At 73.6% G+C, this 57,671-nt stretch carries 41 protein-coding genes (2 of these 41 cut by a window edge); 16 read left to right on the top strand and 25 right to left on the bottom strand.

From position 1 onward, the window contains the following. The 3 genes from WME85_RS39730 to WME85_RS39720 all read right to left on the bottom strand — a co-directional run. Window positions 1-312: the start of an aldo/keto reductase gene (locus tag WME85_RS39730; RefSeq protein WP_437828718.1), read on the bottom strand. Its footprint begins 669 nt before the window's first position; only the first 312 of its 981 coding nucleotides appear in the window; its start codon is at window positions 310-312; its stop codon lies beyond the left edge, outside the window. 14 nt (window positions 313-326) lie between these two features. Beyond that, window positions 327-1,070, bottom strand: coding sequence for a dienelactone hydrolase family protein (locus WME85_RS39725; RefSeq protein ID WP_437828716.1), 744 nt, complete (start codon window positions 1,068-1,070; stop codon window positions 327-329). A gap of 83 nt (window positions 1,071-1,153) precedes the next feature. Continuing rightward, entirely contained in the window at window positions 1,154-2,461 is a 1,308-nt protein-coding gene (locus tag WME85_RS39720; RefSeq protein WP_437842476.1) for an LLM class flavin-dependent oxidoreductase, read from the bottom strand. Between the two features lie 966 nt (window positions 2,462-3,427). On the opposite strand from WME85_RS39720, the gene WME85_RS39715 reads away from it, so the two are divergent. Then, window positions 3,428-5,575 carry a choice-of-anchor Q domain-containing protein gene (locus tag WME85_RS39715; protein WP_437828713.1) on the top strand — a complete coding sequence of 716 codons (2,148 nt, stop codon included), beginning with the start codon at window positions 3,428-3,430 and terminating at the stop codon, window positions 5,573-5,575. A gap of 263 nt (window positions 5,576-5,838) precedes the next feature. Here the strand turns inward: WME85_RS39715 and WME85_RS39710 are convergent, their stop codons facing one another. The 4 genes from WME85_RS39710 to WME85_RS39695 form a co-directional block, all read right to left on the bottom strand. Then, window positions 5,839-6,378: a hypothetical protein gene (locus WME85_RS39710; RefSeq protein WP_437828711.1), complete on the bottom strand. Its 540-nt coding sequence runs from the start codon at window positions 6,376-6,378 to the stop codon at window positions 5,839-5,841. Between the two features lie 541 nt (window positions 6,379-6,919). Further along, window positions 6,920-7,603, bottom strand: a complete 684-nt coding sequence (locus WME85_RS39705; protein ID WP_437828709.1) for a hypothetical protein — start codon at window positions 7,601-7,603, stop codon at window positions 6,920-6,922. A 273-nt stretch (window positions 7,604-7,876) separates the two neighbouring features. Continuing rightward, complete coding sequence (locus tag WME85_RS39700; RefSeq protein ID WP_437828707.1) at window positions 7,877-8,059, bottom strand: hypothetical protein; 183 nt, start codon at window positions 8,057-8,059, stop codon at window positions 7,877-7,879. 313 nt (window positions 8,060-8,372) lie between these two features. Further along, the gene (locus tag WME85_RS39695) at window positions 8,373-8,681 is read right to left on the bottom strand and encodes an RNA recognition motif domain-containing protein (protein WP_437828704.1); all 309 of its coding nucleotides are present in this window, start codon (window positions 8,679-8,681) and stop codon (window positions 8,373-8,375) included. Window positions 8,682-9,696: 1,015 nt separating this feature from the next. Here WME85_RS39695 and WME85_RS39690 point away from each other — a divergent pair. Both WME85_RS39690 and WME85_RS39685 read left to right on the top strand, forming a co-directional pair. Continuing rightward, on the top strand, window positions 9,697-21,858 hold the full coding sequence (locus WME85_RS39690) for a tetratricopeptide repeat protein (protein WP_437828702.1): 12,162 nt from the start codon (window positions 9,697-9,699) through the stop codon (window positions 21,856-21,858). A 352-nt stretch (window positions 21,859-22,210) separates the two neighbouring features. Further along, complete coding sequence (locus tag WME85_RS39685) at window positions 22,211-22,549, top strand: HU family DNA-binding protein (protein ID WP_020739698.1); 339 nt, start codon at window positions 22,211-22,213, stop codon at window positions 22,547-22,549. A 338-nt stretch (window positions 22,550-22,887) separates the two neighbouring features. On the opposite strand, the gene WME85_RS39680 is transcribed toward WME85_RS39685, so the two are convergent. Both WME85_RS39680 and WME85_RS39675 read right to left on the bottom strand, forming a co-directional pair. Next, window positions 22,888-23,490, bottom strand: coding sequence for a hypothetical protein (locus WME85_RS39680; RefSeq protein WP_437828700.1), 603 nt, complete (start codon window positions 23,488-23,490; stop codon window positions 22,888-22,890). Window positions 23,491-23,860: 370 nt separating this feature from the next. After that, window positions 23,861-24,142 (bottom strand): hypothetical protein, encoded by a 282-nt coding sequence (locus WME85_RS39675; RefSeq protein ID WP_437304235.1) that lies wholly within the window; start codon window positions 24,140-24,142, stop codon window positions 23,861-23,863. A gap of 276 nt (window positions 24,143-24,418) precedes the next feature. On the opposite strand from WME85_RS39675, the gene WME85_RS39670 reads away from it, so the two are divergent. Then, on the top strand, window positions 24,419-25,249 hold the full coding sequence (locus WME85_RS39670; RefSeq protein WP_437828697.1) for a hypothetical protein: 831 nt from the start codon (window positions 24,419-24,421) through the stop codon (window positions 25,247-25,249). A gap of 240 nt (window positions 25,250-25,489) precedes the next feature. On the opposite strand, the gene glyA is transcribed toward WME85_RS39670, so the two are convergent. Continuing rightward, window positions 25,490-26,761 carry a serine hydroxymethyltransferase gene (glyA, locus tag WME85_RS39665; RefSeq protein ID WP_437304233.1) on the bottom strand — a complete coding sequence of 424 codons (1,272 nt, stop codon included), beginning with the start codon at window positions 26,759-26,761 and terminating at the stop codon, window positions 25,490-25,492. Next, entirely contained in the window at window positions 26,758-28,098 is a 1,341-nt protein-coding gene (locus tag WME85_RS39660; protein WP_437828695.1) for a dihydrolipoamide acetyltransferase family protein, read from the bottom strand. Before WME85_RS39660 ends, glyA begins: the two co-directional genes overlap by 4 nt. 347 nt (window positions 28,099-28,445) lie before the next feature. Between WME85_RS39660 and WME85_RS39655 the strand changes: the two genes are divergently transcribed. After that, window positions 28,446-30,248, top strand: coding sequence for a glycosyltransferase family 39 protein (locus WME85_RS39655; protein ID WP_437828692.1), 1,803 nt, complete (start codon window positions 28,446-28,448; stop codon window positions 30,246-30,248). A 167-nt stretch (window positions 30,249-30,415) separates the two neighbouring features. Here WME85_RS39655 and WME85_RS39650 read toward each other — a convergent pair whose 3' ends face one another. After that, entirely contained in the window at window positions 30,416-32,035 is a 1,620-nt protein-coding gene (locus WME85_RS39650) for a hypothetical protein (RefSeq protein WP_437828690.1), read from the bottom strand. Between the two features lie 358 nt (window positions 32,036-32,393). Here WME85_RS39650 and WME85_RS39645 point away from each other — a divergent pair, with 358 nt between their 5' ends. Beyond that, entirely contained in the window at window positions 32,394-33,440 is a 1,047-nt protein-coding gene (locus WME85_RS39645; protein ID WP_437828688.1) for a glycosyltransferase family 4 protein, read from the top strand. 70 nt (window positions 33,441-33,510) lie between these two features. On the opposite strand, the gene WME85_RS39640 is transcribed toward WME85_RS39645, so the two are convergent. The 3 genes from WME85_RS39640 to WME85_RS39630 form a co-directional block, all read right to left on the bottom strand. Further along, the gene (locus WME85_RS39640) at window positions 33,511-33,930 is read right to left on the bottom strand and encodes a hypothetical protein (protein ID WP_437828686.1); all 420 of its coding nucleotides are present in this window, start codon (window positions 33,928-33,930) and stop codon (window positions 33,511-33,513) included. A gap of 67 nt (window positions 33,931-33,997) precedes the next feature. After that, a complete protein-coding gene (locus tag WME85_RS39635) occupies window positions 33,998-34,456 on the bottom strand; it encodes an ABA4-like family protein (RefSeq protein WP_437828685.1) in 459 nt (152 codons plus the stop codon). Between the two features lie 163 nt (window positions 34,457-34,619). Next, the gene (locus WME85_RS39630; RefSeq protein ID WP_437828683.1) at window positions 34,620-35,621 is read right to left on the bottom strand and encodes a hypothetical protein; all 1,002 of its coding nucleotides are present in this window, start codon (window positions 35,619-35,621) and stop codon (window positions 34,620-34,622) included. A gap of 456 nt (window positions 35,622-36,077) precedes the next feature. On the opposite strand from WME85_RS39630, the gene WME85_RS39625 reads away from it, so the two are divergent. The 3 genes from WME85_RS39625 to WME85_RS39615 all read left to right on the top strand — a co-directional run bounded on the left by WME85_RS39625 (window position 36,078) and on the right by WME85_RS39615 (window position 38,892). Next, window positions 36,078-36,737, top strand: a complete 660-nt coding sequence (locus WME85_RS39625; RefSeq protein ID WP_437304225.1) for an RNA polymerase sigma factor — start codon at window positions 36,078-36,080, stop codon at window positions 36,735-36,737. After that, on the top strand, window positions 36,724-37,923 hold the full coding sequence (locus WME85_RS39620) for a hypothetical protein (protein WP_437828681.1): 1,200 nt from the start codon (window positions 36,724-36,726) through the stop codon (window positions 37,921-37,923). Before WME85_RS39625 ends, WME85_RS39620 begins: the two co-directional genes overlap by 14 nt. Window positions 37,924-38,085: 162 nt before the next feature. Further along, entirely contained in the window at window positions 38,086-38,892 is an 807-nt protein-coding gene (locus WME85_RS39615) for a hypothetical protein (protein ID WP_437828678.1), read from the top strand. A 20-nt stretch (window positions 38,893-38,912) separates the two neighbouring features. Here the strand turns inward: WME85_RS39615 and WME85_RS39610 are convergent, their stop codons facing one another. From WME85_RS39610 to WME85_RS39600, 3 genes are all read right to left on the bottom strand, one after another. Beyond that, window positions 38,913-39,233, bottom strand: coding sequence for a hypothetical protein (locus WME85_RS39610; protein ID WP_437828676.1), 321 nt, complete (start codon window positions 39,231-39,233; stop codon window positions 38,913-38,915). Window positions 39,234-39,657: 424 nt separating this feature from the next. Beyond that, window positions 39,658-40,299, bottom strand: coding sequence for a TonB family protein (locus WME85_RS39605; protein WP_437828674.1), 642 nt, complete (start codon window positions 40,297-40,299; stop codon window positions 39,658-39,660). A gap of 60 nt (window positions 40,300-40,359) precedes the next feature. Beyond that, entirely contained in the window at window positions 40,360-42,735 is a 2,376-nt protein-coding gene (locus WME85_RS39600; RefSeq protein WP_437828671.1) for an ArnT family glycosyltransferase, read from the bottom strand. Between the two features lie 144 nt (window positions 42,736-42,879). Here WME85_RS39600 and WME85_RS39595 point away from each other — a divergent pair, with 144 nt between their 5' ends. Next, window positions 42,880-43,623 carry a Uma2 family endonuclease gene (locus tag WME85_RS39595; protein ID WP_437828669.1) on the top strand — a complete coding sequence of 248 codons (744 nt, stop codon included), beginning with the start codon at window positions 42,880-42,882 and terminating at the stop codon, window positions 43,621-43,623. A gap of 16 nt (window positions 43,624-43,639) precedes the next feature. Here the strand turns inward: WME85_RS39595 and WME85_RS39590 are convergent, their stop codons facing one another. Further along, window positions 43,640-45,241: an ATP-binding protein gene (locus WME85_RS39590; protein ID WP_437828666.1), complete on the bottom strand. Its 1,602-nt coding sequence runs from the start codon at window positions 45,239-45,241 to the stop codon at window positions 43,640-43,642. A 166-nt stretch (window positions 45,242-45,407) separates the two neighbouring features. Between WME85_RS39590 and WME85_RS39585 the strand changes: the two genes are divergently transcribed. Genes WME85_RS39585 through WME85_RS39565 form a run of 5 tightly spaced genes read left to right on the top strand, consistent with a single transcriptional unit; the run spans window position 45,408 to window position 50,374 of the window. After that, window positions 45,408-47,072, top strand: a complete 1,665-nt coding sequence (locus tag WME85_RS39585) for a hypothetical protein (RefSeq protein WP_437828664.1) — start codon at window positions 45,408-45,410, stop codon at window positions 47,070-47,072. Between the two features lie 36 nt (window positions 47,073-47,108). After that, complete coding sequence (locus tag WME85_RS39580; protein ID WP_437828661.1) at window positions 47,109-47,939, top strand: HmuY family protein; 831 nt, start codon at window positions 47,109-47,111, stop codon at window positions 47,937-47,939. Further along, the gene (locus WME85_RS39575) at window positions 47,936-49,693 is read left to right on the top strand and encodes an MXAN_6640 family putative metalloprotease (protein WP_437828659.1); all 1,758 of its coding nucleotides are present in this window, start codon (window positions 47,936-47,938) and stop codon (window positions 49,691-49,693) included. The genes WME85_RS39580 and WME85_RS39575 overlap by 4 nt, the downstream gene beginning before the upstream one ends. Before the next feature lie 10 nt (window positions 49,694-49,703). Next, a complete protein-coding gene (locus WME85_RS39570) occupies window positions 49,704-49,907 on the top strand; it encodes a hypothetical protein (RefSeq protein WP_437828657.1) in 204 nt (67 codons plus the stop codon). A gap of 38 nt (window positions 49,908-49,945) precedes the next feature. After that, window positions 49,946-50,374 carry an STAS/SEC14 domain-containing protein gene (locus tag WME85_RS39565; protein WP_437828656.1) on the top strand — a complete coding sequence of 143 codons (429 nt, stop codon included), beginning with the start codon at window positions 49,946-49,948 and terminating at the stop codon, window positions 50,372-50,374. Window positions 50,375-50,376: 2 nt separating this feature from the next. Here WME85_RS39565 and WME85_RS39560 read toward each other — a convergent pair whose 3' ends face one another. From WME85_RS39560 to WME85_RS39550, 3 genes are all read right to left on the bottom strand, one after another. Further along, window positions 50,377-51,957, bottom strand: a complete 1,581-nt coding sequence (locus WME85_RS39560; RefSeq protein ID WP_437828654.1) for a S8 family peptidase — start codon at window positions 51,955-51,957, stop codon at window positions 50,377-50,379. Between the two features lie 501 nt (window positions 51,958-52,458). Continuing rightward, window positions 52,459-53,094 carry a hypothetical protein gene (locus WME85_RS39555; RefSeq protein ID WP_437828652.1) on the bottom strand — a complete coding sequence of 212 codons (636 nt, stop codon included), beginning with the start codon at window positions 53,092-53,094 and terminating at the stop codon, window positions 52,459-52,461. A 496-nt stretch (window positions 53,095-53,590) separates the two neighbouring features. Next, entirely contained in the window at window positions 53,591-54,070 is a 480-nt protein-coding gene (locus tag WME85_RS39550) for a hemerythrin domain-containing protein (RefSeq protein WP_437828650.1), read from the bottom strand. Between the two features lie 215 nt (window positions 54,071-54,285). Between WME85_RS39550 and WME85_RS39545 the strand changes: the two genes are divergently transcribed. Beyond that, window positions 54,286-54,921 (top strand): FMN-binding negative transcriptional regulator, encoded by a 636-nt coding sequence (locus WME85_RS39545; RefSeq protein ID WP_437828648.1) that lies wholly within the window; start codon window positions 54,286-54,288, stop codon window positions 54,919-54,921. A 16-nt stretch (window positions 54,922-54,937) separates the two neighbouring features. Here the strand turns inward: WME85_RS39545 and WME85_RS39540 are convergent, their stop codons facing one another. The 3 genes from WME85_RS39540 to WME85_RS39530 form a co-directional block, all read right to left on the bottom strand. Further along, a complete protein-coding gene (locus WME85_RS39540) occupies window positions 54,938-55,660 on the bottom strand; it encodes a pirin family protein (RefSeq protein WP_437828645.1) in 723 nt (240 codons plus the stop codon). 152 nt (window positions 55,661-55,812) lie between these two features. Next, entirely contained in the window at window positions 55,813-56,772 is a 960-nt protein-coding gene (locus WME85_RS39535; RefSeq protein ID WP_437828642.1) for a GNAT family N-acetyltransferase, read from the bottom strand. 55 nt (window positions 56,773-56,827) lie between these two features. Next, a protein-coding gene (locus WME85_RS39530; RefSeq protein ID WP_437828641.1) for a hypothetical protein crosses the window boundary here: on the bottom strand, window positions 56,828-57,671 show its 3' portion. It continues 332 nt past the right edge of the window; 844 of the gene's 1,176 nt are visible here — the last part of the coding sequence; its start codon lies beyond the right edge, outside the window; the stop codon is at window positions 56,828-56,830.

Genomic DNA, 57,671 nt, shown 5'->3' with positions numbered 1-57,671 from the left:
GCGGATGTTCTGCGCCGTGTGCACGTGCTCGCCCTGGGCCCCGCCGACGACGCAGCCGCACTTCGAGGCCAGGAAGTACTCGTGCCGGCGGTGCGAGATGAAGCGCCCGATCCGCTCCTCGCTGCGACCGTAGTCGATGGAGGTGTCGATGAAGTTGATCCCGGCGTCCAGCACGTCGTTCAGGATGCGCTCCGCGTCCTCGTCCGAGAGCTCGGGGCCGCGCGGGGCGCCCCGCAGCTCCATGGCGCCGAAGCCGAGCGTGGTGACGCGGACGCCGGTGCGTCCGAGCTGGCGAGTGGGTAGATCCGTCATGGTGCTCCTCCTCTTCAGTTCTTCGGCGGCGCCGACTTGAGCGTCGCGTCGAACAGCGCGAGCAACGTCTGGTAATGGCGCTCGGACGCGTCCCGGTCGTACACCGACGAATCGGAGGGGACCCAGCCATGCTTCGCGCCTGCATAGGTCTCGACCGTATGCTGTACACCGGCCTGCTCGAAGGCGCCGATCAGGCGCTGCTTCTGCTGGTCCGGGAACGAGGCGTCCTCGACGGCGCCCGCGACGTAGACGCGCGCCCGGATGCGCGGCGCCAGGAGGTGCGGGCTCTCCGGGTCGTCGGTCGCCAGGTTGCCGCCGTGGTAAGACGCCGCCGCGATCACACGATCGGGGAAATGGCCGGCGGCCGACAGCGACAGCCCGCCTCCCATGCAATACCCCGTGGTGCCGATCGACAGGGACCTGACGTCGGGCTGCGCTGCCAGGAAGGCGAGGAACGCCTCCGTGTCCGAGCGCACGTTGGCCTTGGTGGCCGTGGACATGTACTTCTGCTGCCACTGCTTGCGAAGCTCCGGATCTCGGCCGAACGCCTCGGCGTCCGGCGCCTCGTACGGGCCGGCGCGGTAGAACAGATCCGGCAGCAGGACGAAGTAGCCGCCCTGCGCGATGCGCTCCCCCAGCTCGAAGAGCGCAGGCCGGATGCCGCGGCCATCCTGATACACCAGCACCGCGGGCCAGGGACCCTCGCCGGAGTCGGGGCGGAAGACGGAGGCCTCGGTTTGCCCGTCTCGGGTCTTCAAGGTGACTGTAGCTCGTGACATCGTTTCCTCGTGCGCGACGGTTGGAGAGTTGACGGGTTATCGAACGGGCGCCCCGGCAGCGCTCAGCGCGCCGCGGCGGTGGTCGGGAAGAAGCGGTTGGCGGGCCGCGCGAGCCCCAGGTTCTCGCGCAGCGTTCGCCCTTCGTACTCACGCCGGAACAGGCCCCGGCGCTGGAGCTCGGGGACGACGCGATCGACGAAATCGTCGAGGCCGCCCGGCAAGTAGGGGAACATGATGTTGAAGCCGTCGCAGCCGTTCTGGACCAGCCACTCTTCCATCTGATCCGCGATGGTCCCGGGCGTGCCGACGAACGCGAGCCCCCCGAAGCCGCCGAGGCGCTGCGCGAGCTGCCGCACCGTCAGCCCTTCACGACGCGCCAGATCGATCGCGCGTTCGCGCCCGCTCTGCCCGGCGTTCGTGGGCGGGATCTCCGGGAGCGGCGCGTCCGGATCGAACCGCGCGGCGTCGCAGCCGAGCGCGATCGAGAGCGAGGCGATGCTGCTGTCGAAGTGCACGAGGCTGTCGAGCCGGGCGCGCTTCTCCAGCGCCTCCTGGACGGTGTCCCCCACGACGACCAGCGCGCCCGGCAAGATCTTGAGCGTGTCGGGGTGCCGCCCCAGGCGCTCCAGCCTGCCCTTGACGTCGGCGTAGAAGCGGCGCGCGCCATCCAGCGTGGATTGCGCCGCGAACACGACCTCGGCGGTCTCGGCCGCGAGCTGCCGGCCTGCTTCCGAGGCGCCCGCCTGCACGATCACCGGCCAGCCCTGGACCGGGCGCGCGATGTTCAAGGGACCGCGCACCGAGTAGTGCTTGCCCCGGTGATCCAGGACGTGCAGGCGCGCTGCGTCGAAGTAGATCCCGGCCTCGACGTCGCGCACGAACGCGTCGTCGGCGAAGCTGTCCCAGAGCCCGGTGACCACGTCGAAGAACTCGCGCGCGCGCCGGTAGCGCTCGTCGTGCTCGACGTGCTCGGTGAGGCCGAAGTTCAGGGCTGCGTCCGGGTTCGCGGTGGTGACGATGTTCCAGCCGGCGCGCCCGCCGCTCAGGTGATCGAGGGACGCGAAGCGCCGGGCCACGTGGAACGGCTGATCGAACGTGGTCGACGCGGTCGCCACCAGGCCGATGTGCTCCGTGGCGCCGGCGAGCGCGGAGAGCAGCGTGAACGGCTCGAACGACGTGACCGTGTGGCTGCGCACGAGCGCGTTGAGCGGCATGTTCAACACGGCCAGGTGATCGGCCATGAAGAACGCGTCGAAGCGAGCCTGCTCCAGGCGTTGCGCGAAGCGCTTGAGGTGAGCGAAGTTGAAGTTCGCGTCCGGGTAGGCCCCTGGGTAGCGCCAGGCGCCGGTGTGGATGCTGACCGGGCGCATGAACGCGCCCAGCTTCAGGGTGCGTGCGACCACCGTTGAACCCCGAGCCGCGCGAGCGGCCACTCCGAGCGTTTCACCGTCATGTGGCGTGTCTACTATAGCGGATGCTGCGACGCTAGGGCGGATGGCGACCGGCGACCCGACCCGGGTTGCCGGCGGCCGACTCGACCCAGGTTGGTGGCAACCCGACCCAGGTTGCGGCGACCCCGGCGACCCGACCCCGGCGACCTGACCCAGGTTGCCGCCGGCGCGGCGACCAGCGACCAGCGACCCGACCCAGGTTGGGCGACCGGCGACCAGCGACCCGACCCAGGTTGGGCGACCCGACCCAGGTTCCGCGACCGGGGCGACCCGACCCAGGTTCCGCGACCGGGGCGACCCGACCCAGGTTGCGGCGACCCGACTCAGGTTCGACCGGCGACCCGACCCAGGTTGCGGCGACCCGACCCAGGTTGGGCGACCGGGGCGACCCGACCCAGGTTGCGGGGGCGGCGGCGGCGACCCGACCCAGGTTGGGCGACCGGCGACCCGACCCGACCCAGGTTGCGACCGGCGACCCGACCCAGGTTGCGGCGACCCGACCCAGGTTGGGCGACCGGGGCGACCCGACCCAGGTTGCGGGGGCGGCGGCGGCGACCCGACCCAGGTTGAATTGCACGCAGCCAGAAATCTTTTGCAGAGCTGGAATCCAGTACCGCCAGCCCTATTCGATCGTACTGAACCCCTCTTCACCCCAACGCCTCGCGAACCGACCGCTGTCCGAACGATGCGCAACTGTACGATCGTTGCGCAAGATCGCGTGATCGCTCGAGCCATCGAATCGCGCCATCAGGGCGATCGCCTCGTCGTTCCCGCAGGACGAGCGTCATGGCCGCCTGCTTGCAATGTCCTCGCGTCGAAGCGCCTGGTGCACGCGTCGTGTACGCGACTCCAGCGTCATCAGCCAAACAACGAGGACCACGACCCATGAACCGATCGCGCAAGAACCGGATGACTCCCACGATGCATCGGTACGCTTCGCCCGGCGCCCTGCTGCTCGCCGTCGGGCTCTTTCCCGCATGCGCGACGCAAGGCGGACCCGATGAGCCCGACTCCGACACGCTGGGCGCCGGGCTCGCTTCGAGCGCGACGATGACCTGCTCGAAGCTGACCGTCCTCAAGGGGTCCACCGGAGGCCAGGGCGCTCAGGCCCTGGCGACGAAAGATCTGAGCGGCACGGCCGATACGTGGAGCAAGTATGTCGAGTTCAACCCCGGCAGCCAGGCTCAGTGCGAGTACGCATTGCCGGCCGGCGCCTCGGACGCCGACGTCTCGGCGCTCAGCCTGTCGGTGAACTACCGAGGGCCCGCGAAGGCCGAGATGCTCTGGACCTTCGACGCCTGGGACTACAGCACCAGCACCTGGGTCAAGATCGGCGACAACGCGTTCGCTTCGTCCTGGGCCTGGAGCGCCGCCACCATCTCGCTCCCGTCCCCGCACGCTCGGTTCGTGTCGGGCGGCAAGCTCAAGATCCGCTACGGAACCACGAGCAACGCCGACGCGTCCGACGTCGACCTGCTGGTCCTCAACGCCACCCTCACCAGCGGGCCGACGCCCGAGTGCGTCCCCGAGACCGACGCGCAGCTCTGCGCGCGGCTCGCCAGGAGCTGCGGCCCGCTCTCCGCCAATGACAGCTGCGGCAACCCCCGCACCGTGGCGAGCTGTGGAACATGCTCTGGCACCCAGACGTGCGGCGGCGGCGGGTCGCCCGGCGTGTGCGGCGACGCCGGCTCCACCTCCGACCCCGACCCCGACCCCACCCCCAGCCCGGTCGCCGGAGCCTGCGGCGATCGCTCGAGCGGCAGGACCATCACCGTCGCGCCATCCGGAGGCGACCACCGGACGATCCAGGCCGGCCTCAACGCGGCGGCCGCAGGTGACACCGTCGTCGTCAAGGCGGGCACCTACAACGAGAAGGTCTCCTTCACGAGGAGCGGCACCGCTGCAGCCGGCTGCATCACCCTCAAGGGCGAGGCCGGCGCGATCCTCGACGGGACCGGCAAGAGCGGCGTCGGCATCGACATCTCCAGCAAGAACTACATCAAGGTCACCGGCATGACGGTGCAGAACTTCAAGGGCAGCGGCGACACGCCCATGGGCATCAGCGTGAGCGGCAGCTCGAGCTACCTCGAGATCCGCAACAACCTCGTGCACCACATCGAGAGCTCCGAGGACGCCCACGGCATCGCCTTCTACGGGACGTCCGCGACGCCGATGACCGACCTCCTCGTCGACGGGAACGAGATCCGGAACTGCAAGCTCGGCTCGAGCGAGGCGATGGTCCTCAACGGCAACGTCACCAAGTTCGTCGTCTCGCGCAACACGGTCCACGACAACGACAACATCGGCATCGACTTCATCGGCTTCGAGGGCACCGGCCCCTCGGGCTCGGACCAGGCGAGAGACGGCGTGTGCGTGGACAACATCGTCTACAACATCTCGTCGGCCGGAAACCCCGCGTACGACGGCGAGCGGTCGGCTGACGGCATCTACGTCGACGGCGGCAAGGACATCGTCATCGAACGAAACAAGGTGGACTCGAGCGACATCGGCATCGAGATCGCCAGCGAGCACGCGGGCAAGACCACCAGCAACATCACCGTGCGGAACAACTTCGTGTCGCGGAGCTACCAGGGCAACATCATGATCGGCGGCTACGCCACGAACAGGGGCAACGCGGCGGACATCGCGGTGCTCAACAACACGCTCTACCAGGCCGCCGGCGGCGAGATCATCATCCAGAACAACTCGAGCGGCGTGCTCATCCAGAACAACATCCTCCGCGCCACGTCGGGGAACGACTACGTGAGCAGCGGCAGCAACAACAGGAACGTGACCGTCGACAACAACATCTTCTTCGGCGCGAGCCGCAGCTCGGCGGGCGCCTTCTCCGACCCGCACGCGAGGTTCGTCGACCCGCTCCTCGTCGGGCCCCCGTCGGACCTCCACCTGACCAGCGGCTCGCCGGCGGTCGACGCCGGCGTCGATCTGGGCAGCCGGAGCGGCGCCACCGACATCGACGGCGGCGCGCGGACGAGCGGCGCGCGCATCGACATCGGCGCCGACGAGCGCTGAGGCCGCGCCGGCCCCGCGAGGCGCGGGGTCGCGCAGGCCGGGTCGAGCGCCCTCGCCCGGCCCGCGTCACCGCGCCGCGGTCGAGGGCGGCTCGCCCGGCCCGCGACACCACGCCGCGGTCGAGGGCGGCTCGCCCGGCCCGCGTCACCACGCCGCGGTCGAGGGCGGCTCGCCCAGCCCGCGACCCGCCGGCGCGCCCCGCTGGTGAATCAGCTCCTCAGCGCGCGCGACGGCCTGCCAGCGAGGCGCGCCGCGCGTCGCCGTCAGGGCTGGGCGGCGCCCTGGCCGCCTTCGTCGTCGTCGCCGCCGGCGATATCAGGGCACTTCTGCGTGATCAGCGCGCACTCCTGGACAGGCGACTCGATCGTGCTCGCGGTCGAAGCGCACGTGAGCGCCCGGAGCCTCGCGACGTGGGCGAGCAGGCAGGCCTCGTACTCGGCCACGGTCGCGGTGCAGCCCGTGCGCGCGTCGGCGGGAGGCAGACAGCTCGCCGGAGCCGCCGCGGCGTCGTCCGGCTGGGTCGCTGGGGGGTCGGCCTCGGCCATGCATTTCTCCTTCACCGCGTTGCACTCCTGTCCGACGGTGGACCACAGGATGCCGGCGAACTCACAGGTATCCTCCTTGGAGAGCGAGAGGCTCGGCGCGATCGCTTGACACGCGGACTCGACGTCCGCGGTCGTCAGGTCCTTGAGCTGCTTGCTGCTCACTGCGGCAGGTATCGGAGCGGCCGCCACGTCCTTGCCGCCCCAGAGGACGAGCGACAGGAAGGCCGAGAGTGCTCCGAATCGGGTCAATCGGTTCATTCGTTCTCTCCCTTGTAAGAGCGGCCGTCTCCGGCCGCCGGGGGGCTCGGAGCAACCGACGTACCGGGGGCCTCGTTGTGCACGATAGGACCGCGCGCGCCCGGCGCGGCGCGACGGGCGAGGCGTGATAGCTCATCGATCTTCCAACCCTCCCGCCTTCCTTCACGAGCGCTCTGACGAGATCTCGTGAGCTCCACCCTGCCGATCTGTCCTCTCGCGCGCGGCGGCCGGCGCGGGCAGGATGGGCACAGGGCTGCTCGCCCCGGCGGGAGGACGCGGCCTCACCCGGGACGGCGCTCCTGCGCTCGCACGAGACGGATGGGGAACCGCCAGGGACGAAAGCGGCTGCAGGCAGCCGCGATTTCTGGGTTCTCCCGGCGTCCTCGGCGTCCTGGCGGTCTTCTTCGTCTGGCTCGCCGTACCGGGCGCGGCCGAGCGTCACGCCGGCGTGAGCGACGGCCGGTACCGCCGGGACGAGAGCCGCGGCGCTGGGCGGCGCCGCGGCGCGCGCGAGCCCCGGCCGGGCCGGGGCCGGTGGTCGTCAGACGAGGTCCCGCTCTCCGCCCGGATACACGAAGGAGTCGCGCGGCGAGTACCACGAGGCGCTCTTCACCACCTGGAGCGGGCTCCCGGGCCGCAGCGCGTACACCGGGTGATCCTTCGCGAGGAACTCGACGGAAAGGAGCTCGTAGGGGTCGGCCATGTCCGCGATATAGGGGTAGTTGCCGGCGACGAGCCGATCCCCGAGCCTCGTCACGTACGTGAGGTGTCCGCGCGCGACAACGCCGATCTTGTTGCCGACGCGCGCCGTGGTCCGGATGATGGGCACGCCGTCCACCGAGGTCGTGGCCACGAGCTCCTTGCCGTGCAGCTTGAGCGTCGTCGCCCCGGGCGACGCCGGCACGCCGCGCTCGGCCACGTACCGGCGCACGGCGTCGGAGGAGTTGAAGTAGTGCGTGAAGAAGCGCGCCGGGCCCGCGCCGTCAGGCGTCGTGTGACCCGCGAGATCCAGCCCCAGGTACGTGAGCGAGTAAGCTCCGAAGCCGGAGGTCTGCTCCGGCCTGTCGACCACGTACTGGTTCATGTAGATGGCCCTGTTCTCGGCGGGCCTGAGCCCGTTCGGCAGGAGCGCGGCGGCGGCGTCCGGATCGGCTGGGACCCAGCTCGAGTAGAGCATCCGGCTATCGATGACCATCTGCGGCGCGGCGAGCTTCGACTCCGACATGGTGCTTTCTTTCTCCCCCCGGGAAGACGAGCACTATCACAGCTCGCGGCCTCGCGATCCGCAGCGCCCGGGGAGAGGACCCCGGAGTCGCCTGGTCACGGAGGTGAGAGGCTGTCGTCGAATCTGCTGCTCGCTCCGCGCGCGGCGGGAGAGGGTGGGAGCCAGCGCCCGTGCTGGAGCGAGGAGCCGGGCGTGAGCGTCAGGAGGTCTGCCCCGGCAGGGCATCGGCTCGCGATCCGCGCCGCGCGGAGCAGCGCGGCGCGGCGGCGAAGCTCAATCGACGGCGGGCGGCTGCGGCCCCGGGATGATGCCGGCGATATCCGGATCTTCCCCCGGCGCCTGGGCGCCGGTCGAACCCTTGTCATTGCGGCGCTCGAGGCGGTTCGCCGTCTTCTCGCGCTGCTTCTCGATACGGGCGCGCTCTTTCTGGCGTTTCAACGCGGTCTGTCGTTGCATGATGACTCCAGCTCCAGGACGCCCTTGAGCGGGCGTCTCGAATAGGCTTCTCGGTGGGATCTGTGGGCGAACGCCCCGACAGGCTGCCATGTGGTCATGGCCGTGCCGGAGCGTGTGCCCGCACTTTACACGAGCAGCCTGGTTTCTCTGGCACGTTTGACGAGGCGCGCACGCGGAGAGGGCTCCCCACCGCGCGCTCGGCGGCCCGCCCGAGCTCGGCTGGCTCGCGCGCAGGCTCACGGGGCGGCAAAAAAAAAGCGGCGGACCCTCGGAGGATCCGCCGCCCTATCTAGGCTGGATGAGCAGCGCGAGATCAGTAACGACCGCGCCCGCCGCCGCCGCCGAAGCCGCCGCGTCCGCCGCCGCCGCCGGCCGGACGCTCCTGCGCCTCGTTGACCTTGAGCGCGCGCCCATCGAGCATCAGGCCGTTGAGCTGCGAGATCGCGCTGTTCGCATCCTGGGCCGAGCCCATCGTGACGAACGCGAACCCGCGCGGCTGGCCGGTCTCGCGATCGGTCGGCATCGAGATCTCGCGGACCTCGCCGCTGCCGGCGAACGCGCTCTCGAGGGACTCGCGCGTGGTGTTGTACGAGAGATTGCCGACGTAAAGACGATTACCCATGACACATTGCTTTCACGGCCTGCAGTTGCGCTCGTGAGCGCTCTTCGCCCGCCATTCGATGAAGCCGTCGCGGATCGAACGGTGACGTGCCGCGCGGCGAATCCCGCGCAGGCACACGGTGCGTCGTCCAGTCATCCGCGCGAGCAACGCCTCCCTCGTGCAGAGGGAGAAAAAGCATCGTGTCGAGAGCCAGTGACGTCGTGAGGAGGGCAGGGTACGCCGGCACGGCGTGGTGCGCAAGGGGTACCGCGCCGGTTTCTTCGTATGCGCGGCGCCTCCCGGAGGATCTTCGATAATTCAGGGCAAAGGCGCGGACAGCCGTCCCTGCAGCAGCCAGCGCCGGGTCGCCGGCGATGAGCCCGCCTCCGTGGCTGGGCTCCCTGGTACCCAGCCAGGGCCTCGTCAAGGTGCCCGGTGCGCTGCCATCGAGTCGGTGAGCTCACGATGGGAATCGCTGGCCGCGTCGAAGCAGGCTCGGGCATTGCGAACGAGGGAGTCGGACGGGCGATACCGCGTGATAGGCAATCCGCCGCGACGAGGCGCGACGCGCGCGAGCGAGCAGCCTGCGAGCCCCCACCGCCGCTCGCCCGGGCCGTCCTGGCGCCGGAGTAGCGAGACGGCGGCGGTGTGCCTACCCGGGCGCCCTGGAGGAGACAGCGCACGACCCCTGCGCGGGCGCCTGCTCGCCGGTCGTTCGATGTCGCCTCTTCAGGGACCTGCCCGCGGCGCGCGATCGAGGCAAGCGCGAAGGCCTCCGCGGCGGCCCGCGGGTCCTACGCCCGGGCCGCTCTTTACCCCTTTCGCCCCCTTGCGCCGCGCTCCCGCGCGCTGCGCGCCGCCGCCCCCGGCGGCGGAGCCTGCCCCGGCAGCGTCCTGGCCGCCGATCCGCGAGCCCATTTGGGAAACGCTCCTGTTACCTTGGGCGGCGCTCCGCAGCGCACTGCGGGCGCAGGTTCGACGGCAGCGCCGGCACGCCGGCCTCTCGCCCCATCGCCAGCCGAGGTTCGGATCCAACATGCAGCAGGACACGAAGAGCGCGCGCGTCTCGTTCCGTATCGAGAACCTCGAAGCCGCGCTCGAGCAGGGGATCGACAACGAAGCGGCCGCGCTCGACGTGCTCGTGGCCGCCGCGGCGAAGGGGAACCCGCACCCCGAGCTGTGGGCGAAGCTCCACGAGGCCACCGCGCGCGACGACCGGTTCTCCGAGCTCGCGTTCGCCTACGAGCGCTTCGCCGGCGAGCGGCGGTTCGGGATGCTCCCGCAGGCCGCCCAGGCCGAGTTCCTCGTCCACGCCGCCGAGTTCCTCGCCGACTCCTTCGGCGACCCCGGGGGCGCGCGCCCCTACCTCGAGCGGGCGCTCTCCGTCCTGCCCTCGCACCAGGAGGCCTTCTACCGGCTCGAGCGCATCCTCGTGGAGGCGAACGAGCCGCCGAAGCTCGCGGACCTCTACGCCCTCGCCGCGAACCACCGCGCTGACCGCGCCGAGCAGCTCTCCCTGCTCCGCCGCGCCTTCGAGCTCATCGAGGCCAGCGGGAAAGAAGAGGAGCGCGCGATCAAGCTGCTCCAGCAGATCCTCCGGATCGACCCCGCCGACGCCTCGGCGCGCTGGGCGCTCGAGGCCCGCTACGCCCGCGCCGGGCGCATGCAGGACGTCGCGCGCCTGCTCGAGCAGGCGCTCACCGCGGAGCCGCCGCCGCCCGACGCGCCCGAGATCCGCGCGCGGCTCATCGACCTCTACAGCGGCCCCCTCAAGGAGATCGAGCGGGCGCTGCCTCACGTCGAGGAGGTGCTCGCGCACGACCCGGCCCACGAGGCCGCCTTCCGCGCCGGCGAGGCGCTGCTCGGGCGCAAGACCGCCCTCGTGCGCGCCGCCGCGGCGCTCGAGTCGGCCCACGCGCGGCTGGGCAAGGCCCAGGACGCCGCCCGCATGATGACCCTGCAGATCGAGAACCTGCGGGGGCCGCGCCGCGTCGAGGTGCAGAAGCGGCTCGTCGAGCTGCTCTTCCAGAAGCTCGGCGACCTCGCCTCGGCGTTCGCGCTGTCGGAGCAGATCCTGGCGGTCGATCCGTCCGACGAGGCGGTGCGCGAGCGCTTCCTCGCGCTCGCGCCGGCGCTCGACCGCCGCATGGACGCGGCGCGCGTGCTCGTGCGCGCGTCCTCCGGCGCCAAGGACAAGCCGCTCCGGGCGCGCATCGCCGCCGAGCTCGGCGAGCTGTACGAGGGCCTCGGCGACGGGAAGCGGGCGCGCGCGGCGTTCCTGCAGGCGCTCGACGGCGAGCCCGACGGCGCGGCCGTGCGGCGCGCGGCGCGCGGGCTGGCGAAGCTCTGCGAGCGGGAGCGCGACGCGCGCGGACTCGCGGGCGCGCTCGAGCGGCTCGTCGAGGCCGAGACGGACGCGGAGGCGCGCGAGGCCGCGGCGGAGCGGCTCGCGCGCCTCTACGAGGAGGAGCTCGGCGACACGGCGGGCGCGATCGCCGCGTACCGCAGGCTCGCGGAGGCGGGCTCCTCGCGCGAGCCGCGCGCGCTCGCCGCGCTCGAGCGGCTGTACGAGGCCACCGCCGCGCACGACGGCCTCGCGTGGGTCCTCGAGCGGCGCGCCGAGGCGGAGCCGGACCGCCGCGCGGCGCGGGAGCTCGCCTTCCGCGCCGCCGAGCTGCGCACCCGCCTCGCGGACCTGCCGGCCGCCGTCGCCGCCTGGCGCCGCTACCTCGCGGCGTTCGGGCCGTCACGCGAGGCGCACGCGCGGCTCATCCCGCTGCTCGAGCAGGAGCGGCGCTGGGCCGAGCTCGAGTCGCTCCTCGAGGCCGAGGCCGAGCTCGCGGCCGGCCAGGAGCGCGCCTCGGTGCTCGCCCGGATCGGCGCGATCCGCATGGCGCGGCTCGACGATCCGGCCGGCGCGATCGCCGCGTACCGCGGCGCGCTCGCGCTGGATCCGACCGACCGGCCGAGCCGGCTCGCGCTCGAGAAGATGCTCGGGCCGGCCCCGGGCAGCGGCGCCGGCGGCAGCGGGGTGGAGTCGTCCCCGTCGCGGCAGAGCGCCCACCTCCACCTGACCGACGACCAGCGGCTCGCGGCCTGCGCGGTGCTGGAGCCGATCGCGCGCAAGGAGGGGGCCGCCCCGCTGCTCGTGCGCGTGCTCGAGACCCGGGCGGAGATCGCGCCCGTCGTGTGGACCCCCGGCGCGGCCGCGCCGGCGCCGGCCGACGTCTCGGGCAGGCTCGCGGCGCTCGAGGAGGCGGTGAGCGTCGCCGAGCGCGAGCTCAGGGATCCGAAGCGGGCGCTCGACCTGGCGGCGCGCGCGCTGACGCTCGCGACAGCGTCGGCGCCGGAGCGGCTCGCCCGGTGGGTCGCCGAGGTCGAGCGGCTCACCGAGCACGGCAGCGAGTCCGCGCGCCGCGCGCCGGCGCTCGCCGGGGCGCTCGGCGACCGCGCGGTGGACAGCCCGGCGCTGTCGCACCTCGCCCGGCGGGCGGGCGAGGCGCTGCTCGCGAGCGGCGACGTCACGCAGGCGCTCGCCCTGTACCGGCGGGCGCTCGCGTTCGAGCCCTCGTCCCCCGAGCTCATCGCGCGGGTGGACGCGCTCCTGCGCGAGCAGGGGAGCCCCGAGGAGCGGCTCGCGCTCTACCGCGAGGCGCTCGCGCAGCCGTGCCCGCCGGCGCGGCGGCGCGAGCTGCTGCACGCGATCGGCACGATCCAGCGCCGCGATCTCGGCGACCTCTCCGGCGCGGCGGCGACGTACCGCGCGGCCATCGAGGACGACGCGGGCGACGACGCGGCGTACGAGGCGCTGCTCGAGACGTACGCGGCGGGCGGCGCGTGGGACGCGCTCTACGGCGCGCTCGCCGAGCGGCTCCCGGGCATCGCGCCCGAGGAGCGCGTGGCGCACGAGCTTCGCATGGCCGAGGCGGCGGCGAAGGGCGGGAAGATCCCGGGCGCGGTCGCGCACTACCGCGAGATCCTCTCGGGCGGCGCGGCGCTCTCCGACGCGGCGCTCTCCGCGATGGAGGCGCTCGCGCTCTCCGCCGGCGAGGCGCAGCTGCTCCGCGACGTGCTCGAGCGGCGGGTCGCCGCCTCGAGCGATCCGCAGGACGAGGCGCTCTGGCTGGAGCGGCTCGGCGACCTGGCGGCGTTCGGGATCGGCGTCGCGGGCGTCGCGGGCGCCGCGGGAGACGCGGGCGCCCCCGCGGCGCGCGTCACCGCGGCGCCGGGCGACCTCGAGGCCGCGGTGGCGGCGTGGCTGCGCGCCGCCGCGCTCGCCGAGGGGCCGCTCGCGGATCCGGAGCGGGCGCAGAAGCTCTACGAGCGCGTGCTCTCCGCCTCGCCGCAGCACCGCGACGCCGCCGGCCGCCTCGCGTCGCTCTACCGCGGGCAGGGGGCCTGGGATCGGCTCGCCGCCGTCGGCGAGGTCCTGCTCGACACGGCGCCGACAGGCGAGGACGCGCTCTCGGCGCTCGCGGCCCTCGAGGACGCCGCGATCCGGGCGCGCGCGACGTCCCGCTTCGTCGACGCCGCGCTCAAGCTGCGCGACCGATTGGCGGCCGAGGGGGAGGGGAGCGCGCCCGCCGGGAAGGCGGCGGCGCGGGGCCGCGCGATCGACGCCGCGCTCGCGCGCGTGCTCGCCGCGGATCCCGACCGGCAGGACGACGCCGCGTCCGTCTACCGGCGCCTGCTCGCGCCGCCCGCGGGCGGCGACGCCGCGCCGGGCGCGCTCGACCCCGCCGCGCTGGAGGCGTTCCGCGCGTTCCTCGCGCAGAGCCCGGACACGCTGGCGCGCCGCGTGGACCGGCGCTGGCTCTTCACGCTCTTGACGGACCGCACGGGCGAGGGCGAGCGCCTCCGGGCGCTCGCCGCGTGGGCCGCCTGGGAGGAGGAGATCGGCGACCGCGCGGCGGCCGCGGCGCTCTACGGGCGGCTGATCGAGGCGGATCCCGAGAACGACGACGCGCTCGCGGCGCGGGCGCGCCTCCTCTCCGACCTCGGCGATCACGAGGGCGCGGCCGAGGTGCTCGCGATGCGCCGCGACCGCAGCGAGGGCAGCGCGCGCGTGGCGCTCGACGTCGAGCTCGCGACGCTGCTGCTCGACCGGCTGGATCGGCCGGCCGACGCGCTCGACGCGATCGCGCCGGCGATCGAGGCCGGCACGATCGAGCCCGCGGTGCTCGAGGTCGCCGAGCGCGCGCTCCGGCGCCCCGAGACGCAGGCGCGCGCCGCGCTGCTGCTCGAGCGGGCGTGCGACGCGCTCGACGACCCCGCCGCCCGCGTCGCCCTGCTCGAGACGCTCCTCGCGAGCTCGCCCGCGCCGCGCCCGCGCGCCGACGCGGCGCCGGGCGCCGCCGGCGGCGGCGGCGGCGTACTGAGCGGCCTCGCGTCCGCGCAGGGCGCCGCCGTCCGCCGCGGCTGGTTCGAGCGCCTGCTCGAGCACCACGAGCACGACGCCGAGCGCGGCCTCGAGGTCGCGCTGCGCGCCGTCGCCGAGCTGCCCGGCGAGCTCGCCCTCTGGGATCGGCTCGAGGACCTCGGGCGCCGGGCGAAGCAGCCCGAGCGCGTCGCCGCCGCGTACGCCGCGGCGCTCGACGACGCGGGCGCGGGCGCGGCGCTCGCGCCCGACGTCATCGAGGAGATCGGCCGGCGCGGCGTCGAGCACCACGAGGAGTGGTTCGACGCGCCGGAGGCCGCCCTCGCGCTGCTCCGCCGGCTCGTGGAGCTCGTGCCGGGCTCGCTCTGGGGCTTCGAGCGGCTGAAGCTCGCCTACAACGCGGCCGAGCGCTGGGAGGACCTCTTCGCGCTCTACGACGCGATGCTCGAGCGCACCTCGGCGGCCGACGAGCGCATCTTCCTGCTCGAGGACGCCGCGGCCGTCGCGCGCGACCTCGCCGGCGACGGCGAGCGCACGATGCGCTACCTCGAGCAGCTGCTGCCGCTCCAGGACGACGCGCGCACCCGCGCCGCGCTCGAGCGGCTCTACGAGCGCCACGGCAGGGACCGCCCGCTCATCGATCTGCTGACGGCCGAGCTGCCGAGGCTCGCCGGCGACGCCGCGGAGCGGCTGCGCGAGCGGATCGCGCTGCTCTGGATCGAGGGGGTGGGCGACGCCCCGTCGGCGCTCCCGGTGATCGAGCAGCTGCTCGACGCGCACCCGAGGTCCAGCGCCGCCTTCGCGCTGCTCGAGCGGGTCCTCGCGGCGATCCCGCCCGAGCAGGCGCCCGCCGGCGAGGACAGCGCGCTCCCCGCCCGCGCGGCGCGGCAGCGGTCGGCCGTCCTGCTCGCGCGGCGCTACCGCGAGGCGGAGCGGCCGGAGGACCTCGTGCGCGTGCTCGAGATCCAGCTCGAGGGCGCCGACGTCGACGACCGCCCGGCGCTGCTGCGCGAGATCGTGCGGCTCCGCCGCGACGCCCTCGGCGACGAGCCGGGCGCGTTCGCGCGGCTCGCGGAGCTCGTCGAGCTCAGGCCGTCGGAGCCCGGCGATCGCGTCGAGCTCGCCGAGCTCGCCGAGCGCCTCGGCCGGCACGACCGCCTGGCCGAGGTCCTCGCCGCGGCCGAGCCGCGCGCCGCCGACGCGCAGCAGGCGCTCGCGCTCGTGCGCGACGCCGCGCTCCTGCGCCGCGACCGGCTCGGCGACGCCGAGGGGGCGATCGCGCTCTTCCGCCGGCTCTTCTCGCTCGCCGAGCGCCACGGCGACGCCGCGGCCGCGCGGGGCGCCGCCCGTGCGCTCGACCGGCTCTTCGCCGAGGCCGACCGCGTCGCCGAGCGGTGCGACGTGCTCGACACGCTCGCCGCGCTCGAGGAGGACCCGGCGGCGCGGCGCGCGGCGCTCGGCGAGCTCGCGCGGCTCGCGTCGGCGCGGCTCCACGACGAGGCGCGGGCGATCGCGGCGTACTCCGCGCGCCTCGCCGACGACCGGCAGGACCTCGAGGCGCTCGACGGGCTCGCGGCCATCCTCGAGGAGGGCGGGCGCTACCGGGAGCTCACGGCCGTGCTGGAGCGCCGCGCGGCCGTGCGCGGCGGCGCGGGCGCCCGGCGCGATCTCGCGCGCGTCGCGCGCCTGTTCGAGCGTGAGCTCGGCGACGTCGAGCAGGCCATCGCGACCTGGCGCCGCGTCCGCGAGGAGCTCTCGCCCGACCCCGAGAGCGGCGACGCGCTGGCCGCGCTCTACACGCGCACCGAGCGCTGGCACGATCTCGTCGCGCTGCTCGAGGCGGAGGCCTCTGCGGCCGGCGCGTCCCCTGACGACGCCGCGGGCGCGGCGCGCAGCGCGGAGCTCTTCCGTCGCCTCGGCGACGCGCACCGCGATCGCACGCTCGCGTGGGAGCGCGCCGTCCAGGGCTACCGCCGCGCGCACGAGGCGGAGCGCGCGGCCCTCGCCGCGCTCGGCGACGGCGGCGAACGCGGCGAGGGGACCGCGTCCGCCGCGCGCGCGGGCCTCGAGGAGCTGCTCCGCCGCATCGATCCGGCGTCGGCCGGGCACCGCGGCGCGCTGGTCGCCGCCGTGGGCGCGCTGCTCGAGATCTGCGCCGCCGCCGACGACTGGCGCGGCCAGGTCGCGCTGCTCGAGCCGCGGCTCGCCGCGGCCGAGACGGACGCCGAGCGCGTCGCCATCCTGAAGGCCTCCGCCGCGCTGCTCGAGGAGCGCGGCGGCGACCGGGAGGGCGCCTTCGAGCTCGCCTTCCGCGCGTTCCTCCTCTCGCCCGGCGCCGAGCCGCCCGAGGGCCTGCTGCGGCTCACCGACCTCGCTGCCCGCTGGCACACGATCGCCGACGCGCTCCCCGAGCTCGAGCGCCGCGGCGACGTCCCCGCCGCCACGCTCCGCGACCTCACCTTCCGCGTCGGCCGCTGGCACCGCGACGCGCGCGCCGATCAGGACGCCGCCGAGCGCGCCTTCGAGCAGGCGCTCCTCCACGACCCCGCGAACAGCGCGATCTTGCTCGACCTCGCGGAGCTCCTGCGGCACCGGCGCGGGCCCTCGCTCGTCCCGACCCTGCTCCGGCTCGCGGCGGCGACCGGGCACGACCTCGCCCTCTACCGCGAGGCCGTCGAGACGGCGCGCGACGTCGCGGGCGACGCGGCGCGGGCCCGCGACATCGCCGCGGAGCTCCTCGAGATCGCCGTGCGGCGCCTCGGCGACGAAGGCGCAGAGCCCCCGATCCCCGGCGCGTGGCCCCCCGCGCGCGCCGCCCTGTGGGCGATCGACGCGCTCATCGGCATGCTCGCGGAAGCGGGCCAGCGGCCGCAGATCGTCGCGCTCTGCCGCCGCGGCGCCGCGCTCCCGCTCGCGTCGAGCGAGCAGCGCCGGCTCCTCCGCGTCGCGGCCGAGGCGGCGGAGCCCGAGGAGGCGATCGCCCTCTACAGCGGGCTCTTCGACGAGGATCCAGCGGACGAGCCGGTCGGCGAGAGCCTCGCGGCGCTCCTCCGGAGGGCCTCGCGGCGCGACGAGCTCGTGCGCCTGCGCGAGCGGCAGATCGAGGTCTCGGGCGACGTCGAGCGCCGCGTCGCGCTCCGGTACGACGCCGCCGAGCTCCTCTCGGAGACCCCGCGCGCGGCCGAGGCGATCGCGCTGCTCCGCCAGAACCTCGCGGAGAGCCCTGGCCACGGCCCGTCGATCGACAGGCTCGCCGCGCTGCTCGAGGCGGGCGGCCTGCACCGCGAGCTCATGCTGCTGCGCGAGGAGCAGGCGACGGCGCGCGAGGCGGCCGGCGGCGGCCTGGCGGCCGCCGAGCTCTGGCTCGAGGCGGCTTCGCTCGCCGAGCACGAGCTCAACGAGCCCGAGCGCGCGATCGCGAGCTACCGCCGCGCCGCGGAGATCGGCTCCGCCGAGGCGCTCGACGCCCTCGCCCGGCTGCTCGCGCGCCGCGGCGAGCACGCGGCGGCCGCCGAGGCGCTCGAGCGGCTCTGCGCGGGCGCGCCGGCCGACGAGCTGCACCAGGCCGCGCTCCGCCTCGCCGACGCGTACCTCGCCGCCGGCGAGACCGAACGCGCCCGCGCCGCCCTCGAGCGGGCGCTGCCCCGCGCCGCGCAGCCCGCGCCGCTCCGCGAGCGGCTCGCGTACCTCTACCGCGCGTCGGGCGCGTGGGGCGCGCTGGCCGCGCTCATCGCGGGCGACGCCGCGCGCGCGATCGGCGACGGAGGCGACGCGCCGGCGCGACTCTCGCTCCTCCGCGAGGCAGCGGATCTCTACCTCACGCGCGGCGGCTCGCCCGCCGCCGCGGTCCCGCTGTTCGACGAGGCCATCCTCCTCGCCCCGGACGACCTCTCGCTGCGCCTCGCGCGGAGCCGCGCCCTCTCCGCCGCCGGCAGGACCGACGACGCGACCGCGTCCCTGCGCGGGATCATCGCGGACTTCGGCAGCCGCCGCCCCAAGGAGCGCGCGCTCGTCCACCACGAGCTCGCCCGCGTCGCCCTCGCCACGGGCGACCGCGCTCGAGCGATGGCGGAGTTCGACCTCGCGCTGCGCATCGATCCCGCGCACCCCGACGCGCTCCACGGCCTCGCCGGCCTCGCGCTCGAGGACGGCCAGCTCGAGCGCGCGCACCGCGCCTACCGCGCGCTGCTGCTCGTCGCGCGCCGGCCCCACGAGGGCGAAGGGCTCGGCGGCGGCCGGCGCAGCACGATGCCGCCGACGCGCTCCAGCGTGGGTCGCCCGGCGGCGGTCTCGTTCAGCCGGGCCGAGGTCCTCCTCGCGCTCGGCGAGATCGCGCGGCGGCAGGAGGCGCCCGACCGCGAGGCCGAGTACGTCGAGTCCGCGTTCGAGGCTGCGCGCGAGAGCGAGGCCGAGCACGAGAAGCTCCTCGCCGCGCTGCGCGCCCGCGGGCGCCACGACCTGCTCGCCCGCGCGCTCGAGGTGAGGCTCGCCGGCCCCGCGCTCGAGCCCGCCGAGGACGCCGCCGCGGCGCTCGGCGAGCTCGCGTCGCTCTATGAAGGGCCGCTCGATCGCCCCGAGCCCGCGCTGACGGCGCGCCTGCGCGCCCTCGACCTCACCCCGGGCGCGGGCCCCGCCCACGACGCCGCCCTCGAGCTCGCGCGCCGCCTCGGCCAGACGCCGCGGTACCTCGAGCTCGTCGAGCGGCTCGTCGCCCGGGCGGCCGGCGAGCCGCACGAGGTCGCGCTCCTGCTCCGCTTCGGCCGCGCCCTCGAGCTCGAGCCGGGCGACCACGAGCGCGCCGCGGCCGTCTACCGCCGCGCCGAGGCGAGGATCGCCGCCGGCGCGCCCTCGGCGGGGCGCGAAGCGGGCATCGACGTCGAGCAGCTGTGGCGCTCGCTGGAGGCCCTCTACGAGCGCCTCGGCGACCGCCCGGCGCAGGCCGACGTCCTCCGCAAGCGCGTCGCCCTCGCCGACGCCGCGCGCGCTAACGACAACGCCGCGGGCCGCGCCGAGCGCGCCGATCCGCGCTACCGCCTGGCCACGCTGCTCGCGGCCGATCCGGCGGAGGTCGACCAGGCGATCTCGCTCCTCGAAGAGGCGCTCGAGCTCCACGCCGATCCGGACCGGGCCGAGGCGATCTTGCGCGACGCGCTCCGCACCGACGCGAGGAACCCGCGCGCGATCCGCCTCTTCGAGCGCCTCGCCCGGCAGAGCGGGCGCCCGCGCGCCCTCGTCGACGCGCTCTTGCTCCTCGCGGAGGTCGAGGGCCCCGGGGTGCTCGAGGAGGCGGTCCGCACGGCCCGCTCGCTCGGCGACCGGGACCAGGCGGAGACGATCCTGCAGCGCATCGTCGGCTCGGCCGCGCCGCCCTCGTCCGACCCGCCCGGCGCCGCCTGGGCGATCGCCGCGCTCGCCGAGCTCCGCGAGGAGGCCGGCGATCTCGCGGCGGCCGTGTGGCTGTCCGAGCGCGCCGCGCGCGCCTCGGCGCCCGAGGAGGAGCGCGCGCTGCTCCTGCACGCCGCGTCCCTCGCCGCCGGCCCGCTCGACGACCTCCAGCGCGCCGCGCGCCTCTACGAGGAGCTCCGCGCCCGCGAGCCCGCCGAGCGCGAGATCTGGATGCCCCTCGCCGGCGTGTACCGGCGGAGCGGCGACGCCGCGCGCCTCTCCGCGCTGCTCGAGGAGACGGTCCCCCTCGTCGACGACATGTCCGAGCGCTGCGCGCTGCGCCTCGAGCGCGCGCGCCTCCTCGCGCAGGAGTCGCCGGCGCAGGCGGCGCTCCTGCTCCGCGACATCCTCGACGAGGATCCGGCGCAGGTGGAGGCCGCCATCCTCCTCGCCACGATGCTCGAGGAGGCCGGCCGCACCGAGGAGCTCGGCGAGCTCTTCGCGCTCCAGCTCGACGCCGCGAAGGATCGCGGCGACATCGCCTCGATCGCGTCGATCTCGATGCGCCTCGGCGCGCTCTTGGAGCAGCGGGGCGACGACCGCGGCGCGCGCGACGTCTACCTCGGGGCGGTGGACTGGGACGCCGCGAACCGCGACGTCCTGCGCGCGCTCGTGCGCCTCGGCCGCAAGCGCGACAGCGCGGACGACCTCATCGACGCGCTCGAGAAGCTCCTGCGCGTCGAGCAGGGCGGCGAGGCGGCGCAGCTCGCCCTCGAGCTCTCCGAGCTCCACGCCGCGCGCGGCGACGACGCCGCCGCCGAGGCCGCCCTCAAGGCCGGCTACGCCGTCTGCCCCACGAGCGATCGGCTCCGCGAGGAGCTCGCGTCGCGCTACGCGGCCCGCGAGGCCTGGCACGCGCTCGCCGAGCTGCACGTGCTGACGGCGCAGGTGGCCGGCGCCGAGGAGGAGCGCGTCGAGTCGCTCTGCCGGGCCGCCGAGATCCTCCGCGACCGCGCGGGCGACGCCGCCGCCGCGGCCGAGCTCCTCGAGCGCGCGCTCCGCGTCGCGCCCGGCGACCGCGACGTCCTGCTGGCGCTGATCGACGCGTGCAGCGCGGTGGGCGAGCACGCCCGCGCGGCCCGCGCGCTCACGGCGACGCTCGAGGCGAGCCCGGACGACCCGTGGCTCTACCGCGCGCGCGCCGAGGTCCACGGGGCGCTGGGGCAGGGCGATCGCGCGCTCGCCGATCTCGAGCGCGCCTACGCGCTCGGCGGCGCCGAGTACGCGCGCGAGCTCGTCGCCGGGCTCGAGGGCGCGCTCGATCGAGCGTCGGCGGCGTCGGCGCGCCCCGCGGAGATCGAGGCCGCGTCCGCCGAGCCCGCGGTCGATGGGGCGGGTCCCGTCACGCCGCGCGCGCTCCGGCTGCGCCTCGCCGAGATCCTCGCGCGCTCGGGCGACCTGGAGCGCGCGCGCGCCCACCTCGGCGATCTGCTCCACGTCGACTCCAAGGATCGCGCCGCGCTCAAGGCGCTCGCCGGCCTCGAGGAGTCCGCCGAGCGGTGGGACGCCGCGAGCGCGGTCTACCGCAGGCTCATCGCCCTCGAGGAGGGCGACGCCCTCGTCGCCACCGCGCTCCGCCTGGCCGGCGCCTGCTCGCGCGCGGGTCATCTGGGCGACGCCCGCGGCGGCCTCGAGCGCGCGCTCCGCGCCGCGCCGGGCAACGCCGCGATCCGCGACCGCCTGCGCGCGCTCTACGCCGAGATCGGCGCGAGCCGCGAGCTCGCCGCCATCACGCTCGAGGACGCCGCGGCCGCGTCCGACGTGGCTGGCCGCTTCGCGCTCCTCGTCTCGGCCGGCCGCCTGCTCCTCGATGTCGGCGACGCGGCGCAGGCGGCCCCGGTGCTCCGGGAGGCGCGCTCTCTCCGCCCGCAGGATCACGAGGTCGCGCTCCTGCTCGTGGACGCCCTGACGGCCGCGGGCAGCCCCAAGGAGGCGCGCGCTGTCACGGCGGAGCTCATCGCCGCCAACAAGGGTCGTCGCTCGCGGCTCCTCGGCGCCGTCTACCACCGCCTCGCGCGGATCGAGGACGCCGAGGGGAATGCGCGCGAGTCGCTCACTGCGCTCTCGAGGGCGCTCGAGAACGACCCTCAGAACGGCGAGCTCGCCATGGAGCTTGGCGAGGCCGCGCTCGGGCTCGGGGAGCAGGACATCGCCGCGCGCGCTTACCGCGCGGTCACCCTGATGAAGATTGCCCCCGAGCCTGCCGAGGGCGGCACCACCCTGGCCGCGCGGGCGCTCGCCTATTACCACCTCGGGGCGATGGCGCTCGCCGCCGGCGACCGCCGCAAAGCGCGCCTGATGCTCGACAAGTCCGTCTCCGAGGACGCCTCGCTCGAGGCGGCCCGGGCGCTCCTCGACGAGCTGCGCGCCGGCTAAACCCCCCTCCCGCGCCTCTCCTCGGGTATGCCCGGGTCGCGGCGACGCCCCTCGCGGCCGCCCCAGGCGGCGCGCCGACGCGCGGAACCGCGCGATTCTAGCCGCTTTTCCGCGTGCTCTTGGCGCCTCTCTGCCCCATCAACGCGCCGATCCGGCGGTCCTCCCAGCGGCTCCGCTCCCCCTCTGGCGCACCGCTCCGAGCGGCCTTTCAGGGGTCCGCGCGATGCCCGCTCTCAGAAATCGCGATTTCTCCCCGCATTTTTGTCTTTTTTTGTCCTGTGTCGTGTGTAAGGTTCGCTAAGGCTGTGCGCGGCGAGGTGTCGCGCGCGAGCTCATGTCCCAGGAGAGAGCCATGGCAACCAAGAAGACGGCCGGGGGCGGCGCGAAGAAGACGTTGAGCAAGAGCGGCCTGATCCAGGCCATCACCGAAGCTGCCGGTGATGAGCTGAGCCGCAAGCAGGTGAAGAACGTTCTCGAGTCCCTCATCACGATCGGTCATCGTGAGCTGAAGAAGTCGGGCGTGTTCACGCTCCCCGGCTTCGCGAAGTTCCGGGTGGTCAAGCGCCCTGCAACGAAGGCGCGTCAGGGGATCAACCCGTTTACCAAGCAGCCGATGACCTTCGCCGCGAAGCCGGCGAGCAAGTCGGTCCGCGCTCGGCCCATCAAGGCCATCAAGGACGCGCTCCTCTAGGCTCAAGGATCTCCCATCGGAGCGCAGGGCGGCCACGGCGACGTGGCCGTTCTTGCTCCATGGCCCCTGCTCCTGTGCGAGCGCCGGGAGCCGTCGCTCTCCGCCGCGCGTCCTCCTGGCCTCCTGCCCCGCTCGACCCCGCAGGCCCCGGCGACGGACGGTCGACCGCCTGAGGCGGTAGACGCCCCCTGAGACGGTCGACCGCCTGAGGCGGTAGACCCCCTCCTGAGGCGGTAGGCCCCTTCCTGAGGCGGCAGGCCCCCTCTCCGGGGGGCCGGGCAGCTCGGAGCACCCTCGCCTGCCGCCTGTCCGTGCGCCCGGCCGACCGCGCTACCGCGTCACTTCTTGCGGCTGTAGGCCTGCGCCGCCACCGGCCCCGACCCGGTGCGCGCCTTGACAACGAGCTTGGCCGTCGCCGGGAGCGGAAATGGCCACTGGTAGCAGCTCTGCTTGGCTCCGATGGCCGCAGTCGGCCCGGTATCCGAGTCGACCGCGAGCACCGGTTTCAGGTTGAACGCGGCGAGCCCCGGCTGCCCTCCCGCGTTGAGGTCGATCTCCAGCTGCAGGTCGACCTCGGTGACCGTGGGGAGCGCTTGCGCCAGGAACGTGTAGCAATTGCCCGGCTGGAGCATGAAGGTCTGCCCCGAGGCCGTCTGCCCCTCGGGCACCACGTTGCACACCGGCGCCCCTTCCGGCTGCATCCTCGGCGCCTCGGCCGAGGCGCGGCCCTGGAACATGGTGGTCATCGCGAGCGACTGGACTCCATCGCAGGGCGACGTCGTGGGCACCGCCACCGGGGGCAGGCCGGCGTCCGGGGGCGGGACGGACGCTGTCGGCTGCGGGGGCGGCAGCGTCCCCGCGTCCGGGGCATCGTCCGCGAACTCCGACTCCTTGCTGCCGCCGCCGCAGCCCAGCGCTGCCGCCGAGAGAGCCAAGAGCACTGCTGAACCCAACGACCTACCCGTCACCGTCATCTGCGGCCTCCTCGCGCACAGCCCTGCCGCACGCCGCGGCTCCTCGTTCGGAAAGCTGTGCTCGCGGGCGCTCATACACCCGACGGAGGCCGGGAGCTATGCGCGAGGCGCTTTGCGCGGGCGGGCCAGCGCGGGCGTCGCCACGGGTCGTACCGCTCCGCCGCGGTGCCAGGCGCCGCTCCGCCGCGGGTAGTGCTGGCATTTGAACATGAAGGCGGTAAGGCGGGAAGAAAATCTCAATGATCTTCCCGCCTTACCGCCTTCATGTGAACCCTCTCTGGGCAAATGACAGCACCACCCCGCCGCGGTGCCAGGCGCCCATCGCGGGCGGGGTCGCTCAGCCGCTGGCCCCGCCCACGAGCTCGCGCAGGACGCACATGCGCGCGACCAGCAGCGCCTCGGGCCGGATCGCGCGGTCGAGGTACGCGGCCGAGTTCGCCTCGGTCAGCGACTCGCGCAGCATCCCCTGCTCCAGGAAGGCGACCGCGCGCCCGAGGTGCAGCCGCGCCCTGTCGGTCGCGAGCCCCATGCCGGCGCTCGCCAGCATCTCTCGTTCCAGGAACCACCGCGCAAACTCTCCGGGACGATCGAACTTCGCACGGGAGCCGTGGTCGGTCATGCCGTAGGCTACCTCACTTTTTCTCGTCGGCCAGCCGAGCCTGACCGTCAAAACCCGGGAAATCGTGGCAGAAGCAGCATCAATTCGCCGGGTGAGCGCGATGAAAGCGGGGGCGTGACCCGTCCAAAACGACATCCGGCGGACGGTCCTCGGAGCTCGGTTCATCCGGCGCCGGGGCAGGTCGCTCCGGGGAGCTCCCCGCGAGGGACCCGTTGCGTCGCGAGCCCGTCAGTGAGATTGAACGCGGCGTTCCGCCGGAAATTCGAGGAGGTTCTTTTGCTCCGTACGATTGGCGTCCTGTCAGCCATGGTCCTCACCGCAGCCCTCGCTGCCGGTTGTCAACAGCGAGAGGCTTCCACGTCGCCGAACTACGCGAACCAGCCCCCGCCCGGCTATTACCAGCAGCCCGGCTACCAGCAGCCGGGCTACCAGCAGCCGGGTTACCAGCAGCCCGGGTATCAGCAGCCGGGCTATCAGCAGCCGCAGCAGTACCCGCCGCCCGGGTACCAGCAGCCGCAGCAGCCGGGCTACCAGCCCGCGCCGACGCAGCCCGCGCCGACGACGCAGCAGCCGGCTCCGCAGCAGCCTGGCACGGCGCCCACGGCGCCCGGCGGCTTCCCGTGGCCGTTCCCGATCCCTGGCCAGACGACCACCGGCGGCCAGCAGCCGGCCCCGAGCGGCGGTGGGACGAGCTCCGGCAGCGCGTCAGCGATCGACCCGAACTTCGCTTCTGCCGCGACCATCCCGCTCAACAACCTCGCCGCGACCGAGGCGCAGGGCATGACGAAGGAGGGGGGGCCGATCGCGGGTCAGTTCAGCGCCGGGCAGACGCTCGAGCAGCAGATCCAGCTGATGCCCGGCAAGTGCTACACGGTCCTCGGCGTCGGCGCGGGGATCACCGAGCTCGACATCAGCCTGGTCGCGCTGACCCCGATCCCGATGGGCTCCTCGGTGCTGGCGCAGGACACCTTGACGGGCTCGAACGCCGCGCTCGGCGGCCGGGGCAATTGCTTCCGCTGGTCGTTGCCCGTCGGCATCAACGCCAAGTACATCGTGAAGGCGACCGCCGGCTCGGGCATCGCCGCCGCGCAGCTCTACGTGAAGTGACGCCGTCAGAGCGCCGAGGACGCCGGGAGATCTCTCTCCTCGGCGCTCTCGGCCGCGCGCGCTGATCGACCGCTGCGGAACGAGAGCGGTTCCAGACGAGAAGAATACAAACCGCCAAGACGCCAAGAGCGCCAAGAGCACCAAGAAAAAATTCTCGGTTCTCTTGGCGTCCTTGGCGCCTTGGCGGTTTTTCTCTTGTCTTGATCCGGCTCGCGCGGCCCAGACCCGGCGAGCAGCGCGCTAGAGGCGGATGCCCGGGGCGGGGAAGCCGCGGCAGAGCTCCGCGACCTCGGCGGCGACGCGCGCGATGCGCGCCTCGTCGTTGATGTTCTGCGCGACGTCATCCATCCACGCCGCGAGGCGCTCCATCTCGGCGACGCCCATGCCGCGCGACGTCACGGCCGGCGTGCCGATGCGGAGCCCCGAGGGGTCGAACGGCTTGCGTGGATCGAACGGAATCGAGTTGTAGTTGGCGACGATGCCCGCGCGGTCGAGCGCCTGCGCGTACGGCTTGCCGGCGATTCCCTTCGGGGTCATGTCGATCAGCAGCAGGTGGTTGTCGGTCCCGCCGGTGATGAGCCGGAAGCCGCGCGACTCCAGCGCGCGCCCGAGCGCCTGCGCGTTCTCGACGATCTGCTTCGCGTAGCCGCGGAACCCGGGCTCCGAGGCCTCCTTCGCCGCGACCGCGATGGCCGCCGTCGTGTGGTTGTGCGGCCCGCCCTGGAGGCCCGGGAACACCGCCTTGTCGATCGCGCTCGCGTGCTCCTTCTTGCACAGGATCATCGCGCCGCGCGGGCCCCGGAACGTCTTGTGCGTCGTCGACGTCACCACGTCGGCGATGCCCACCGGCGACGGGTGCGCCCCGCCGGCCACGAGCCCCGCGATGTGCGCGATGTCCGCCGCCAGGATCGCCCCGACCTCGTCGGCGATCGACCGGAACGCCGCGAAGTCGATGGTGCGCGGGTACGCCGTCGTCCCGCACCAGATGAGCTTCGGCCGGTTGGCGCGCGCCAGGTCGCGGACCTGGTCCATGTCGATGCGGTGATCGCTCTCGCGCACCCCGTACGGGACGCTCTTGAAGTACTTCCCGGTGATGCTCACCGACCAGCCGTGGGTCAGGTGCCCGCCCGCGGGCAGGCCGAGGCCCATGATCGTGTCGTTCGCCTGCGCGAAGGCGAGGTAGACGGCCAGGTTGGCCGGGCTCCCCGAGTAGGGCTGCACGTTCACGTGGTCGGCCCCGAACAGCTTGGCCACCCGCGTGCGCGCGAGCTCCTCGACCACGTCGATCTGCTGCTGGCCCTCGTAATACCGCTTCTGCGGGTAGCCCTCGGAGTACTTGTTCGTGAGCACCGACCCGGTCGCCTCGAGCACCGCCCGAGACACGTAGTTCTCGCTGGCGATGAGCCGGAGCGTGTCCGCCTCCCGCCGCTCTTCCAGCCGGATCAGCTCGGCGATCTCCGGATCGACCTCGCTCAGCGCTCTCAGGCCCTGCACGTCGCTCTTCAAGCTCATACTTCGAACTCTCCGCGTGTGAGGATGTCGGCGACGCGCCAGAGGAACGAGTTCGCCAACACCCCGTCGATGATGCGGTGGTCGTAGGACAGCGCGAGGAACATGACCGGATGGATCGCGATCGAGTCCTCCTTGTCCTTCGTGACCACCACGACGCGCTTCTTGATCTCACCCATCCTGAGGATGCCGACGTTCGGCTGTGAGATGATCGCGCCGCCGAACAGGTTCCCCTTGAGGCCGGGGTTCGAGACCGTGAACGTCGTGTTCGCGAGGTCGTCGGCCGTGATCTTGCCCGACCGCGCGCGCCCCGCCAGCTCGTCGATGCTCTTCGCGATGCCGCGGAGCGACAGCCCGTCCGCCTGCTTGATGCTCGGGACGATGAGGCCGCCGGGCGTGTCCACCGCCACGCCGAGGTTGACGTCGCGCAGCACCACGTAGGAGTTCTCGAGCACCCGCGCGTTGAACTCCGGGTGCTCGCTCAGCGCCCGGACGGCCGCGGCGCAGATGAAGGACAGGAACGTCAGCGACACACCCGCCTTCTTGAACGCGTCCTTGTGCGCGTCGCGCAGCTTCGACGTCTCGTGCAGGTCGACCTCGGCCACCGTCACCACGTGCGGCGAGGTCACCTTGGAGTAGACCATGTGGTCCGCGGTGATGCGGCGGCGCCGGCTGAACGGCACCACCTTGTCGCCGGGCTTCGGGGTGTAGGGCGGCACCTTGTACGCGCCGAACCCGACGCCGGGCACCGGCGGCACGAACCCGCCGCTCGCCTGGATGAGCTGCGACAGCTCGGCCGCCTGGCTCGCCGCCTGGGGCGCCGCGGGCGCGTGCGGCGCGCTCGCTTGCGGAGCCGGCTCGGCCGGCGCGCCGTGCGCCGCGCGCATCACGTCGTCGCGGGTGATGCGGCCGTGATCGCCTGTCCCCTGCACCTCGCGCAGGTCGACGCCCGACTCGCGCGCCAGCTTCTTCGTCGACGGGCTCGTCAGCGGGCGGGCGCCCTCGTCGTGCCCGTTGCTGCCCGGCGCCGGCGCGGAGGGCCGCGCTTCGACGGGCGCGGGCGCTGGCGCCGCGCCCTTGGCCGACGTCTGAGGCTCCGCCTGAGCGGTCTCGTCGATCTGGCAGAGTAGACCTTCCTTGGCGACGACGGTGCCCTCGGCCACCGCGATCCGCGCGACGCGGCCCGCGACCGGCGCCGGGATCTCTGTGTCTGCCTTGTCGGTCGCAACCTCGAGCAGCGGTTGCTCGCGCTTGACGAAATCGCCCTCGCGCACGAGCCACCTCGAGACGGTCCCCTCGAGCACGCTCTCGCCGAGCTGTGGCATGCGAACATCGACCATCGCTTCTCGCTCCTCCAACGTGCGCCGCCGGGAGCGCCCGTTTCTCCGGGCAACGGCGGCACGGTCGTATACGCCGCCCGCCCTTCGAGGGCAACGACACATGTTCGTCCGGTGCGCATCCTTTGCATCATTTGTCAGCATGTCGGCGGCGCGGCGTGCTCCACGCGGCGCCCCCGCGCGCCGGGGCGCCGCGCCGCGCGCCACCACGCGCCTCGGCGCGCCGCCCATCCGCCGGCCAGGCGAGGGTCCGCCCTGGCGACGGCGAGCCGGCCCCACCCGGGCGCCGGGCGCAGGAGGACCGGAATCGTACGTAGACGCTGGCGCGCCCGAGCCGGTAAAAGACCCCTGTGCGTGACGCCACGCCGGACGTGACCGCGGTCCCTTGTCCCCTGGCCAGCTCGAGCGGCGAGGCCGCGAGCGAGCGCCGCGCCGCCGGGCCTGCGCGCGTCGCGGGCGCGGGGGCGATCCGGGCGATCGCGATCGGCGCCATCGCGTTCCTGCTGCTGCAGATCCTGACCTACGGCTACGGCCGCGATCAGGGCATCTACGCCATGGTCGCGCGGGCGGTGCTCGACGGCGGCATGCCCTACCGCGACGCCTTCGACTTCAAGCCGCCGGGCATCTTCCTGATCTACGCGCTCGCGCGCGCGCTCTTCGGCCCGGCGCAGTGGGGCATCCGCGCGCTCGAGGTCCTCGGCCTCGCCGGCATGTGCCTCGCGATGGTCTCGCTCGCCGGGCGCGCGTTCGGCGACCGCCGGGTCGGCGTCGTCGCCGGGGCGCTCGCGGTGCTCGTACACGCGCAGCTCGATTTCTGGCACACGGCGCAGCCCGAGTCGTTCGGCGGCATGCTCACCGTCTTCGCCCTGCTCACGGCCACGCCGCGCGGCGGCGCCGGCGCGCCGCGCCCGGCCCCCGGCGCCGCCGCGCTGATCGTGTCGGGCGCGCTCTTCGGCGCGGCTGGCCTCCTCAAGCCGCCGCTCGCCGGCGGCGGCGTCGTGCTCGCCGTCGCCCTGGCCGCGCCCGCCCTCGCGGAGCTCGCGCGGCGCGGCGCGGCGCTCGCCCGGCGCGCGCGGCGCGGCGATCCCGGTGCGCCGCGCGTCCCCGACCGCGGCGCGGCCGCTCTCGAGCTCGGGCGCCCGGCGCCCACGGCGCCCGCGCTCCTGTGGACGGCGCTCCGGCCCGCCCTGCTCATCGCGCTGGGGGGCGTGCTGCCCGTGCTCGCCTGCGTCGCGTGGTTCGCCGCGAAGGGGGCGCTCGGCGACCTGCGGGAGGTCCTCTTCGTCTTCACGCCGCACTACACCGCGCTCGGGTGGCGCGACGCGGGCGTGCTCGACATGGCGTGGCACGGCGTCAGCGAGTGGCTCGTCCGGTACTCGGGCCCGCTCGCGCTCGGCCTCTGCTGCTTGCTCGCGCTGCACCCGGACCGCAACGAGCGCGCGGGCGTGGCGCTGCTCGCGGGCGTGATCGCGATGCACCTCGTCGGCGTGGTGATGCAGGCGAAGTTCTTTCCTTACCACTACGGCGCCACCTGGCCGCTCACGGCGATGCTCGCCGCGCTCGGCCTCTGGAAGGCGTGGCAGCGCTGCGTCCGGCACGGCGCGAAGGCGGCCGCCGCGCTCGTCGCGGTGCTCGTCGCGACGGCCTTCGCCCGCTCGGCGACGAAGGACGTGGACGAGGACTACCTCGATCGCTGCGCCGAGCGCGTCGCGCTGCTCGCCGCGGGCGCGCGGGATCTGGGCCGCCTCGATCACCTCGCGTCGGTCGCGGACGTCAACGCCGCGGCGAACCGCGAGGTCGCCGCGTGGCTGCGCGAGCGCGTCGCGCCGGGGCGGCCGGTGTTCGTGTGGGGCTTCGAGCCGGTGATCTACGACCTCGCCGAGCGCCCGCCGGCGACGCGCTACCTCTACAACGTCCCGCAGCGCGCGGCGTGGGCCCGGGAGGAGGCGCGCGACGCGCTGATGCGCGACCTCGCCGCGCGCCCGCCGGCCGCGATCGTGGTCGAGCGCCGCGACGTGTTCCCCTCGGTGACCGGCGACGAGATCGACTCGCGCGACACGCTGGCCGGGTTTCCAGCGCTCGCGGGGCTCCTCGAGGAGCGCTACGAGCTCGCCGTTCTCGTCGAGGACTTCGAGATCTACCTCGAGCGCTGAGCGGCGGGCTCGCGCGCCGTGCGGCGTGCGTGAGCCGCGAGCGGCGTGCGCGAGCCGCGAGCGGCGTGCGTGAGCCGCGAGCGGCGTGCGCGAGCCGCGAGCGGCGTGCGTGAGCCGCGAGCGGCGGCGCGGCCCGGCAGGCCGCGCGCCGCGGAGCGCCTCGTGGCTCAAGGGCAGGAGACGGTGTTGAGCTCGCCAGGGGTGGGCTCTGCGGCCCGGAAGCGGCGGCCGTCGCGGGCGCCGTCGGCGCAGCGCTGGATCGACTGCGTAGTCGACAGCGCGGACGTCGCGCCCTCGTCGACCTGGACGCGCTGGGGCGCGGTCGCATCGCTGGAGATCAGCGCGCTCAGGAGCCCCGTGTCATCCGCGTCGTTCGTGCCGTAGACCAGGGCGTCGAGCAGGCGCACGGCCGTGGCCGGGGTGCCCGCGGGGAAGGCCGCGGGCCGCGCCTGGTACAGGCCGACGCCGTCCGCGCCGTTCTGCAGGTTGTCGCTCTCGGCGGTCGCGTCGAGGAGCACGTCGGGCTCCGGGGTCACGGCGGGGTTGCCGACGAGCAGCAGGCCGTCGTCGTTCGTCGTTCCGTTGAGCTCCACCACCCGGTAGGACGGCTCGTCTGCGAGGCTGCCGTTGAAGAGCACGAGCGAGTAGCCGGCGAGGTTCACGCCCCACATGCCCGTGCTGATCTCGATGAACTCGCGGTCGTCGTTCACCGGCGCGGTCGGCGTGTCCGCGTCGAGCTCGTTGATCTGCAGCTGGATCACCGTCACCGGGAACGACGTCCACAGCGCGCCGGGCCGGCTCACCACGATGTCCTGCGGGCCGATCGTCGTCTCCTCCGACAGCGCGGAGATGGTGATCCGCGTGTCCGAGTCGACCGTGAAGGGCTGCGGCAAGAAGCCCACGGTCACGGCGGTCGCGCCGGTGAACCCGGTGCCGGTGAGCACGAGGGCGCCCCGGTGCGCGATGACCGGGTAGTCGACGGAGGTCACCCTGGCCGGCGGTCCGCAGGCCGCGCAGGAGGAGCCGCCGCAGTCGATGCCGCCCTCGTCGCCGTTCAGGATGCCGTCATCGCACGAGGGATCCTGGCACACGTGATCGATGCACACCTCGCTCGGGCAGTCCGAGTGGACCAGGCACTGCACGCACATCCCCTCGGAGCTGCACCGCCCCCCGTCGGCGAGGGAGCACGTCGTACCGACCGCGATCGGGTCGTTGACCGGGGAGCCCTCGCGGCAGGAGTCGATCGTGCACTCGCTGTGGTCGTCCGGCACGTCGTCGTTGTCGTCGACCTCCACGACCGCGCCCTCGCCATCGCAGAGGCGCTCGCTGCAGTCGCCGTCCATCTGCATCTCCGCGGGCGTCCCCTCGGCCACCGGCTCGCTGGCGCACGCTCCGTCGACACACACAGCGACCGCGCACTCGCTCGCGGGCTCGGCGCAGTCCGCGTCGGCGGTACAGGTCCCGCCGCCAGCGCCGCCAGCGCCGCCAGCGCCGCCGGAGCCACCAGCGCCACCAGCGCCACCAGCGCCACCAGCGCCACCAGCGCCGCCGTTCCCGCCGTCGCTTCCCCCCGCGGCGCCGGCGCCGCCGGTGCCGCCCCCGGCGCCGCCGTCGCCGCCGTTCCCGCCGTCGCTTCCCCCCGCGGCGCCGGCGCCGCCGGTGCCGCCCCCGGCGCCGCCCTGTCCTCCGGAGCCCCCCGGTCCGTCGTCCCCTCCGCAGCCCGAGATGGCCAGAAGGCAGATGCTCAGCGCGAGCGCGGAACCGTATCGATTCGATCTCAAAGTCATTGACCACCCTCGTGTAGTTTGGACCGGGCGCTCGAGCCCTCGAGGCTTCCTGCGCTGCCTCGCGCGCAAGGACGAGCAGGCGGGCATCCTAGACGCAGGGGACGCGTGACGAAAGCGCCGCTCCGCGCATCTCCGAGGAGCTGGCCCGAGCTGGATCGCGCGAGCCGGACGCGACGGCGGCGCTGTGCTCGCGGCGCGCGGCTGCCCTCGTGCGCCTGGTCACGAGGACGGGTGAGAACGCGCGTGGGGCGCGCGCCGCTGGCATGCTCATTGATGCGTCGATCTGCGGGCATGTACTCCACCGCGAACGGGCCGGACCGGGCCCCGCTCGCGGCGCGGCGACCCAGGAGCGACAACCATGCGGATCGGGATAGTTTCCACCCCGTTCATCCGGGTGCCGCCCTCCGGATACGGGGGGACCGAGCTGTTCTGTTATGAGCTCGCCGAGGGCCTCACTGCGCGCGGACACGACGTCACGCTCTTCGCGACGGGCGATTCGGGGGTCAGCTGCCGCCGCCGGGCGCTCTACGCCGGCGCGCGCTGGCCTCCGGTGCCGGAGGACGAGGTCAACCACCTCGCCTGGGCGTTCTCCGAGGTCGCGCGGGAGGACAGGCTCGACGTGCTCCACGTGAACAGCCCGTTCGCCGTCGCGTTCACGCCCTTCGTCCGCGTTCCGGTCGTGCATACCCTGCACCACGCGCGCTGCGACGAGAGCTCGCGCATCTACGCGCGACACCCGGAGATCGCGTATGTCGCCATCAGCGAGCGGCAGCGCTCGCTGGAGATCGCGCTCCCTCGCTCGTGCGTGATCCACCACGGCGTGACGTCGGCGCGCTACCCGCCGAGCCTCACCGACGAGGGCTACCTCGCGCACATCGGCCGTTACGCCGAGGAGAAGGGGACGCACCTCGCCCTCGACATCGCGAGGGCCGCCGGCATGCCGATCCGCCTGGGCGGCCGCGCGCACCCGAAGGATCATGCCTATTACCTGCAAGACGTGGCCCCGCGCCTCCGGGAGAGCGGGGTATCGGATCTCGGGGAGGTGGACCACGACCGCAAGGTCGCGCTCCTGCGCGCCGCGCGCGCGCTGCTCTGCCCGCTCCAGTGGGAGGAGCCGTTCGGGCTGATCGCCGTCGAGGCGATGCTCTGCGGCACCCCGGTGCTCGGCTTCCGCCGCGGCTCCTTCCCCGAGATCGTCGACGAGGGCGTCACGGGGTTCCTGGCCGAGCCGGGCGACGCCGCGCGCCTCGCCGCCGTCGCCACGCGGCTCGCGCGCTTCGACCGCGCCGCCTGCGCGCGCCGCGCGCGCGAGCGCTTCTGCAGCACGAGGATGGTCGCGAGGTACGAGGCGCTCTACCGGACCCTGATCGACCCGAGGCGCGCCCAGGGCTCCCGGGCTGCCTGAGCCCGCGGCGGTCTGCCCCTCTCGCGCGTCGCGGCGCTCGTCGAGCGCGCTGCTACCCGCCGCGCCGCCGCTATGCGCTGTGCGCGAAGGGGTTGTAGAACACGGACCCCACGAGCAGCATCATCGCGACGAGCGACACGGCGCGAGAGGCCAGGTACTTTCTGATGTAGGAGCCGGGCAACCCCAGCGATCGCAGCTTGCGCACCGCGAGGACGTTGCCCGCGATCAACAGAGCGACCGTGAGCGCGACCACCGCGGCGACGATCGCCGTCGTGCGCTCGGGCGCGAGCTTGATGGCCGCGTAGTTGAGGCCGAGGAGCGCGATGACGGGAACGAGGATGTATATCCGCTGCTTCGAGAAGCCGTCGACCAGACGGGCCTTGTCGCTCGCGCTGAGCGCGGAGAGCGCCCTCTCGCTCATCACGCGGCTGCCGACGATCAGCAGCAAGGAAACGATGAGCCACGCGAACTGCCACGTCCCTTGATCCATGCCGCCGGACCGTACGTGGGGGGTGATCGCGTGTCAACGCGGCCCGCGCTGCCCGCTCGGCCGGGCTTCACGTCGAGCGCGGTGACGGCGCAGCCTTGTCGACGTCGTCGACGCTGAACCGGCGCCGCAGCGCGGCCCGGAGCACCAGGTAGAGGAGGAACCCCATGGGCCCGAAGAGCAGCGTCAGGGCCAGGCAGGGCGCGACCATCCAGCGCGGTATCCCGAGCTTCACCGCGTCGCGCGCCTCCCAGGCCCCGGTGAACAGGTCGAACACGAGGTAGTGGATCCAGCCGACCAGCAGCACCTCGGGGCGCGCGAAGAGCTGCGCGACGCCGTGCAGGCTGCCAAACCCGCCTTCTCCCTTGCCGAAGGTCGGCACGATCGCGAGCACGTACACGAGCGCCAGCGCCGCCGCGGTGCCCGTGGCGACGCGCTGGGTCCACCTCCAGCGTGGAGCGAAGGCGAGCAGCAGCCATCCGGGGAGGACCGCCGCATTGCAGAGAGAGAACACCGCCTCGAGGTCCATGAGCTCCGGGCAGGGTAGGTGAGCGAGACCGGAAAGGACAGAAAGGCGAGCCGGGCCGCCCGCGCCAGGAGCGCGCGCAGACGGGGTCGAGGAGGGGAGGATCGAAGAGGGGAGAGGGGCACAAGCGCGCGCGCTGAACGGTTGATACGAGCGCGCGCGCTGATCAGTTGATGTTCGGCGGGATGGCGACCTGGCACTCGTTGGCCGGCGTCAGCCACTTGATGGCGTTGAGCCAGAAGCGCTCGACCTGGTAGTCGGGGTGCTCGACCCACTCGCTGTTGTACGTGATCCACTCGTCGCCCCAGACGAGCACCCGGCCATCGCCGGACTCCAGCGCCTTCAGCACGTCATATCCGTCGCCGGTGGCCAGCGTGGTGCCCTCGCCGGCCACCGGGTAGCCGGTGTCCACGCCGACGGCCTGGATCCCGTCGAGCACCGGGTGCGCGCCGCCCCACTCCGTGATCGGGATCGTGGAGCCGCCTTGCCGCGGCAGGATCTGCTGCTCGTCGTAGCCGACCCCGAGCGGCTCGAGCAGCGTGTTGACGTTCTCGCGCTCGTCCGGGTCGCCGTAGCCGATCAACGTCATCAGGCCGCCGCCCTTCGCGATCCAGTCGCTCAGCGCCTCGACCTCGGCGCTCGAGTACGCGCGTCCGATGACGCTCACGTCCTGGACCACGATGACCTGATGCTTGCTGAGCTCCTCGGCGGTGAGCTCGGCGTCGTTCAGGTCGACGGCCCCGTTGATGCTGCGCTTGTTCAACCAGGCCTCGAACACGTCGCCATCGCCCCATCTGCCCGGCTCGCCCAGCGTCGCGATGCGGAGGCAGTCGCACACGCCGTCGCCGCCGGCGTCCACGTCGTCGATGATGCCGTTGCCGTCGTTGTCCACGCCGTCGCAGCTGTCCTCGTTGCCGGTCACGCCGCTGCCGGAGCTGATGCTGCCGGCGCCGCCAGCGCCCACCGCGATGCCGCCGAAGTCGTCACCGCCGCCGCTGCCCGCGCTCGCCGACGTGTCGCCCGTGTCGCCCGTGTCGCCGCTGTCGCCGCTGTCGCCGCTGCCGCCGCTGGTGCTGGCGCCGTCGCCGTCGCTCGAGCACGCGGCCGCCTGCAGCGCGACACCGATGCACGCGACCCGCAGCAGCTGTCCGACCGGAACCCAACCCAAGGACCAAAGGTAAGAGCTCGAGCTCATGGCACTCTCCAAGCGGTTCTACGTTGATGACGACGGCCCCGGCGCGCCGTCGATCGCGCTCGGGTCGAAGACTCGGAGTGTCTCCCGGAGCGCGGCTCTTCGCAACGCGAAAGAGCGAGCTTCGATGAGAGACACGTCAGCTGACGGTGTGTGTCATGGTCTCCTTGTGTGATGATCCTGGTGATGCGGAGTGCAATTGAGCAGGAGTTGAACTGCCACGCTTGATGAAGATATCGAGGACAGAATTTTCCGGGCCCCTTGGCGTCCTTGGCGTCGTCTGCGCAGCGTCTGCCCCCGGCCCGGCGCGTGGCCCCGACCGCCGCGCCCGCGGCCGGCGGGGGACCCGCAGCGCGAGGCGGTGCGAGCGTCGGATCGACAATCCAGGAAACTGACGGCCGGCTCGTGTGTGATGGCAGCAAGGGACCCTCCTTGCCCAGCCCCGACCTCGCCTCCTCGAACCTCGCCGAGGCGCTCCGTCCGCTCTCCTGCGAGCAGCGGTCCGACGCGCCGCCGCCCGCCGTGGCCTCCGGTCGGCCCGCCGACGCGGCGCCCGCCGCGCCCAGCGCGTCGCGGTCGATCGACAGCGTCGAGGCGCTCTACCGCCGCCACCACCGGCTCGTACACCGGCTGGCGCTCCGCTACGGCAAGGGGAACCTCGCGTGGGCCGAGGACGTCACGCAGGACGTCTTCCTCGATCTGTTCAAGGCGCTACCGACCCTCACCGATCACGATGACCTCGAGGGGTGGCTGTACCGGGCGACCACCAACCGCTGCTTCAACCGCCTCCGGCGCGAGCGCTTCCTCTCGCTCGCCCCGGTCCGCTGGCTGCTCGGCGAGCAACCGCAGGAGCCCCGGCCGCCGGACGCGCTCGCCATCGCCCGCGACGACCTCCGCCGGGCGTTCGACGCGCTGAACGCGCTGCCGGTCAAGGAGCGGGTCGCGTTCTCGATGTACTACCTCGACGGCAAGGAGCAGGAGGAGATCGGGCGGGTCCTCGGCCACTCGAAGGGCTACGTCTGCAAGCTCATCCAGCGCGCGGTGCAGCACCTCGGCGGCGCCGGATGGAAGGTGGACCATGGCGACGTCTGATCGCGACGACCTCGTCTCGCAGCTCCGGGCGCTCGACGCGCAGCTCGCCAGCGTGCCGCCGCGGCCGCACCTCGAGGTGCGGCTCCGCGCGCGCCTGCGCGCCGCGGAGGCGGCGTCGGCGGCGCCTGCGCTGCGGGACGCGGTCCGGGGCTTCCGGCGCCCGCTCGCGGCCGGCCTCCTCGCGGCCGCGGCGCTCGCGCTCGCCCTCGACGACGGCGCCCGGAGCGCGCTCGAGCGGTGGGGTGTGGCCGCCCGCAGGCTGGCCGCGCCCGCCGAGCCGGTCACCGGAGAGCCCCGCGCCGACAGCGGTCCAGCGGAGCCGGGACCGGCGCGGCCCAGCGTGTCGCCGCCGCCCGCGCCGGTGGCCCCCGCGCCCGATCCGCGCCGCCGCGCGCTCCTGCCCGACCCGCGCCGGGCCGTCGAGGCGCCGCCGCCGGCCGACGTCACGAGCTCTCCGCCGCCAGCGCCGGCGAGCCCGCCGGATCCGAGCAGCACGCCGGAGCACGGGCGCGATCCGCTGTTGCTCCGGCGCGACCCCGGCGGCCCGAGGTTGCCGGGCGTCCGCGAGCCGTCGGTCTTCTCGGTGCCCCGGATCGAGGCGCGTGGTCCAGGCGCGGCAGGGCGCGCGGGCGAGGAGGCAGGGCGCGCGGGAAGCGAAGAAGTGGCGCGCGCGGGCGACGAGGAGGCGGAGCGCGCGCTCCCCGAGGCGAGCGTGCCCCCCGGGGAGGAGGCGGCGTGCTCCACCGATCTGCTGTTCGACGGGGTGACCTGCCCGGACGACTGCACGAGCGGCGTGCTGGGCGACGGGGTGACGTGCCAGGACCCGAACGCGCTGATCGAGCAGGGGGTCCCGATCTGCGAGGAGCTCGGGCTGGTCCTGCGGGATCTCCAGGTCGACAAGGCGGACTACGCGGTGTGCGACGGGAAGGTGCTCCAGGCGAATTACCTCTGCTGCCCGGCGTGGGAGGCGCCGCCGGAGGAGACCAAGGAGCCGTCGCTGCCCGAGCCCCCTTGCGAGACGACCGGCGTGGTGGGCGACGGCACGACGTGCGAGGACCCGAACGCCCTGAAGAACGAGGCGCTCGCGCTCTGCCAGGCGCAGGGGCTGCCGCTGAGCCACTTCGATGCTTCGGTCGCGCCCTGCGCGGGCGGCACGCTCGAGGCGACGTATGCCTGCTGCCCGTAGCCGGACTGCGGATCTCACATCGACGTCACGAAGCGGCGCGCGCCCAGGAAACCGGAGCCCCCTTCGCGGTTGGATCATGGCGAATGACGACGCGGCGCCGTGCGATGGCCGGCCGCGCGTCTCAGCCATCCTCGCGGCCCACGGCGAGGCCAAGGAGATCCCATGCGATTGGCCCATCACCACATCACCGCTCTCTCGATCGCCGGCGCCGCGCTGCTGGCGGGTTGCTCGACGACGCTCAGGTCCGGCGAGGATCTCGACGGGAACACCGTCGAGCAGCGCGTCGCCCCCGAGGAGGCGGGCCAGGCCCCCGAGAAAGAGGCGGGCGTTGCTCTCGATGAAGAGGCGGGCGACGCCCCCGCGGAGGCAGGCGACACCCCCGCGGAGGCAGGCGACACTCCCGCGGAGGCAGGCGACACTCCCGCGGAGGCAGGCGACACTCCCGCGGAGGCAGGCGACACCCCCGCGGAGGCAGGCGACACCCCCGCGGAGGCAGGCGACACCCCCGCGGAGGCGTGCTCGACCGACCTGCTGTTCGACGGGGTGACCTGCCCGGATGACTGCACCAGCGGCGTGCTGGGCGACGGGGTGACGTGTCAGGACCCGAACGCGCTGATCGAGCAGGGCATCCCGATCTGCGAGGAGATCGGGCTGGTCCTGCGCGATCTTCAGATCGACAAGGCGGACTACGCCGTGTGCGATGGCAAGGTGCTCCAGGCGAATTACCTCTGCTGCCCGGCGTGGGAGGCGCCGCCGGAGGAGCCCGAGGAGCCGCCGCCGCCGCCCGAGCCTCCTTGCGAGACGACCGGCGTGGTGGGTGACGGCACGACGTGCGAGGACCCGAACGCCCTGAAGGACGAGGCGCTCGCGCTCTGCCAGGCGCAAGGGCTGCCGCTGAGCCACTTCGATGCTTCGATCGCGCCCTGCGCGGGCGGCACGCTCGAGGCGACGTATGCCTGCTGCCCGTAGCCGGGCTCCCTCGCTGCAGGCTACTGGCGCGGGGCGGGCGCCTGGCCCGGATGGAGCTCCCTCGCGATGCGCTCCACGCTCTGCATCAGCGTCTTGATCTGATCGCCGACGACCGGGCCTGCGTCCTCGACGAGCGCCTCGATCTGCTTGAGCACGGGCGGCAGGCCCTCCGCGGTGACCTCGTTGATGCGTTCCCCGCCGAGCTTCGCCTCGATGCGAGCCAGCTCGTCCTTGAGCTCCCCGAGCGCCTGGGACACATGCTCCCGGTGCTGCACGTGCTCGTGCCGCGAGAGCTCATAGGCAATCGCGATCGCGCTCCGAACATCCCGCTGAACTTCCATCCTCTCCATGCTTCTTCACCCGTGCCGTCGCCGGCGGTAGTTGATCTCCATGCCAGCCGGCCGTGGGGCGTCGCGCCGCCTGGCCGCCGGCACATCCATCATGGGAGTGGCTTGCTCTGGTCGTCTGCCGGCCGCGCCCGCGGGGCGGGTCAGACAGCCGCCGGTTGCTGGTGCTTCAGCGTTCCAGCGTGTCAGCATCCGAGTCTCGACACGCGACGTCGTAGCAGCTTCCGTGCCCTCGCCGCCGCGGCACCCATTCGGGCCGACAGCGAGGGACGCCAGGATCTGGCGCGCGAGCTCAGCGCTGGATCGACGGACGATCCGCCTCAGTTGTCGTGAATCGCCACGGTCTGCGCGGCGCGGCAGATCGGCTGTTCGCCGGGCGCGGCCCCCGGGCGAACCGCGTTTCCGGGCAGGGGTCCGCTCAGGGCTGCACCAGCTCGACGCCGCTGAACTCGATGGGAAAGGTGATGACGGTCGTCACCCCGCCTTGCGGCGCGGGGAACTGCATCTTCTCGAACGCGGTGGCCACGCAGCGATCGACCTGCTGGTTCTTCGTGGTCGACCGGATCACGTCGGCTTTGTTGACCGTGCCGCTCGGCCCGATGGTCGCCTTGACGGTCACCTTCCCCACGAACTTCGGCGAGCTCTTGACGCCGATCTTGTAGCACTCGTCGAACAGCTCTGCGTGCTTCTCCACGACCTCGCGGACCTGCGCCTCCGAGATGCTGCCCCCCAGCGTCCCGGTCGCGACGCCCGTGCTGGGCCGCAGGCTCCCGGTGCCGCGCGCCGTGCCCGGCTTCGGCGCGGTCGCCTCGACCGGCGCGGCCGCGCCGGGGACCTGCGCGCCTGGCGGGGGCGCCTCCCCGGCGGCGGGCGTCGGGCCTGCCGCCGCCGGAGGTGTCGTGCCCGCCGTCGCCGGAGCTGCCGCGCCCGCCGCCGCCGCGGGCGCCGTTCCCGCCGGCTCGGAGGAAGCGGGCTGCGCCGGCGCCTGGGCGGACGGCGGCGGGGCGCAGCCGGCCGCGAGCGCGAGGACCAGAACCAGACCTGTTCGGCGAGAGCTCATGCCCGAAGGTAAAACCGGAATGCGGCCCCTTGTCCACGAGGATGGAGGCGCGTCGACCGCTCAGCGCAGCCGCAGCACCTCGACCTCGGACGCGCCGCCGCGGTCCACGAGCGCCGGCGCGCGACCCCGGTCGCGGGCCCTCAGCGATGCCCAGAACACCTCCGTCCCCGGCCTCTTCCGGATCGGCACCGGATCGGCGTAGAGGAAGCCCGCCCTCCAGCGCTGCGGCGAGATCGCCGTCGGGAGGCCGACATCGCGGTAGATCGGGTCCGCCATCGTCGTGGACAGCGGGGCGCGCTCGACGACCCGGGAGCGCACCGTGAGCGCCACGTCGCTCGCCGCGGGGCCGCCCGCGCGCACGAAGATCGTGAGGAGCGAGCGCGCGCCCTCGTGGAACGTGGTCCCGAGCAGCTCCGTGCCGTCGTCGAACCGCGCCCCGAGCGGCGCGAGCGCGGCGCTGATCTCCGCGAGGAGCGCCGCCGCGCGCGCGCCGTCGCCGGCGGCCAGGGCGATGTTGTGCGCGATCCGCTTCTCTTCCAGCGTCTCCGGCGCCCCCGCCGGGGGCTCCGCCGGCTGTCCGAAGTGCGCGCGGAGCTCCCACGTGAGGAACGGATCGGGCGCGATCTCGCGCTCGGGCTCGGTGCCCGAGACGAGGTACCAGGCGAGGAGCCCCGGCTCGCGCTCGCGGAACGAGAACGCCTCGATCCCGGGGGCGCGCGGATCGACGGCCGCGCGCGGATCGACGGCCGCTTGCGCATCGACGGCCGCGCCGAGCGCCCAGAACGGGCCCACGGCCGTGATGTCGAAGCGCCGCGCGAGGCTCGCCTGGTCCCGGTCGAGCATGAACCGCGTGTCGACCAGGTAGGCGCCGCGCGGCGGCTCCTGCTTCGGCGCGGGCCGCGCCGGGGTCACGACGCGCCCGCCGAGCGCCCAGACCTGGGCCCAGGTGGCCTTCATGCCCTCGTGCATCTCGACCGGCGCGCCGGCGGGCAGCCTGGGCGCGAGCCAGCGCAGGAACGCCGTCTTCGCCCCGTCAGAGTCGATGAGGTGTCCCCGCTCGTTGAAGCGCCCGCCCGTCTCCCGCGCGTACCGCAGCGCCGGGAGCCCGTCGCGCAGGACGGCGGCGAGCGGCGCGAGCCAGAGCGCGAGCGCCGCGAGCGCCGGCCATGCGGGCAGCGCGCCCGGCGCCGGCCACGCGGCTGGCGCGGGCCGCGCCGCGTCGTCGGGGGCGCGCTCGGCGGCGGCGCGCTCGATCAGCGCCGCGCTCCCGGGCGCGCGCCGGGCGGCGGCGGCGCGCTCGATCAGCGCCGCGGCGGTCTCGACGAGGGCGGCGCCGGCGAGGGCGAAGTACGCCCCGAAGTAGTGCGGCCAGAAGATGTGGATGTCGGCGCCCTGGCGGAAGACGACGTACTGCACCGTCGCGGTCGCGAGGTAGAGCAGCGGCAGCGCGTCGTGCTCGCGCCGGAGCAGGACGAGCCGCGCGGCGCAGACGAGCGCGGCGAGCTTTCCGGCGGCGATGGCGACCGGCGTGAACGACAGCTCGATCCAGTACCGCCGGCTCGCGAGCACCTTGCTGAGCGGCTCGGCGTTGCCCGAGGACCGGAGCCCGTAGCTCCCCAGGAGGTCGCCGAGCTTGCCGGCGTGGTGGAAGAGCGCGACGTAGAGCGCGACGGTCAGCGCGGCGATGGAGGCGGTGAGCACCCACCACTGCGCGTAGCGCCGCGCGTGGACGGGGCCGAAGACGCGCTTCGGGAGCAGGTACGCCCGGATCGCGCCGAAGACGAGCAGCCCGCCCGTGAGCACGAACGCGGGCCAGTCGGCGTTCATCCCGAGCGCGAGCCCGAGCGCGCTGACCGCGAGGTAGCGGCGCCGGGACGTCTGCGTCATCCGGACGTACCCCCAGAGCCCGAGCAGCGTCCAGGCCATGACCGGGACCTCGAGCGCGTTGAAGTTCGCGAACGACAGCGTGATCGGCAGGACGACGAACGACGCCGCCGCGGCCGCCCCGGCGGCGGGGCGGTAGACGCTCCGGCCGATGGCGTGGAGCAGGGGCGGCGTCGCGGCGCTCAGCAGGACGGCGGGCAGGCGGCAGATGACGTCGTGCCGCCCGAAGACCTTCATGAACGCGGCCGTCGTCCAGAAGATCCCCCACGGGTGGTGGCAGTAGTACATCTCCGGCGGCGGCTGGCTCGCGGTGTACTCCCAGACGGGCCCGGCGATCTTCCAGCGGAGCATGTTCTCCGCGATGATCCCGACGCTCGCCGACGACGCGTAGTGGCCGGCGAGGATGGGCCCGAACATCTCCCACGCCGCCGCGAGCGCGAACCACGCCGTCGCGATCGCGGTGATGGCGAGCGCCGCGCGGGCCTCGAGGCGGGACGCGGCGGGGAGGCCGTTCAGATCGAGCGGGCGCGAGGCGGGGCGGGGCAGAAGCACGGCGCGCGCAGCCTATCTCCGATGGAGCCTGCCCGAGAGGTGAGAAAGAGGCGAGAAGCGGCCGCCGCGCCCGCCGTACACCGCCCGCCGCCCGCCGTGGCGGCGCGGGTCGATGCGCGCGCGCGGCTCGGTTAGGATTGGGGCATGTCGAGCGAGGCGCACAGGCAGGTCCATCGGCGGGCGCACCGCGACGGCAAGGAGCGCGATCCGACGTTCTATCCGGTGGAGAAGAAGATGGGGGAGGACTCCCTTCAGACGTGGATCGTGGAGCTCCTCCGTCCGCTCATCGAGCGCTGGTACGGCGAGCTCGGTCGACCGAGGTTCGTGGGCGCTGATCAGTTCATCTACTACCGGCAGTTCGACCCTTCCAAGGTCGTGGCGCCGGACGTGTACGTGCTCCCCGGCGTCCCGCCGGGGCGGCGCGTGCGGAGCTGGAAGGTGTGGGAGACCGGGATCGCCCCGAGCTTCGCGCTCGAGGTCGTCTCGTCGGACGAGCCGTACAAGGACTACGTGGACGCGCCCGAGCGCTACCGGGAGCTCGGGGTGAGGGAGCTCGTGATCTTCGATCCCGACTGGGAGAAGGGCCGCGACCGGGTGCGCTGGCAGCGCTACCGGCGGCTGAAGACGCGCGGCTTCGTCCGGGTGGAGACGACGAACGTCGACCGGATCCACGCGCGCGTGCTCGGCTGCTGGCTGCGGGTGATCGGCGCCGGCGAGGAGGCGCGCCTCCGCCTGGCCACGGGGCCCGAGGGCGAGGATCTCTTCCCCACCACCGCGGAGGCGGAGCGCGCCGCGAAGGAGGCGGCGCTGGAGCGCGTCGCCGTGCTCGAGGCGCAGATCGCGAGCGCCGCGAGGGCGAGCGGCAAGGGACCCGCGGATCGAGGCTGAGCGAGGCGCGCCGCCGTCAGGCCCGGAGCAGCGTCACCCGCCGCCCCGAGGGCGTCCGGGCCTCCTCGAACCGCGTGCGCGCCTCGACGTCGCCGGCCGCGCTGCGGCGGTCGAAGAGCACGAGCACGCCGTCGTCGAGGCCGAGCTGGGCGAGGTATCCATCGAGCTGCGCGAGCCCCTTCTGCGTCGGGTCCTTCTCTCCCTCCCGCCAGACCTTGAGCTCCAGCGCTGCGCGCTGCACGGCGCGCAACCCGTCCTCGCCGCGGTACGGCCAACGGACGAGGAGGTCGATCCTGCCCCGGCCGAGGCCGTACTCCCGCTCGATCAGCCCGCCGCCGTTCACCACCAGCCCGCCGCCGTTCACCACCCGCTGGAGGAACGCCATCAGCACGAGCTGCGGCGCGACCTCGTGGTAGCCGAGGTTCCCGGAGAGCGCCTCGCCGTGCTCCCTCCAGAAGGCGGCGAACTCCTGGAGCAGCCGCGGGAGGTCGAGCCGGCCGTCGGGCAGCACGAAGCTCCTCGGCTCGGCCAGGATCGTCGGCTCCACGTCCCCGGCGAGCACGCGGGCGATGACCTCGCGGTAGATCGGGTTCGCGACGCGCGCCGGGTTGCCTGTCGCGATGAGCCCGAGATCGCGCGCGTACTGGAGGTCGTCCTGGTAGGCGTCGCCGACGATCGCGAGCGTGCCCGAGAGGATCGGCTCGAGCACGCGCCGGACGCGCGGCTCGTGCAGGCGGGCGACGAGCGAGTCGAGGTGGGTGGCGCGCGCCAGGATCAGGCGCTCCTTCGCCTCCTCGACGTGGGCCACGGTGATCGGCTCGCTCGCCGGCACCGCGAGCTTCTCCACGATCTCGCGGGCGAGCGCGTTGACCAGCCACGGCTGCCCGGCCGTGAGCGCGATGGCCCGCGCGATCGCCTCCTCGGTGAAGATCTGGCCGGTATCGGCCGTGTGCTGGCCGTAGAGCTCGCGCACCTCGCCGGGGTCGAAATCGCCCAGCTTGAGGGACTCCAGCTTGACGTTGAAGGGGCTCGCCGTGCCGAGGCGGCTGGGATCGCCGCCGCTCGCGGCCTTGTACTCGCGCACGTCGCGCAGGCCGCAGAGCGCCACCGAGGCGGGGTAGTCCCCGGGGCGATCGGAGAAGCCGGCGCGCAGCTGGCGCAGCACGCTGAGGAGGCTCTGGCCTCGCAGCGCGTCGATCTCGTCGAAGAACAGGGCCAGCGGCCGCGGGCAGGCGCGGGCCCAGGCGCGCAGCGCGACCTCGACGCGGTGGCCTTCCGGGGCGTCAGGGAAGTCCGGCGGCTGCAGCGCCGGGGGCAAGGTGAGCTCGGCGCGCGCCCGGACGGCGCTGAGCAGGATGCGCTCGGCGGCGCCGTAGTCGTCGCCTGCCACCTCGCCCGCCTCGCACGAGAAGTGCAGCGCCGCCCAGCGGCCGGAGGCGGTGAGCCGCTCGGCGAGCGCGCGGAGCGCCGTGGTCTTGCCCGTCTGCCGCGGCGCGTGGACCACGAAGTAGGCGCGCTGCTCCACCAGGCCGGGCGCCTCGGGCAGGCGCCGCTCGGCCGGGATCATGTAGTCCCAGTCGGGGCGGCAGGGGCCGGCGGTGTTGAATCGGCGCGGCATGCGCGCAGCTTGCGTCGCGGAGCGTGGCGGCCGCAAGGGCGCGGTCACCGCCGCTATCGCCCGCAGGCCCCGGCGCCGCCGGGCCGGTTCCGGGCCCATCGCGCCCTCTCCGGGGGCGGCGCCGGCGCGTCCAGCGCCGTCCCGAGATGGTAGCTTCCCCGCCACCTTGGGTACCCCGTCCCTCCCGGTGGAGCCTCCGGCGGCGCCCGGCCCCGCGCGGCGGGCGCCGCTCGTCGGGCCGCTCCGCCGCGCCGCGGGCGCCGCGCGCCGCGCGCCGCTCGCCGCGGCGCTCGCGCTCGTCGTCGTCGCCACGTCGGTCTATGTGATCGCCGTCCCGCTCGCGGTCGTCCGCTATCCGCCGATGACCGATCTCCCGTTCCACGCGGCCCAGACGGCGGCGCTCCGGCACTACCTCGACCCGGCGTGGCACTTCCGCGAGCAGTTCACGCTCCAGCCGCTCGCGGTGCCGTACATGTCCATGTACGCGCTCGGCGCGCTGCTCATGCTCTTGCTGCCCCCGCTGGCCGCCGTGAAGGTCGCGGCGGCGGCCATGCTCGCGCTGCTGCCCGCGGGCCTCGCCGTCCTCTTCCACGGCCTGAAGCGGAGCCCTCTCCTCGGCGTCCTCGGCCTCATCCCCGTCTGGTGCAACCTCACCCACTGGGGCTTCCTCAATCACATGGGCGCGCTCGGCCTCTTCGCGATGGTCGTCGGCCTGACGCTCCTGCTCCTCGATCGCCCCTCGCGCGGGCGGCAGCTCGCGCTCGCGCTCGCGCTCGTCGCCCTGTTCTTCACCCACGTCTTCCGCTTCCCCTTCGCCCTCGCCGCCGTGGTGGGCGCCGCGATCGTCGTCTTCCCGGCGACGCGGCGGCTCCGCCCCATCGCGCTCCCGCTCGCGCCCTCGCTGGTCCTCCTCGCCGTGTGGCTCGCGGCGCGGACCGACACCCTGCACGGCGCCTTCGCGCCCGCGCTCCACTGGGAGCGGCTCGGCGAGGTCCCCTCGCTCCTGTTCACGAGCTTCACCGATCCGGCCGAGGCCGCGGCGGCCCGGCGGGCGGCGCGCCTCGTGCTCGCGGCGCTGCTCGTGTGCGCCGCCGGCGCCGCCGCGCAGCTCGCTGGCATCACGCCGAGCCCGCCCGACGCCGACGCGCGGGAGCGGACCTTCGCGCGCCTCGCGGCCCTCGTCCCGGTCGCCTGCGCGGCCGTGTTCCTGGGCCTGTTCCTGAGCATGCCGCTGCAGCTCGGCCTCTGGTGGTACGTCTACCCGCGCGAGATCGTCGCGGCGCTGTTCCTCGCCTTCGGCGCCTTCCCCGACCTGCCGCGATCGCCCTGGCTCAGGGTGCCAGCCGTGCTCGCGCTGTCGGCCGCGGCGGTCTCCCTCGGCGCCGTGGTCCGGGACAACTACCGCCGCTTCGACGACAGCACGCAGGACTTCGAGGCCATCATCGCGCGCATCCCGCCCGCGCCCAGGCTGCTCTACCTCGTCTTCGATCACGGCGGCTCGACCCGGTCGACGACCCCGTTCATCCATCTCCCCGCCTGGGTGCAGGCCACGCGGGGCGGCTGGCTCAGCTTCCATTTCGCCGTCTGGGACGCCTCGCCCATCGCCTACAGGCCTCGCTCCGAGCCGGGCGCCGTCGTCCCGCCGCCCACGCCGCTCCGGTGGGAGTGGACGCCGGAGAAGTTCGACGTGCGGCGCCACGGCGCCTTCTTCGACTGGTTCCTCGTCCGCCGGCGGGCGGGGGCCGACCACCTCTTCGCGAGGGACAAGAGCATCGTCCCCGTCGATCACGTCGGCGACTGGTGGCTCTACCGGCGCAGCGGCGGGCCGTAGCGCGCGCTGTCCCGGGCTTCTGTTACCATGCCGCGCATGCGCACCTCCTCCGCTTCAGCGCTCCTCGCTGCCAGCGTCGCCCTCTTCTCCCTGTGCGCCTGCGGCTCCGACGACCCGCCGGCGGATCCCGGCGCGGGCGGCGCGGGTGCAGGTGACAGCTCGACCGCGGAGGGCGGCGGCGGCTCCGCCCCGGAGCCAGAGTCCTCGTGCACGGAGCCGACGCCCGTGCCCTGCGAGGACGATGTCTTCCAGCAGATGAACTTCCAGTCGACCGTCGCGCCCGGGGGGATCGACAACGAGCCGGACGGCGACGGGTTCCGCTCGCTCGTCGACGCCACGGCGGGGGGCCCCTTCGCCTCCGACCCCGACGCCTACGTCTATGCCCGCTTCACGGCCGAGGGCCTCGAGAAGGTCGAGATCTCGGACGAGGACGCGCTCGGATCCATGGACTGGGACATCGCCTTCCGGCGCTACGTCGTGCGCATCAACAGCGGCCACTCCGGCCCGTCCTGCGTCTCCGCCGCGCGGCTCCCGGGCACGCCGGACTACGACGCGCTCGCCGAGGCTCCGGGCGAGCTGAGGCTCCGCCGCGACGAGTACTTCACCGAGAGCTGCGAGCTCATCCCCGACGGCTCCGGGCTGGAGTCCCCCGCGACCGCGCTCTCCGGCTACTGGACCTACCCCGGCTGCGTCGCGATGAGCGGCCTTGTCTACGTCGTCGGGCTCGCCGACGGCCGGAGGCTCAAGCTGACCGTCACGAGCTTCTACAACGAGGAGGCCCAGGCGCAGTGCCAGGAGACCGGGATGGTGCCGATGATGGACACCGGCGCCGCCAACCTCCAGCTCCGGTGGGCCTTCCTCCCGTGACGCGGAGCCCCGGCGAAGGGCGCCCCGCGCTGGCGCGCCGCGGCCGCGCCGACGGCGGCGCCGCTTCGTGCCGCGGCCGCGCAGCCGCGCTCGTCGCTTCGTGCCGCCGCGCTGCCGGCTTCACGGCCTCGGCCGTCCCGGCGCTCGCCGCCCTGCTCGCGCCGGCGCTCTCGGCTTGCGGCGCAGACGACGTGGTCCCGGGCCCGCTCGACGGGCCCGCCGCGGCGCCGCTCGACCGGCCCGACACGCGTGGCACCGACCTCCAGTTCCGGTTCGATCCGGACGACACCCTCGAGACCTTCGCGTCGGCCTCCGGGGCGTTCCTGGTCCACTTCGCGCGCGAGGGGCGCAGCGCGGTGCCCGGCGCGGACGCCGACGCCTCGGGCGTCCCCGACTTCGTCGAGGAGGTCGCGGCCGTCTACGACGAGGTGATCGTCCACTACCGCGACGTCCTCGGCTTCCGGCCGCCGAGGAGCGACGAGGACCTCCCCGACAACGGCGGCGACGGTCGCTTCGACGTCTACCTCGTCGACTTCGCCGGCGTCGGCGACGGAGTGTTCCGCGTCGATGCCTGCGCTCCGGGCGAGGACCGCTGCGCCGGCTTCATGACCCAGGAGAACGACTACAGCGGCTACGGCTACCCGTCGACGCGGACCGCGAACCGGATCCTCGGGAGCCACGAGCTCTTCCACGCGGTGCAGGCGGCCTACGACCACGGCCAGGACACGCTGATCACCGAGGGAACGGCGGTGTGGGCGACCGAGTCGTTCGACCCCTCGCTGCGGGACTTCGAGGGCTTCGTCGACGGCTACCTCTCCAACGCCGATCGATCGCTCGACGTGCCCATGGTCGGCCCGGTCGACCCGTTCAGCTACGGGAGCGCGCTCTTCTTCCAGTTCCTCGAGGAGCGCTTCGGAGGCGGCACGGTCCGCGCGCTCTGGGAGCGCGTCGAGGACGGCGCGTCCGGCGAGGCGGATCCCGTGTGGTTCGAGCAGCTCGACCCGCTGCTCTCGTCGCAGGCGCAGACGACGTTCGCCGAGGCGTTCGTGGAGTTCGCCACCTGGAACCTGCTCACCGGCGCCTCCGCGGATCCCGAGCGCTCCTACGCCGCCGGGGCCGGCTACCGGGGGCTCGCCCCGCAGGCGGTCGAGGCGCCCACCTCCGACCGGCTGCGGGTCTTCCACGCGTCGGCGCAATACTTCAGCGTGCCGCCGGGCGGGCGCGCGACCATGACGGCCGCGCTCGCGGCGCCGGCGGACGACCCGGCGCAGCGCGACGGCCTCGCCCTGCTGCTCGCGCCGCGGCGCGACAGCGCGTACGGCGAGGTCGTGCGCGCCGCCGACGTCGCTGCCGGCGAAGCGCTGATCGACACGGCCGGCGCCGATGCCCTGACCGTGATCGTGGTGAACGGCCTGCAAGAGGGCGAGTCGCGCAAGCCGACGCTGTGTATCGGCACCTCGGACGAGGTCGCCGCGTGCCGGGCCGCTGCGGAGGGCGGGGCCGGCGGTGGTGGCAGCGGTGGTGGTGGTGGCAGCGGCGGTGGCGGTGGCAGCGGGGCCAGCGATGGCGGCGAGGCGCCGTCGGAGGAGACAGGCGGCGGGGCCGATGGGGGTTGCGGCTGCCGTGTCGGATCGCCGGCCGCCGCGGTCGGCAGCTCCGCTGGGGCCGGCGGCGCCGCGCTCGGCGCTTCGCTGCTCGGGCTGGCCGTGCGCCGGCGCGAGCGCAGGGGGAGCCCCCCTCGGCGAAGGGGGTAACCTGGTCGGCATGCCCGATCTCGGCCCCGAGGGCGCCAGGCTCATCGGGGCGGCGTTCTCCGTTCGCGTCATCGCGATGCTCGCCGCGAAGGGCGTACAGCTCCTCACCTCACGATCCTATCCGGTGGAGTTCTTCGACACGGAGCGCGAGGCGCGCGCGTGGCTGCTCGCGCAGCGAGACGCGCTCCGGGCCGGGCGGCGGCCGCTCACATGAAGCAGCCGCCGGCGGCGGCGAGGCGCTAGCATGCTCGCATGAGCGATCCTGGCGCCGAGGACGCGAGCTCCTCTCTTCTCCGTGAAGACCCCGACGGCTTTCTGTTCACCGTCACGGTGGGCGACATCTCGGAGGACACGGCGCGCGCGATCGCCGACGCGTGCCGGCGCCTGATGGACAGCGGCCGCGAGGTCCTCGTGCTCTCCGATGCGAGCCGCACCGGCACGATCCTCCCGTCGGCGCGCAAGGCGATGGCGGACAGCCTTCGCGGCGTGCGCTTCGATGCGATCGCGGTCTTCGGAGGGAGCTTCCCGCTGCGCGTCGTCTCGACGCTCGCCGCGAAGACCGTGCAGATCCTCACCGGGCAATCCTATCCCGTCGAGTTCTTCGCGACCGAAGCCGAGGCGCGCGCGTGGCTGCTCGCGCGGCGGGACGCGCTCCGGGCCAGGCAGCGGCCGCTCGCGTGAGGTCACCCGCGGCGCGCGCGGCCCCGCCGGCGCGCCGCCGCGGCCAGGCCGAGGATCGCCGCCGCGGCCAGGCCGCGCCGCTCGCCTGAGCGGGCGCCCGCCGCCGCGCATGCGCAGCCGGCCTGCTCGGCCGCGACGGGGCCGGGCTCGCCGTCTCCCTCCAGCGGCGGGGGCGGCGGCTCGTCTCCCAGAAGCTCCCTGAGCGCCGCGACCGGGTCGACGATCCCGTGCCCGAAGACGGGGTCGTGCCCGCTCTCGTCGGGCACCGCGTAAGGCGCCGGCCGGGCCGTGCGGATCATGATGTCGTAGAGCTCGCTCGCGGTCCGCTCGGGCGCGGCGCTCACGAGCAGCCCCGCGACGCCGGCCGCCACCGGGCACGCCGACGAGGTCCCCCCGAAGAGCGAGGTGTAATCGGTCGGGCTGTCTCCCTCGCGCCCGGCGATATCGGTGCTCAGCGTCCCGGTGGGCGCGACGAGATCGATGGAGCTGCCGCGGTTCGTGAACGACGTCTGTTCTTCGAGGTGGTTGACGGCGCCCACGGTGAGCACGCCCCGCACCGCCTGGAGCTCATCGTCGTTGATCTCCCGGTCATCGTTGCCGGCGGCGAAGAGGACGAGCGCTCCCTTCCCGTCGCGCCCGGTGTCGAAGAGCCGGTTGATCGCGTCCTCGACCACCCTGGGGACGGGCATCGGCTCGGCGTATCCCCAGCTGTTGGACACCACCGAGGCGTTCGCTTGCAGCGCGAACTCGAAGGCGTCGACCGACTGGGAGATGGGCCGTGGCTCGTCGTCGAGCAGCCGCACGCACCGCACCCTGCAGGCCGGGCAGCCGCCCGCGATGCCCACGCCGTTGTCGGTGTCGGCCGCGACGAGGCCTGCGCAGGCCGTCCCGTGGCTCACGCCGTCCTCGCCCGGCTTGTAGGTGGGGTCGTCGTCTCCATCGATGACGTCCCGGCCCGGATCCATCTTCGCCGCGAGGTCTGGGTGGTCGAGGTCGCAGCCGGTGTCGACGACGACGATGGATGTGGACGCGTCTCCCCGCGTGCGCCCCCAGGCCTCTTCCATCCGGAGGTCGTCGAAGTACCACTGTCCTGGCAGTCGCGGGTCGTTCGGCGTGAACGGCGCCCCGCGCGCGACGAGGCGGACGTGGAGGTCCGGGATCGCCTCGCGCAGGAACGCCGGCCGCGCCGCGCCCTGCAGGCGCTCGGCGAGGTCGAGGCCGTCGCCGCCGCTCGTGTCCTTGACGAGCCACAGCCCGATCGAGCGCATCAGCGGCCTCACCACCTCCACGCCCGCCGCGGCGAGCGCGCCCTCGGCGCCCGGATCGACCTCCACGATCGCGGTCGCGCCCACGCGGGCCTGCACCGTCCGGCCGCCGGGGTAGTGGAGCCGCACCGGCGCGAGCGCGTCGCCGGACGGGCCCAGCGCAGCCGACCCGAGCCGCTCGGCCGAGACGCGCCGCCCGCCATCCAGGAACGACGCCGTCCGCGCCGCGGCCGGGCTGGCGAGGGCGTCGCCGGCCCCGGCCGCCACGAAAGGGAAGAGCGCCGCCGAGAAAAGCGTGGTGAATCGCTCGAGTCTCATCGCTCTCCTGGATGTACAGGACCGCGCGGCATCCTGCCAGAGCCGCTCTGGAGCGGTGCTCGGATGAGGAGGAGAGAGCCACCAAGAGAGCCAAGGGAAGAATAGAATTTTTCATCTACGCTTCTTCTCACTCCTGATGTCCTGGCGATTTCATCTCTCTATCTCATCAGGCCAGACTGGATTCCCTTCGTGCGCGCCGAGGTTGTCTCCGGCGCATGAGGAGAGGATGAGATCGCGCGGCGCGGAGCTCCTGCCGGACTCGGGTGCCCCTTGCGCGTGCGGCTCGCTCGGACCGAGCATTCTGGAACGACCGGTCCAGAGTGAGCCGCACGCGCGGGCAGCTGGGCTCCAGCCGGGGACCAGCCGGTGCGGCTCATTCTGGAACGACCGGTCCAGAATGAGCCGCACGCGCGGGCAGCTGGGCTCCTCCGGTCGGGCAGCTCGTCACCCAGTGCAACCGGGGAACCAGAGACGTACGTGAGCGGCGAGGTATCAGCGCTTCTAGGCGCCGCGGATCACCATCGATGCGAGCAGGTCCCGCAACCTCGCGAGGTCCTCCCGGGCTGTTCCGTCGGGGAGCCCCGCGATCCGCGTCGCGACGCGCTCCAGGAACTGCTGCCTCGCCCGCTCGAAGCCCGGCGCGAGCTGGTCGTGCAGCGCGCAGGTCACGAGCTCCTGGTCGAGCTGCCGCCAGAAGAACTTGCCTTCGACGGTCGTGGCGCAGAGCCGCCCGGTGAAGCCGATCACCGCGCGCGCCCCCGCGTCGAGGAGCCGGTCGAACAGCGGCCCGCTGGCGGTCTCGCCGCAGCAGAAATAGAGCACGCGGCCGCGCGCCCAGAGCTCGATCTCCGGCGCCGGGCTCTCGTGCGACAGCAGGATGCCGTCCGGCGACTCGTCGTCGACAACGCAGCTCGTCTTGCCGTGGGACGACACGACGATCGCGCGGAAGGGGTTGCCCGCGCCCTCGGCTCGCGCGATCTGGCGGAGTATCCGCCGCCGCTCCGCGCTGGCGCGCCCGAACGGTACGATGGAGAACTGCTCTCCCATACGACCATAGAGCTGCGTCCGGCCCGTCGCGAACCAGGCGCTGTCCGGGTCGAAGGATGTATCGATCGAGAGTACAGGTCGAGCAGTCATCCTACCTCCTTCGAAGGTTCCCCGTGCGCGCCGCGCGTCGACGATGACGCTCGCTCGCACCGGCGACCGCCAGCGCCGATCGCGCCAGCGGCGCCGGGCAGCAGGCGCATGGTATCAGGCACTCTCCACCGGCTCCTCCGCCATGTGCCTTGTCGCCGATGCCATCTCGGACTCCTGCCGCGAGACTCGCGGCAAGGTACAATAACAACGGTAAGGGAAATCCTTCTACAAAAATCGTAGTGCGCCGGATGGAATTCTCGCCGCAAAGAAGCGCGTGCTCAGTGTGAGCGGCGCGCGCGGCGCGCGCGGCGTGAGTGACGCGGGTGACGTGAGCGCCGTGAGTACCGTGAGCCGAGGCACGCGCGCATTGCATCATGATGTCATTTCCAGCATGCGGCTCCAGCATGCAGCCTGCCCACGCGCGCGGGCTCGCGAGGGGCAGAGCAGCGGCTCCTTCCCGCGCCGTCGGGCCGGAGCGGGATGAGCGCCGCGCTGTTCACGGAAGGGGTGCTGCCTCTTCGGTCTGGCTCAGGACGAGCTTGCGGGGCTCGCCGCGTCGCAGCTCGCCCATCCTCGCCTGCATGGTCTGCCCGAGCTCCTCGCGCCCGGCCTCGTCGAGGATCTTCTTCACCTTGGGGAAGAGGTGCTCTTCCTCCTCCTTGTGGTGGTGCTCGAGCTGCTCGGCGAGCACGTGGAGCTTGGGCCCGAACTTCTCGTCCGTCGTCTCGAGCGCCAGCAGATCGGCCAGCACGCGCTTGAGGGACAGGTGCTCCTCCAGCGACTCGAGCAGGATATCCTCGGTGCGGCGGGCCCGGACCGCCGGGTAGAAGTGCTGCTCCTCGATCGTGATGTGCGTGGCGAGGAGGTCGGCGGCCGTGGAGAACTGCTCAGCGCTGACGGAAGATGCCTTTTTCAGCCCGGAAAACTGCTCTTCGAGCTCGCGGTGGTGGCGTTCGAGAAGGTCGATGGCGTCCATAGATCTCTCTATGTAGCGGGAGCCGCCCCTGGAGCAAGCGGGGCCGCGCCTGCGGGAGCCTCGCGACGCGGCGCTCGTCCCGGCGCCGCGCGCGGCTTGTCAGGAGCGACCCGCGCGCCGTACAGCCCTTCGGGTGGGTGGCCGGCGCCGACCTCAGGCGCGGCGCCGCGCGCCGCCGGGTGACCCGCGCGGCGGGGCGGGTGTAAGCTCCTGCGATGTACTCGCCCGGATCCTTCGTGGAGACTGACATCGATCGGCAGCTCGATCTCATCGAGGCACACAGCTTCGGCTGCCTCATGGTTCAGGACGAGCAGGGAGGGTTCGAGATCGCTCATCTGCCCTTCGTGCTCGATCGCGGCGTGGGGCCCCACGGCCGCCTCCGCGCCCACGTCGCGCGCGCGAACCGCATCTGGCGGCTGGCGACGGAGGGCAGGCCGCTCGTCGCGGTGTTCTCGGGGCCGCACGGGTACGTCTCGGCGCGGTGGTACGAGGAGCCCGGAAGGCAGGTGCCGACCTGGAACTACGCCGTCGTTCACGCCCACGGGCGCGCGGCAGGGCCGATGAGCGACGAGGAGCTGACTGCGCTGCTCGACGACCTCTCCAGCATCCATGAGCGCGGCGCGGCCGAGCCCTGGAGCACGCGCGGGCTCGATCGCGAGCTCCACCAGGGCCTGCTCCGGGCCATCGTGGGGTTCTCCATCTCGATCGAGCGCCTCGAGGGCAAGTTCAAGCTGAGCCAGAACCGCTCGCCCGCCGACCGCGCCCGCGTGTACCGCGCCCTCGGCGAGCGCGGTCTGCCGGACGATCTCGAGATGATGCGCCTGATGACCGGGAGCGACGAGGACCGATGAGCGGACCGCCGGCGCTTCAGGCGAGGTCGAACAGCAGCACCTCGCCCGGGACCTTCCCGACCAGGCGGAGCGCCCCGCCGGCCGTGATGGCCGCCGCGTCCCCCGCCTCGAGCAGCGTCCCGTTCAGCTCGACGCTCCCGCGCGCCACGTGGACCCAGGCGTTCCGCCCTTGTGCCAGCTCGTACCGCGCCTCTTGCCCCTGTCCGAGGAGCCCCACGAACAGGCTCACGTCCTGGTGGACGGTCACCGAGCCCTCGCGCCCGTCCTGCGAGGCGACCAGCCGCAGCTTGCCTCGGCGCTCCTCCTCGGAGAACGCCTTCTGCTCGTAGCTCGGCGTGTACCCGCGCCGGTCCGGCAAGATCCAGATCTGCAGCAGGTGGGTCACGCCCGACTTCGAGGCGTTGACCTCGCTGTGGTACACGCCCGTGCCGGCCGACATGCGCTGGACCTCGCCGGGGCGGATGGTCGAGCCGTTCCCCATGCTGTCCTTGTGCTCGAGCTCCCCCTCGAGAACATAGGTGACGATCTCCATGTTCTGGTGCCCGTGCGTCCCGAACCCGCGCCCCGGAGCGACGTAGTCGTCGTTGATGACCCGCAGCGACCGGAAGCCCATGTGGTCCGGGTCCTGGTAGTCGGCGAACGAGAACGTGTGAAATGACTGGAGCCACCCGTGATCGGCATAGCCGCGCTCGCTGGATCGACGGATCTGCATGGCCTGCGTGGAAGAGGTGTTGTTCATGAGACCCAGCATGCGCCCGCCGATCCATCTTGTGAATCGGCATTCACCTCATGGATCCCATCTGCTCCGGAGATGGTCCCCGCCGTCGCGCCTCGCCGGTGCCTCGCGAGATTTGCCGCGCCGCGCCTTCCCGGGAGTCGCCGCGCCGCGCCTCAGACGACCTCGAGGTTGGTCACCTCGGCGTCGAGCCACGGCGCGCCGTCGGGGTGCACGACGAACGCGTCGAAGGTCGCGCCCGTCGCCCGCGCGCCGGCCGGCCTGAGCTGGTCCTGCGGGACGATCGCGAGGTTCGGCGCGCTCACCACCGGTACGGTCGCTTTCCCGGCGAACGCCTCCGACGCCGCGCGCAGCACCGCCGCGACCCGCTCGGCGGTCGGCTCCGGCAGGTAGAGCGCGTCGACCGTCGGCACCCGGTCGATGCCCGCGGCCGTCGCGATCTCGGACAGGAACACCGCCGCGGCGCCGACGGCTCGGCCGGCCTCCTCGACGCGCAGCAGCCTGCGCGATCGCGGGTCGCGCAGGCTGTGCTCGAGCTGCGCCGCGTCGGGCGCGGACCACAGCACGCGCTCGCCGCCGCACGCCGCGATCGCCGCGAGCACCTCGTCCAGGGCCTGCGCCGGCGTGGCCACGGCCTGCGCCGGCCTGGCGCTCGCCCGGGGGACGAAGCCGTGGTTCTGGCACGCGGCCAGCGGCTTCAGCTTGAACCCCGCCTGCTCGACGGCCTTGAGGAGCACGCGCCGGGCGGCCGCGGAGCGCGCCTCCACGAACACGACGATCGGCGAGCCGGACCCGCGGAGGCCGTCGAGGAGCTCCGCGTACAGCCGGCTCGCCAGGCCTCGTCCCTGGAACTTCGGCCGCACGCTCACGAACGAGAGCACGTACCCCTCGGACGCGGCGCCCCGGAAGCGGAATCGGCGCGGCGCGGCGCCGATGAAGCCGGCCGGCTCCCCGCCCTCGCGCGCGAGCACGGCCCGCGGCGCCGGGCCGGGGAAGCCGAGCTGCCATCTCAGGTAGTCGGCCGTGTAGTGGAGCGCCGGCGGCGCCCACGCCTCGCGCAGGACAAGGCTGGCCTCCTCCGCCGCCGCGACCGGGTCGACGTGCTCGAGCTGCATGGCCGCGAGCCTGGCAGAATCCCCCGGGAAACGGAACTGCGCGCCGGCCTCGTGACTAGAGGCCTGCCATCTCCGGGGCGCGCCGCACGATCTCCGGCCAGCCGGCCGGGTCGTTGCCGTGCTGGGCGAGGAACGCGTAGACCCACCGCTCCAGGCCGAACGCGATGCACACGCTGTGCATCGGGCCCGCGCCCTCGACGTTGCAGCTGAACGCGCGGCCGAAGAAGTCGGTGTGGTAGTTCAGCGAGCCGGCCGCGACCCGCTCGCCCTCCGGGAGCATCAGCGAGATCTCGTACTTCGTCTCGCTGCTGATCTGGAAGTACGTCTTGGCGGCGGCGTCCGGCGCGATGAAGAACGGATCGCTCGCCGTCCGGATCTCGCCGGCCAGCCGGTGCTCGTCGAGGTAGCCCGCCACGAGCTCGTTCCCCTGCTCGCGCAGCCCGAGGACGTTCTCCCGCGAGCCGAGGAAGACGATCTCCCGCATCGTGAACTCCCAGAGCCGCCGCAGGTCGACCATCTTGCTCGACTCGTAGCGGAAGCAGCGGCCCGCGAGCGCGTAGCGCGCGCCGCCGGCCGGCAGCACGCGGTCCCGGTTCGCCGCGTACACGTGGTAACAGACCGCCGGCGAGAGGCACACCTCCGGGTGCGCCATGTCGCTCAGCGCGCGCTCGTCGAGCGAGTCCCGGTCCTGGTGCCGCGCCCGGAAGTCCTCGATGCGCGGCATGTCCTCCGGCAGGTGGCACGTGAACGTGACGATGTGAGGAAAGGAGCGGAAGTAGTCGCACTTCGCCAGCGTCGCCGCCGGGATCAGCGTCGGCACGAGGATCGGGCTCGGCGAGAAAGGCGCGCCGAGCGCCTCCAGCGAGCGATCGAAGTAACGGTAGAGCCGCAGCGGGATG

It is taken from the genome of Sorangium sp. So ce1153 (assembly GCF_051521595.1).
Taxonomy (GTDB): Bacteria; Myxococcota_A; Polyangia; order Polyangiales; family Polyangiaceae; genus Sorangium.
The sequence above is the reverse complement of the archived record's forward strand: the minus strand, read 5'-3'. Positions and strand labels throughout refer to the sequence as shown.

What these genes read in the sequence shown, in the direction of transcription:
- WME85_RS39700 (WP_437828707.1), bottom strand. Translation starts at nt 8,059, where the DNA reads ATGCAACGACAGACCGCGTTGAAACGCCAGAAAGAGCGCGCCCGTATC.
- WME85_RS39580 (WP_437828661.1), top strand. Translation starts at nt 47,109, where the DNA reads ATGCGCACCTCCTCCGCTTCAGCGCTCCTCGCTGCCAGCGTCGCCCTC.
- WME85_RS39685 (WP_020739698.1), top strand. Translation starts at nt 22,211, where the DNA reads ATGGCAACCAAGAAGACGGCCGGGGGCGGCGCGAAGAAGACGTTGAGC.
- WME85_RS39555 (WP_437828652.1), bottom strand. Translation starts at nt 53,094, where the DNA reads ATGACTGCTCGACCTGTACTCTCGATCGATACATCCTTCGACCCGGAC.
- WME85_RS39650 (WP_437828690.1), bottom strand. Translation starts at nt 32,035, where the DNA reads ATGACTTTGAGATCGAATCGATACGGTTCCGCGCTCGCGCTGAGCATC.
- WME85_RS39695 (WP_437828704.1), bottom strand. Translation starts at nt 8,681, where the DNA reads ATGGGTAATCGTCTTTACGTCGGCAATCTCTCGTACAACACCACGCGC.
- WME85_RS39660 (WP_437828695.1), bottom strand. Translation starts at nt 28,098, where the DNA reads ATGGTCGATGTTCGCATGCCACAGCTCGGCGAGAGCGTGCTCGAGGGG.
- WME85_RS39570 (WP_437828657.1), top strand. Translation starts at nt 49,704, where the DNA reads ATGCCCGATCTCGGCCCCGAGGGCGCCAGGCTCATCGGGGCGGCGTTC.
- WME85_RS39720 (WP_437842476.1), bottom strand. Translation starts at nt 2,461, where the DNA reads ATGCGCCCGGTCAGCATCCACACCGGCGCCTGGCGCTACCCAGGGGCC.
- glyA (WP_437304233.1), bottom strand. Translation starts at nt 26,761, where the DNA reads ATGAGCTTGAAGAGCGACGTGCAGGGCCTGAGAGCGCTGAGCGAGGTC.
- WME85_RS39565 (WP_437828656.1), top strand. Translation starts at nt 49,946, where the DNA reads ATGAGCGATCCTGGCGCCGAGGACGCGAGCTCCTCTCTTCTCCGTGAA.
- WME85_RS39615 (WP_437828678.1), top strand. Translation starts at nt 38,086, where the DNA reads ATGCGATTGGCCCATCACCACATCACCGCTCTCTCGATCGCCGGCGCC.
- WME85_RS39610 (WP_437828676.1), bottom strand. Translation starts at nt 39,233, where the DNA reads ATGGAAGTTCAGCGGGATGTTCGGAGCGCGATCGCGATTGCCTATGAG.
- WME85_RS39605 (WP_437828674.1), bottom strand. Translation starts at nt 40,299, where the DNA reads ATGAGCTCTCGCCGAACAGGTCTGGTTCTGGTCCTCGCGCTCGCGGCC.
- WME85_RS39620 (WP_437828681.1), top strand. Translation starts at nt 36,724, where the DNA reads ATGGCGACGTCTGATCGCGACGACCTCGTCTCGCAGCTCCGGGCGCTC.
- WME85_RS39690 (WP_437828702.1), top strand. Translation starts at nt 9,697, where the DNA reads ATGCAGCAGGACACGAAGAGCGCGCGCGTCTCGTTCCGTATCGAGAAC.
- WME85_RS39645 (WP_437828688.1), top strand. Translation starts at nt 32,394, where the DNA reads ATGCGGATCGGGATAGTTTCCACCCCGTTCATCCGGGTGCCGCCCTCC.
- WME85_RS39535 (WP_437828642.1), bottom strand. Translation starts at nt 56,772, where the DNA reads ATGCAGCTCGAGCACGTCGACCCGGTCGCGGCGGCGGAGGAGGCCAGC.
- WME85_RS39675 (WP_437304235.1), bottom strand. Translation starts at nt 24,142, where the DNA reads ATGACCGACCACGGCTCCCGTGCGAAGTTCGATCGTCCCGGAGAGTTT.
- WME85_RS39715 (WP_437828713.1), top strand. Translation starts at nt 3,428, where the DNA reads ATGAACCGATCGCGCAAGAACCGGATGACTCCCACGATGCATCGGTAC.
- WME85_RS39710 (WP_437828711.1), bottom strand. Translation starts at nt 6,378, where the DNA reads ATGAACCGATTGACCCGATTCGGAGCACTCTCGGCCTTCCTGTCGCTC.
- WME85_RS39560 (WP_437828654.1), bottom strand. Translation starts at nt 51,957, where the DNA reads ATGAGACTCGAGCGATTCACCACGCTTTTCTCGGCGGCGCTCTTCCCT.
- WME85_RS39640 (WP_437828686.1), bottom strand. Translation starts at nt 33,930, where the DNA reads ATGGATCAAGGGACGTGGCAGTTCGCGTGGCTCATCGTTTCCTTGCTG.
- WME85_RS39545 (WP_437828648.1), top strand. Translation starts at nt 54,286, where the DNA reads ATGTACTCGCCCGGATCCTTCGTGGAGACTGACATCGATCGGCAGCTC.
- WME85_RS39635 (WP_437828685.1), bottom strand. Translation starts at nt 34,456, where the DNA reads ATGGACCTCGAGGCGGTGTTCTCTCTCTGCAATGCGGCGGTCCTCCCC.
- WME85_RS39550 (WP_437828650.1), bottom strand. Translation starts at nt 54,070, where the DNA reads ATGGACGCCATCGACCTTCTCGAACGCCACCACCGCGAGCTCGAAGAG.
- WME85_RS39540 (WP_437828645.1), bottom strand. Translation starts at nt 55,660, where the DNA reads ATGAACAACACCTCTTCCACGCAGGCCATGCAGATCCGTCGATCCAGC.
- WME85_RS39595 (WP_437828669.1), top strand. Translation starts at nt 42,880, where the DNA reads ATGTCGAGCGAGGCGCACAGGCAGGTCCATCGGCGGGCGCACCGCGAC.
- WME85_RS39705 (WP_437828709.1), bottom strand. Translation starts at nt 7,603, where the DNA reads ATGTCGGAGTCGAAGCTCGCCGCGCCGCAGATGGTCATCGATAGCCGG.
- WME85_RS39590 (WP_437828666.1), bottom strand. Translation starts at nt 45,241, where the DNA reads ATGCCGCGCCGATTCAACACCGCCGGCCCCTGCCGCCCCGACTGGGAC.